General features: G+C 66.9%; 52 protein-coding genes (2 of these 52 cut by a window edge). 43 read left to right on the top strand and 9 right to left on the bottom strand.

All coding sequences use genetic code 11. The features are described from left to right. Positions 1-1241, bottom strand: the 5' portion of a protein-coding gene (locus tag ACOQFL_RS07165) for an anhydro-N-acetylmuramic acid kinase (RefSeq protein ID WP_435543291.1). The gene continues 40 nt to the left of window position 1, outside the view; only the first 1241 of its 1281 coding nucleotides appear in the window; the start codon lies at positions 1239-1241; its stop codon lies beyond the left edge, outside the window. 95 nt (positions 1242-1336) lie between these two features. Here ACOQFL_RS07165 and ftsY point away from each other — a divergent pair, with 95 nt between their 5' ends. The 21 genes from ftsY (at position 1337) to ACOQFL_RS07060 (ending at position 23070) form a co-directional block, all read left to right on the top strand. Beyond that, complete coding sequence (gene ftsY, locus ACOQFL_RS07160) at positions 1337-2878, top strand: signal recognition particle-docking protein FtsY (RefSeq protein ID WP_435543290.1); 1542 nt, start codon at positions 1337-1339, stop codon at positions 2876-2878. Positions 2879-3042: 164 nt separating this feature from the next. After that, positions 3043-4383: an ammonium transporter gene (locus ACOQFL_RS07155; protein WP_435543289.1), complete on the top strand. Its 1341-nt coding sequence runs from the start codon at positions 3043-3045 to the stop codon at positions 4381-4383. After that, the gene (locus ACOQFL_RS07150) at positions 4380-4718 is read left to right on the top strand and encodes a P-II family nitrogen regulator (RefSeq protein ID WP_435543288.1); all 339 of its coding nucleotides are present in this window, start codon (positions 4380-4382) and stop codon (positions 4716-4718) included. Before ACOQFL_RS07155 ends, ACOQFL_RS07150 begins: the two co-directional genes overlap by 4 nt. Positions 4719-5192: 474 nt before the next feature. Next, positions 5193-5831: an AAA family ATPase gene (locus ACOQFL_RS07145; RefSeq protein ID WP_435543287.1), complete on the top strand. Its 639-nt coding sequence runs from the start codon at positions 5193-5195 to the stop codon at positions 5829-5831. A gap of 297 nt (positions 5832-6128) precedes the next feature. Then, on the top strand, positions 6129-7877 hold the full coding sequence (locus tag ACOQFL_RS07140; RefSeq protein ID WP_435543286.1) for a DEAD/DEAH box helicase: 1749 nt from the start codon (positions 6129-6131) through the stop codon (positions 7875-7877). Between the two features lie 93 nt (positions 7878-7970). After that, complete coding sequence (ffh, locus tag ACOQFL_RS07135; protein WP_435543285.1) at positions 7971-9512, top strand: signal recognition particle protein; 1542 nt, start codon at positions 7971-7973, stop codon at positions 9510-9512. A gap of 174 nt (positions 9513-9686) precedes the next feature. Next, a complete protein-coding gene (locus ACOQFL_RS07130) occupies positions 9687-10760 on the top strand; it encodes a metal-dependent hydrolase family protein (RefSeq protein ID WP_435543284.1) in 1074 nt (357 codons plus the stop codon). 153 nt (positions 10761-10913) lie between these two features. Next, positions 10914-11705 carry a CPBP family intramembrane glutamic endopeptidase gene (locus ACOQFL_RS07125; RefSeq protein WP_435543283.1) on the top strand — a complete coding sequence of 264 codons (792 nt, stop codon included), beginning with the start codon at positions 10914-10916 and terminating at the stop codon, positions 11703-11705. A 234-nt stretch (positions 11706-11939) separates the two neighbouring features. Further along, positions 11940-12395, top strand: a complete 456-nt coding sequence (rpsP, locus tag ACOQFL_RS07120; protein WP_092632071.1) for a 30S ribosomal protein S16 — start codon at positions 11940-11942, stop codon at positions 12393-12395. Further along, the gene (locus tag ACOQFL_RS07115; RefSeq protein ID WP_435543282.1) at positions 12392-12631 is read left to right on the top strand and encodes an RNA-binding protein; all 240 of its coding nucleotides are present in this window, start codon (positions 12392-12394) and stop codon (positions 12629-12631) included. The genes rpsP and ACOQFL_RS07115 overlap by 4 nt, the downstream gene beginning before the upstream one ends. A 10-nt stretch (positions 12632-12641) precedes the next feature. Next, positions 12642-13184: a ribosome maturation factor RimM gene (rimM, locus tag ACOQFL_RS07110; protein WP_435543281.1), complete on the top strand. Its 543-nt coding sequence runs from the start codon at positions 12642-12644 to the stop codon at positions 13182-13184. A 139-nt stretch (positions 13185-13323) separates the two neighbouring features. Further along, positions 13324-14094, top strand: coding sequence for a tRNA (guanosine(37)-N1)-methyltransferase TrmD (gene trmD / locus ACOQFL_RS07105; protein WP_435543280.1), 771 nt, complete (start codon positions 13324-13326; stop codon positions 14092-14094). Between the two features lie 713 nt (positions 14095-14807). Further along, positions 14808-15167, top strand: coding sequence for a 50S ribosomal protein L19 (gene rplS, locus ACOQFL_RS07100; protein ID WP_043572209.1), 360 nt, complete (start codon positions 14808-14810; stop codon positions 15165-15167). A 400-nt stretch (positions 15168-15567) separates the two neighbouring features. After that, complete coding sequence (gene lepB / locus ACOQFL_RS07095; protein ID WP_435543279.1) at positions 15568-16518, top strand: signal peptidase I; 951 nt, start codon at positions 15568-15570, stop codon at positions 16516-16518. A 2-nt stretch (positions 16519-16520) separates the two neighbouring features. After that, positions 16521-17303 (top strand): ribonuclease HII, encoded by a 783-nt coding sequence (locus ACOQFL_RS07090; protein WP_435543278.1) that lies wholly within the window; start codon positions 16521-16523, stop codon positions 17301-17303. A gap of 21 nt (positions 17304-17324) precedes the next feature. Further along, on the top strand, positions 17325-17648 hold the full coding sequence (locus ACOQFL_RS07085; RefSeq protein WP_043572207.1) for a DUF2469 domain-containing protein: 324 nt from the start codon (positions 17325-17327) through the stop codon (positions 17646-17648). Positions 17649-17978: 330 nt separating this feature from the next. After that, entirely contained in the window at positions 17979-18380 is a 402-nt protein-coding gene (locus tag ACOQFL_RS07080) for a YraN family protein (protein WP_435543277.1), read from the top strand. Position 18381: 1 nt separating this feature from the next. Further along, on the top strand, positions 18382-19905 hold the full coding sequence (locus ACOQFL_RS07075; protein WP_435543276.1) for a YifB family Mg chelatase-like AAA ATPase: 1524 nt from the start codon (positions 18382-18384) through the stop codon (positions 19903-19905). Further along, on the top strand, positions 19902-21053 hold the full coding sequence (gene dprA / locus ACOQFL_RS07070; protein ID WP_435543275.1) for a DNA-processing protein DprA: 1152 nt from the start codon (positions 19902-19904) through the stop codon (positions 21051-21053). The genes ACOQFL_RS07075 and dprA overlap by 4 nt, the downstream gene beginning before the upstream one ends. Before the next feature lie 69 nt (positions 21054-21122). Beyond that, positions 21123-22103 (top strand): tyrosine recombinase XerC, encoded by a 981-nt coding sequence (locus ACOQFL_RS07065; protein ID WP_435543274.1) that lies wholly within the window; start codon positions 21123-21125, stop codon positions 22101-22103. Then, a complete protein-coding gene (locus ACOQFL_RS07060) occupies positions 22078-23070 on the top strand; it encodes a FliA/WhiG family RNA polymerase sigma factor (RefSeq protein ID WP_435543273.1) in 993 nt (330 codons plus the stop codon). Before ACOQFL_RS07065 ends, ACOQFL_RS07060 begins: the two co-directional genes overlap by 26 nt. An 85-nt stretch (positions 23071-23155) precedes the next feature. Here the strand turns inward: ACOQFL_RS07060 and ACOQFL_RS07055 are convergent, their stop codons facing one another. Further along, positions 23156-23800 (bottom strand): M23 family metallopeptidase, encoded by a 645-nt coding sequence (locus ACOQFL_RS07055; protein WP_435543272.1) that lies wholly within the window; start codon positions 23798-23800, stop codon positions 23156-23158. A gap of 521 nt (positions 23801-24321) precedes the next feature. On the opposite strand from ACOQFL_RS07055, the gene rpsB reads away from it, so the two are divergent. The 7 genes from rpsB to ACOQFL_RS07020 all read left to right on the top strand — a co-directional run bounded on the left by rpsB (position 24322) and on the right by ACOQFL_RS07020 (position 30222). Further along, entirely contained in the window at positions 24322-25158 is an 837-nt protein-coding gene (rpsB, locus tag ACOQFL_RS07050; protein WP_435543271.1) for a 30S ribosomal protein S2, read from the top strand. An 85-nt stretch (positions 25159-25243) separates the two neighbouring features. After that, on the top strand, positions 25244-26059 hold the full coding sequence (gene tsf, locus ACOQFL_RS07045) for a translation elongation factor Ts (protein WP_435543270.1): 816 nt from the start codon (positions 25244-25246) through the stop codon (positions 26057-26059). 181 nt (positions 26060-26240) lie between these two features. Further along, positions 26241-27086 (top strand): UMP kinase, encoded by an 846-nt coding sequence (pyrH, locus tag ACOQFL_RS07040; RefSeq protein ID WP_435543269.1) that lies wholly within the window; start codon positions 26241-26243, stop codon positions 27084-27086. Positions 27087-27206: 120 nt separating this feature from the next. Continuing rightward, positions 27207-27764, top strand: coding sequence for a ribosome recycling factor (frr, locus tag ACOQFL_RS07035; protein ID WP_435543268.1), 558 nt, complete (start codon positions 27207-27209; stop codon positions 27762-27764). A gap of 40 nt (positions 27765-27804) precedes the next feature. Then, positions 27805-28650 (top strand): phosphatidate cytidylyltransferase, encoded by an 846-nt coding sequence (locus tag ACOQFL_RS07030; protein ID WP_435543379.1) that lies wholly within the window; start codon positions 27805-27807, stop codon positions 28648-28650. Positions 28651-28722: 72 nt separating this feature from the next. Next, positions 28723-29412 (top strand): class I SAM-dependent methyltransferase, encoded by a 690-nt coding sequence (locus ACOQFL_RS07025; RefSeq protein ID WP_435543378.1) that lies wholly within the window; start codon positions 28723-28725, stop codon positions 29410-29412. A gap of 327 nt (positions 29413-29739) precedes the next feature. Beyond that, a complete protein-coding gene (locus tag ACOQFL_RS07020; protein WP_435543267.1) occupies positions 29740-30222 on the top strand; it encodes a hypothetical protein in 483 nt (160 codons plus the stop codon). A 100-nt stretch (positions 30223-30322) separates the two neighbouring features. On the opposite strand, the gene ACOQFL_RS07015 is transcribed toward ACOQFL_RS07020, so the two are convergent. Continuing rightward, complete coding sequence (locus tag ACOQFL_RS07015; RefSeq protein ID WP_435543266.1) at positions 30323-31009, bottom strand: metal-dependent transcriptional regulator; 687 nt, start codon at positions 31007-31009, stop codon at positions 30323-30325. Positions 31010-31214: 205 nt separating this feature from the next. Between ACOQFL_RS07015 and rlmN the strand changes: the two genes are divergently transcribed. Continuing rightward, positions 31215-32330 carry a dual-specificity RNA methyltransferase RlmN gene (gene rlmN, locus ACOQFL_RS07010; RefSeq protein ID WP_435543265.1) on the top strand — a complete coding sequence of 372 codons (1116 nt, stop codon included), beginning with the start codon at positions 31215-31217 and terminating at the stop codon, positions 32328-32330. 255 nt (positions 32331-32585) lie between these two features. Here the strand turns inward: rlmN and ACOQFL_RS07005 are convergent, their stop codons facing one another. Beyond that, positions 32586-32885 carry a DUF2631 domain-containing protein gene (locus ACOQFL_RS07005; protein ID WP_435543264.1) on the bottom strand — a complete coding sequence of 100 codons (300 nt, stop codon included), beginning with the start codon at positions 32883-32885 and terminating at the stop codon, positions 32586-32588. 307 nt (positions 32886-33192) lie between these two features. Here ACOQFL_RS07005 and dxr point away from each other — a divergent pair, with 307 nt between their 5' ends. The 8 genes from dxr (at position 33193) to ACOQFL_RS06965 (ending at position 43589) form a co-directional block, all read left to right on the top strand. After that, the gene (dxr, locus tag ACOQFL_RS07000) at positions 33193-34446 is read left to right on the top strand and encodes a 1-deoxy-D-xylulose-5-phosphate reductoisomerase (RefSeq protein ID WP_435543377.1); all 1254 of its coding nucleotides are present in this window, start codon (positions 33193-33195) and stop codon (positions 34444-34446) included. Further along, the gene (locus ACOQFL_RS06995; protein ID WP_435543263.1) at positions 34446-35726 is read left to right on the top strand and encodes a M50 family metallopeptidase; all 1281 of its coding nucleotides are present in this window, start codon (positions 34446-34448) and stop codon (positions 35724-35726) included. The genes dxr and ACOQFL_RS06995 overlap by 1 nt, the downstream gene beginning before the upstream one ends. Before the next feature lie 247 nt (positions 35727-35973). Then, positions 35974-37122 (top strand): flavodoxin-dependent (E)-4-hydroxy-3-methylbut-2-enyl-diphosphate synthase, encoded by a 1149-nt coding sequence (gene ispG / locus ACOQFL_RS06990; protein ID WP_435543262.1) that lies wholly within the window; start codon positions 35974-35976, stop codon positions 37120-37122. A 278-nt stretch (positions 37123-37400) separates the two neighbouring features. Further along, positions 37401-38237, top strand: a complete 837-nt coding sequence (locus tag ACOQFL_RS06985) for a GNAT family N-acetyltransferase (protein ID WP_435543261.1) — start codon at positions 37401-37403, stop codon at positions 38235-38237. Between the two features lie 247 nt (positions 38238-38484). Then, the gene (locus ACOQFL_RS06980; RefSeq protein WP_435543260.1) at positions 38485-40293 is read left to right on the top strand and encodes a penicillin-binding transpeptidase domain-containing protein; all 1809 of its coding nucleotides are present in this window, start codon (positions 38485-38487) and stop codon (positions 40291-40293) included. Between the two features lie 73 nt (positions 40294-40366). Further along, positions 40367-40780, top strand: a complete 414-nt coding sequence (locus ACOQFL_RS06975; RefSeq protein ID WP_435543259.1) for a type II toxin-antitoxin system VapC family toxin — start codon at positions 40367-40369, stop codon at positions 40778-40780. 133 nt (positions 40781-40913) lie between these two features. Next, complete coding sequence (gene map / locus ACOQFL_RS06970; RefSeq protein ID WP_435543258.1) at positions 40914-41771, top strand: type I methionyl aminopeptidase; 858 nt, start codon at positions 40914-40916, stop codon at positions 41769-41771. Between the two features lie 294 nt (positions 41772-42065). After that, on the top strand, positions 42066-43589 hold the full coding sequence (locus ACOQFL_RS06965) for a cobyric acid synthase (protein ID WP_435543257.1): 1524 nt from the start codon (positions 42066-42068) through the stop codon (positions 43587-43589). A 35-nt stretch (positions 43590-43624) separates the two neighbouring features. On the opposite strand, the gene ACOQFL_RS06960 is transcribed toward ACOQFL_RS06965, so the two are convergent. After that, a complete protein-coding gene (locus ACOQFL_RS06960) occupies positions 43625-44320 on the bottom strand; it encodes a FadR/GntR family transcriptional regulator (protein ID WP_435543256.1) in 696 nt (231 codons plus the stop codon). Positions 44321-44369: 49 nt separating this feature from the next. Here ACOQFL_RS06960 and ACOQFL_RS06955 point away from each other — a divergent pair, with 49 nt between their 5' ends. Beyond that, positions 44370-45686: a CynX/NimT family MFS transporter gene (locus tag ACOQFL_RS06955; RefSeq protein ID WP_435543255.1), complete on the top strand. Its 1317-nt coding sequence runs from the start codon at positions 44370-44372 to the stop codon at positions 45684-45686. Positions 45687-45798: 112 nt separating this feature from the next. Here ACOQFL_RS06955 and ACOQFL_RS06950 read toward each other — a convergent pair whose 3' ends face one another. Beyond that, the gene (locus tag ACOQFL_RS06950; RefSeq protein ID WP_435543376.1) at positions 45799-47196 is read right to left on the bottom strand and encodes a mycothione reductase; all 1398 of its coding nucleotides are present in this window, start codon (positions 47194-47196) and stop codon (positions 45799-45801) included. Between the two features lie 388 nt (positions 47197-47584). Here ACOQFL_RS06950 and ACOQFL_RS06945 point away from each other — a divergent pair, with 388 nt between their 5' ends. The 3 genes from ACOQFL_RS06945 (at position 47585) to ACOQFL_RS06935 (ending at position 51130) form a co-directional block, all read left to right on the top strand. Further along, entirely contained in the window at positions 47585-49132 is a 1548-nt protein-coding gene (locus tag ACOQFL_RS06945; protein WP_435543254.1) for a sugar transferase, read from the top strand. A 110-nt stretch (positions 49133-49242) separates the two neighbouring features. Further along, positions 49243-49857, top strand: a complete 615-nt coding sequence (locus ACOQFL_RS06940) for a TetR/AcrR family transcriptional regulator (RefSeq protein ID WP_435543253.1) — start codon at positions 49243-49245, stop codon at positions 49855-49857. A 70-nt stretch (positions 49858-49927) separates the two neighbouring features. After that, complete coding sequence (locus tag ACOQFL_RS06935; protein WP_435543252.1) at positions 49928-51130, top strand: GDSL-type esterase/lipase family protein; 1203 nt, start codon at positions 49928-49930, stop codon at positions 51128-51130. Here the strand turns inward: ACOQFL_RS06935 and ACOQFL_RS06930 are convergent. Beyond that, positions 51060-52352, bottom strand: a complete 1293-nt coding sequence (locus ACOQFL_RS06930) for a glycosyltransferase (RefSeq protein ID WP_435543251.1) — start codon at positions 52350-52352, stop codon at positions 51060-51062. The two genes, ACOQFL_RS06935 and ACOQFL_RS06930, sit on opposite strands and share 71 nt — an antisense overlap. Positions 52353-52416: 64 nt before the next feature. Beyond that, a complete protein-coding gene (locus tag ACOQFL_RS06925) occupies positions 52417-53706 on the bottom strand; it encodes an O-antigen ligase family protein (protein WP_435543250.1) in 1290 nt (429 codons plus the stop codon). Positions 53707-53936: 230 nt separating this feature from the next. Between ACOQFL_RS06925 and ACOQFL_RS06920 the strand changes: the two genes are divergently transcribed. After that, positions 53937-55142: a glycosyltransferase gene (locus tag ACOQFL_RS06920; protein ID WP_435543249.1), complete on the top strand. Its 1206-nt coding sequence runs from the start codon at positions 53937-53939 to the stop codon at positions 55140-55142. A gap of 1 nt (position 55143) precedes the next feature. After that, the gene (locus tag ACOQFL_RS06915) at positions 55144-56805 is read left to right on the top strand and encodes a hypothetical protein (RefSeq protein ID WP_435543248.1); all 1662 of its coding nucleotides are present in this window, start codon (positions 55144-55146) and stop codon (positions 56803-56805) included. A 49-nt stretch (positions 56806-56854) separates the two neighbouring features. Here the strand turns inward: ACOQFL_RS06915 and ACOQFL_RS06910 are convergent, their stop codons facing one another. Beyond that, positions 56855-57671 carry the 3' end of a right-handed parallel beta-helix repeat-containing protein gene (locus ACOQFL_RS06910; protein WP_435543247.1) on the bottom strand. The gene runs 998 nt beyond the window's last position, so the window shows 817 of its 1815 coding nt (coding positions 999-1815); the start codon falls outside the window, past its right edge; its stop codon occupies positions 56855-56857.

Here is a 57671-nt window from a genome sequence, read left to right as displayed (position 1 = left end):
GTGGTGTGGAACGCGCTCGGCGTCGAGATCCGGAGTGCGGTCACCGGTGTCCCGACGGGCTCGGGGGTCGACAACGGCCGGTTTCCCGGCGTGAGGGTGCCCAGCACGCGGGGGCCCTCGGCTCCGGTGCAGGACGCGATGTTGCCCGGGAGCCCGTGCATCCCGAGAAAACCGAGCAGCGCGGCCAGGAACGCCTCCTTGGCATCGGGAGGTATTCCGTGCTGCCCGCTGGTGTGCAGCTCGGCACCGTGCCTGCCGAGCTCGCGTCGCAGTCCGGACATCAGAACCGGATTCGCCACTCCACCGCCCGAGGCGATCACCAGACCCGGGTCGTGCGCGGCACACGCCTCGGTCACCGTGCGAACCGTGAGCTCGGTGGCGGTGCGCAGCAGGTCGGGTGCGGAGACCTCCGGTAGCGCCGCCAGCGCGTTTCGCAGGTATTCGAGCCCGAAGTGCTCCTTGTCGGTCGTCTTCGGCGGGGAGCGGTGGAAGTAGTCGTCGTTCACCAGCTTTTCCAGCAGATCCGGGCGTACCCGGCCGCACGCGGCCAACGTGCCGTCGGTGTCGCGCCCGTCCTCGGTACCGACCAGTTCGGCGGCCGCGTCGATCAGCGCGTTTCCCGGCCCCGTGTCGTAGGCGATCGGTTTCCCTCCGCCCACCACCGTGACGTTGGCGATACCGCCCAGGTTCAGTGCCAGCACGCCGCCCGGTGACGAGGTGCTTCCGAGGGGTGGGGAGAGACCCGCGAGCCAGAGCACGTCGAGTACCGGCGCCAACGGCGCACCCTGCCCACCCGCGGCCACGTCCCTGCTGCGCGGATCGGCGAGCACGGGAAGCCCGGTGGCTTCGGCGATCCGGGCGGAGCCACCCAGCTGCAGCGTGCCCAGCGTGCTGCCCCCCACCGTCTCGTGCCGGACGGTCTGCCCGAGCGAACCGATCAGGTCGGCCCGGCCCTGGGCCAGCTGTTCGACGCCGTACCTCGCGGCCGCGGCGAACATCCGGCCGGTCGCTGCCTCCAGTTCGCACCACGCGGACGGCCCCTTCGCCGCCGAACGCGTCAGCGACACGAGCTCCCGACGCAGCGTTTCGGGGTAGGGCAACGAGCTGTAGCCCAGTGGAAGCAACTCGATCACCCCCGCCCGCAGCCGAAATTCGGCAGCGGCGACGTCCACCCCGTCCATCGAGGTTCCCGAAAGCAACCCGATCACCCGCCACGGCTTCATCCTGGTGGTGTAGATCACCGCGGGTGACAGTGCAAGCCCGACACGGATTCCCGTGCGAACCCGCCGTGCGGGTCGCGTCCGGCGGTGCGCTCTTCGGGTGCGACGATGGACGTGTGTCCACCACGAATGTGATCCTGATCATCGTTGCCGCACTGGTGGTGCTGGCCGTACTCGTCGGCACGGGCATCCTGCTCGCCCGGCGCAGGCGGGTCAGTCTCGCTCAGCAGGAGCGGGAGGATACGTCCGCGGGCCGGGGTGGTTACCGCACGGGCAGTGGAATCAGCCTCTCCAGTGGCGGCACGACCAGCGCACCCGAGCATCCCGTCGAGGAGCGAACCGACACCCAGGGACAACCGGGTGTGGGTGACGACGCCGCGGTTCCCAGGGACAGTCAACGGCGCGGCATGGTCGATGTTCCGCTGCCGAGTTCCTCCGAGGCCGACGACACCGCGACGACCACGGGAGAACCCCCGGCTGCCGAGCCCGCCACGACTCCCACCGTTCCGGAGCAACAGCCCCCCGCCGAGTCGGAACCGGTCACGGAGACCGACACACCGTCCCCGAGGGATGAGGACTCCGAATCCACCGCGGCCACCGCTTCCGGCGGAGCCACCGGCACGGTGCCTCCCGAAAGCCCCGAACAGCCCGAGGGCCTCGTCGAGGAGACCGAGAGCGGTGTCGAACCGGGCACGGCCGCGGATACCGAGGTCGAGCCGATCGAACCGTCCACCGGCAGGTTGGAGCGGCTGCGTGGCAGGCTCGCGCGTTCACAGTCGATGTTCGGGCAGAGCGTGCTCGGACTGCTCGGCGCCGGTGACCTCGACGAGGACTCCTGGGAGGAGATCGAGGACACCCTGCTGATGGCCGACCTCGGTGCCACCACGGCCTCGGAGATAATCGAGCGGCTGCGTACCGAGGTGGCCGCTCGTGGCGTGCGTACTCCCGAGCAGGCGAGGGCGCTGTTGCGCGAGGTGCTGGTGGACGCGTTGGCCACCACGCAGTCCCGCGCGGTCCAGGCGTTGCCGCACGGCGATCCCGCGGACGGTGGCAAGCCCGCGGTGGCGCTGGTCGTCGGGGTCAACGGAACCGGCAAGACGACCACCACCGGCAAGCTCGCCCGCGTGCTGGTCGCGGACGGGCGCACGGTGCTGCTCGGCGCCGCCGACACCTTCCGCGCCGCGGCGGTGGAACAGCTCGGCACGTGGGGCGAACGTGTCGGCGCCGAGGTGGTCCGGGGCGATGAGGGAGCCGACCCGGCGAGCGTGGCGTTCGAGTCGGTGCAACGGGGTGCCGATTCCGGCGTCGACGCCATCCTCGTCGACACCGCGGGCAGGCTGCACACCAAGACCGGCCTGATGGACGAGCTCGGCAAGGTCAAACGTGTGATCGGCAAGCGTGCGCAGGTCGACGAGGTGCTGTTGGTGCTCGACGCCACGACCGGTCAGAACGGGCTCGCCCAGGCGAGGGTGTTCGCCGATGTGGTCGACGTCACGGGAATCGTGCTCACCAAACTCGACGGGACCGCCAAGGGCGGGATCGTCTTCCAGGTGCAGCGCGAGCTCGGCGTGCCGGTCAAACTGGTCGGTCTGGGAGAAGGCGCCGATGACCTCGCCCCGTTCGAGCCGGAGGCGTTCGTCGACGCGCTGCTCGGCTGACCGGAGCTCTCCGGGGTGTTAACACGCCGGTGATCCCGCCAATCGGGACTTAACGGCCAACGGCGCTGATTTCATCCCCCCGACACGCCGAAAACGTCATCGGGAAACACACGTTGCCGAGTATTCGGACTCAACTCGGAGTGCCGGATCGTACGGGAGGCGACGTGAATTCAGGTGACACTGCCTGGGTGTTGGTGTGTGCTGCGCTGGTCATGCTCATGACACCCGGCTTGGCGCTGTTCTACGGCGGCATGGTTCGTTCCCGCGGTGTGCTCAACATGCTGATGATGAGCCTGGGCAGCCTGGGTGTTGTCGGGGTGCTCTGGGTTGTCTACGGATACTCCGGAGCGTTCGGTTCCGACCTCGGTGGTGTGGGGCTGCTCGGTTCTCCCGTGGAGTTCTTCGGGATGTCGCGGTTCGTCGGGCAGGAGAGCTTGTCCGGCTCGATCCCCACGTTCGCGTTCGCCGCCTTCCAGGCCATGTTCGCGATCCTGACCGTGGCGCTGATCTCCGGCGCGATCGCGGATCGTGCCCGGTTCGGCCCCTGGATGTTGTTCGCCGGGCTGTGGGCGACCCTGGTGTACTTCCCGGTGGCCCACTGGGTCTTCGCCTTCGACGAGACCAACGCCGCCGGTGAGGTGACCGCGGTCGGTGGCTGGATCGCGAACCGGCTCGCGGCGATCGACTTCGCGGGTGGCACCGCCGTACACATCAACGCGGGAGCGGCCGCGCTCGCGCTGGTGCTGGTACTGGGGCCCCGGTCCGGTTGGCCGAAGGAGACGGGCAAACCGCACAACCTTCCGCTAGTGGTGCTGGGGGCGGGGCTGCTGTGGTTCGGGTGGTTCGGTTTCAACGCCGGTTCGGCGCTGACCGCGGGAACCACGGCCGCCATCGTCTTCGTGAACACGCTCGTGGGCGCGGGCGCGGCCATGCTCGCCTGGATGCTCGTCGAACGGATCCGACACGGCAAACCGACCACCCTGGGAGCGGTTTCCGGGATCATCGCGGGACTGGTGGCGATCACACCTGCCTGCTCGGCGGTCACCCCGCTGGGAGCCATCGCGGTGGGAGGCATCGCCGGTGCGATCTGCGCGCTCGCGGTGGAGCTCAAGTACCGGCTGCGCTACGACGACTCGCTCGACGTCATCGGAGTGCACCTGGTCGGTGGTCTCGTCGGCACCCTGCTGGTCGGGTTCTTCGCCTCCGGGAATGCTCCCGCGGGAGTGGCGGGACTGTTCTACGGTGGCGGTTTCGACCAGCTGTGGCGACAGGCCGTGGGGGCTGTCGCGGTGCTGGCGTACTCGCTGGTGTTGAGCCTGGGCATCGCCTGGGTCATTCGTAGCACGATCGGTTTCCGCCTCGAACCAGCCGACGAGGAAACCGGAATCGACGAAACCGAGCACGCCGAGTCCGGTTACAACTTCGGGGACGCGCGCAACACCGTGCGCGGATCACGGACCACCGAGCACGGCTCGATCGAGGCGCTGGAAGGAAGTGTTCGATGAGGCTCGTCACAGCCGTGGTGCAACAGGCCAAAGTGGACGAGGTGCGGGACGCCCTCACCGCCCTGGGGATCCGGGGAATGACCCTCGCCGACGTGCAGGGCTACGGCAGGCAGCAGGGACATACCGAGATCTACCGGGGCGCGGAGTACAAGGTCGACGTGGTGGACAAGGCCAGGGTGGATGTGCTGGTCAACGACGCCGATACCGACGACGTGCTGCAGGCGATCGTTTCCGCCGCCCGCAGCGGAAGGGTCGGGGACGGCAAGGTGTGGGTCACACCTGTCGAGTCCGTGGTGCGGGTACGCACGGGTGAGACCGGAGAACAAGCGGTCTGAGCGGCCGGTGCCACCAAGCGTCCGCCGAGTTCCGGTCCCTTCGTGCCGCGGGCCGGAAACCCGATCCGAGAAGTGACAGTCCCGGGCCGTTCCCGGAGTCGTTACCGCCGGCTCCGGGAACGGCCGTTTTCGTGTCCGGACCGAGCGCGGTGCTCGTCCGCGCGATACCGGCTGCGTAGGACCCGGCAGCGCGGTACACCCGGATATGCGTAGCAATACGTAGCTCGGTTCAGGGGTCATCACGGTCTCGCCGAGGCCTGTCGGGACGCCAGAATTCCGGTGTGACGCCGTGAACATTCCCCGATGAGGGGTGGAGTTCCCGCCCGTGCTGGGGGTCGGGCGGGAGCCATCGGGGAGTGTTCCGCGTACCAGGGGGTGCCCGTCGGATGGCCCGTCGAGGGGTCGGGCCATCCGGTCGGTCCGGTTCCGGCGAACCAGACGGGCGGCCCGCGATTCGGGTACAGTGAACGCGAAGTGAGTACGCGAAGTGACTTCCGGTGCGCTGGTCTGCTCGCCCGTGTTGTCGCCGGAACCACCACCTCTCCCGTCCGTGATGGACAACACGACGATTCCGCCTCGCGTATCCGGGTCGGGCGCAAGGACCTGCTCGTCGTGGCGGGACTCCCGGGCGCGGGCAAGACCACACTGCTGGGCTCGCTCCGTTGTTCCGAACCCGTCCTCGTGCTGGATTCCGCGCAGTTGTACCGGGTACTGCTCGCGGGCTTCGGTGCGGGTGTCCCCCGTCGGGTCTACCGGGCGATCGTCCATCCGCTGCACTACGCCAGGATCGTGGTGGCGTGTCTGCTGGCTCCCGGCGTCGTCGTGGCGCACGTCCCCGCCACCCGCCGCGCCGCGCGGGGTTCGCTGGTCGCGCTCGCCACACTCACCGGGCGGAGTCCGGTGCTGTGCTGGTTGGAGGTCCCACCCACCGCCGCGCGGGCGGGGCAGCGGGCACGTGGCAGAATGATAGCGGCACGCGCGTTCGCCCGACACGTACGCCGTGCCCGGCTCCCCAGGCATTACCTGTATCGCATCGGTAGGTTGCGAGGGTGGCGCCGGGTGTACGTACTCACCCGAGCGGAGGTTACCGGCGGGGTTCAACTGGTTCCGTAGTGTCACGTTGTTCCCCGAAGGACCGACGGGGGGCCGAGACGGACGTGATCGACCGTTACCCTGGACGGTACGCGCCGGACGCACCCGGCGCTGCCGGCTGAGATTCATCGAGCTGCGAGTGACTGGCAACAGAGTGTGCGTTGCGGGTGAGCGCGGCCCGAGATGCGTAGGCGACGGTGCGTGAACGGTGCCGTCGGTCAGCGAACCCGATTCGTGCGATCCGTGTCGTGGATGCCGCCACGGGTTCGTCCGCAGTGCTTCAGCCGCCCCGACCACACGAGGAGACTCCAGACTTACATGCCCACATTCGACGAGCTCGATCTCGACAGCCGCGTACTGCAAACCCTCACCGACCTCGGCTACGAGACTCCCTCGCCCATCCAGTCCGAGACCATTCCGTCGCTGCTGCAGGGGCGCGACGTAACCGGTCAGGCACAGACCGGCACGGGCAAAACCGCCGCCTTCGGTCTGCCCATACTCTCGAGTATCGATCTCGACAAGCGCAAGAAACCGCAGGCCCTCGTGCTGGCTCCCACCCGTGAGCTGGCCATCCAGGTAGCCGAGGCGTTCCGTACCTACGCCGCCAACCTGCCCGGTTTCCGGGTGCTGCCCATCTACGGTGGACAGAGTTACGGTCCGCAGCTCGGCGGACTGCGTGACGGCGCACACGTGATCGTCGGCACTCCGGGGCGTCTCATCGACCACCTCGACCGGGGCTCGCTGGACCTGTCCGAGCTGAGCCATGTGGTGCTCGACGAGGCGGACGAGATGCTGCGCATGGGATTCATCGAGGACGTGGAGCGGATCCTGAAGTCCGTTCCGTCCCCCCGGCAGGTCGCGCTGTTCTCGGCGACCATGCCGAACGCCGTGCGCAAGATCAGCCAGTCCTACCTGGACAACCCCGTGGAGGTGGCGGTTCGCGGCTCCACCAGCACAGCGGCCAACATCCGCCAGCGCTACTGGCAGGTGCGCGGCGTCCGCAAGGTCGACGCGCTGTCACGGCTGCTCGAGGTCGAGCCGGTCGACGCGGCCATCGTGTTCGCCCGCACCAAGCAGCTCACCGAGGAACTGACCGAGCAGCTGCGGCTGCGCGGTTTCAACGCGGCCGCGATCAACGGTGACATCGCTCAGGCGCAGCGGGAGCGCACCATCGACCAGCTGCGACAGGGCCGCACCGACATTCTCGTGGCCACCGACGTCGCCGCGCGCGGGCTGGACGTGGACCGGGTATCGCACGTGCTCAACTACGACGCCCCCCACGACAGCGAGTCCTACGTACACCGGATCGGCCGTACCGGTCGTGCCGGGCGCAGCGGCGAGGCGATCCTGTTCGTGACCTCGCGGGAGCGGCAGTTGCTGCGTTCCATCGAGAAAGCCACCGGCCAGTCCATCGAGCGGATGGACCTTCCGACGATCGAAGCGGTCAACGAGCGCAGGCTCGAACGTTTCCGGCAGCGGATCACCGACACGCTGCAGAACGGCGAACTGGAGATCTTCGAGCAGCTGGTGCGCGACTACGAACAGAACAGCGAGGTGCCCGCCGCCCGGGTGGCAGCGGCACTGGCGAGCATGACCCAGGGCGACCGTCCGCTGCTGCTGCAGCCGGAACCCGAGCCCGAGTCGAAGTCGCGTCGCAACTCGCAGCGTTCCACCGAGTTCGAGTCCTCGGACTCCGAGACGGCCATGTTCCGGGTGGAGGTCGGTCGTCGCAATCGCGTGACCCCCAGTGCCCTGGTGGGGGCGCTGGCAAACGAGGGCGGTCTTTCCAGCAAGCGGATCGGGCACATCGACATCCATGACGAGCACACCCTCGTGGAGCTGCCCGCCGAGATGCCGGAGGAGATGCTGCGCAAGTTGCGCAAGACACAGGTCGCCGGCCGTGGACTGCGGATCAGCCGCACCGAGGGAGAACCGCCTCGTCGTTCCGGTGGCTGGTCCCGGAGGCCCGGCGGCAGGGAGCGCTCGAGTTCCCGGCGCAAGGGGCGTGCCGGTGCGGGTGGAGCACGTTCCGGCGGTGACAAGCGTCCCGCGGTCGATCGAGGCTGAACACCGGTTCGTGGCCCTGTCCGCCTTCGGGCACCGTAGGTGGGCGGTTACCCTCGGCGTAGGAACATCGACGACTCTGGAGCCCGTGACCCCGTGTTCGACACTCTTTCCGACCGGCTCACTTCGGTCCTGAAGAACCTGCGCGGCAAAGGGCGCCTGTCCGAGGCGGACATCGACGCCACCGCGCGCGAGATCCGTATCGCGTTGCTGGAAGCCGACGTGGCACTGCCGGTGGTGCGCGGCTTCATCTCGGGAGTCAAGGAGCGGGCCAAGGGCACCGAGGTGTCCCAGGCCCTCAATCCCGCCCAGCAAGTGATCAAGATCGTCAACGAGGAGCTGGTCGGCATCCTCGGTGGCGAGAAGCGGGATCTCACGCTCGCGAAGAAACCACCCACGGTGATCCTGCTCGCGGGGTTGCAGGGTTCCGGTAAGACCACGTTGGCAGGCAAGTTGGCCAAGTGGCTCGCCGGGCAGGGCCACACCCCGATGCTCGTGGCCTGCGATCTGCAGCGCCCCAACGCCGTGACGCAGTTGCAGGTGGTGGGGGAGCGTGCCGGTTCGCCGGTCTTCGCTCCCGAACCGGGCAACGGTGTCGGCGACCCCGTGGACGTCGCACGTCGCGGTGTCGCCGAGGCTGAACGTGCCCAGCACGACGTCGTCATCGTCGACACCGCGGGACGCCTCGGTGTCGACGAGGAGATGATGCAGCAGGCCTCGGACATCCGCGACGCGGTGAACCCGAACGAGATCCTGTTCGTGGTCGACGCCATGATCGGTCAGGACGCCGTGAGCACCGCCGAGGCGTTCCGCGACGGGGTCGGCTTCAACGGCGTGGTGCTGACCAAGCTCGACGGCGACGCCCGGGGTGGTGCCGCACTGTCGGTTCGGCAGGTCACCGGTGAGCCCATCATGTTCGCCTCCAACGGCGAGAAGATCGAGGACTTCGACGTCTTCCATCCCGACCGGATGGCCAGTCGCATCCTCGGCATGGGCGACATGCTCACGCTGATCGAGCAGGCCGAGCAGGCCTTCGACGCGGATCGTGCCGAGCAGGCGGCCGAGAAGCTCGGTACGGGCGAGCTCACGCTAGAGGACTTCCTGGAGCAGATGCAGGCGGTCCGGCGTATGGGGCCGCTGCAGAACCTGGTCGGCATGCTGCCCGGCGCCAACCAGATGAAGGACCAGCTCGCCAACTTCGACGAGGCGCACCTCGACAGGGTGCAGGCCATCATCCGTGGCATGACCCCGGCCGAGCGCGCCGACCCGAAGATCATCAACGCCTCCCGCAGGCAGCGCATCGCCAATGGTTCCGGCGTGCGGGTCAGCGACATCAACGACCTGGTCAGCAGGTTCTTCGAGGCCCGCAAGATGATGCAACAGATGGCGGGCCAGTTCGGCGGCGGTGGTGGCGGGGGCCGTAAGGCCACCAAGAAGGACAAGAGCAAGAAGGGCAAGAAGGGCAAGAACAAGGGGCCGACGCAGCCCAAGGCGGCACGCGGCGGGATGCCCGGTGGTCTTCCCGGTATGCCGGGTGGTGATCAGGGCGCTGATCCGTCCCAGTTGCCCGGAGGGCTCAATCAGCTCCCCCCCGGCTTCGACCCGTCGAAACTCGACTTCGGCAAGAAGAAGAAGTAAACCCGCGCTCGCGGTCGCTCCCCGGAGTCCCGAAGCGGGCGATGGGCGCCCGGGGAAGCGGTACCACCGGAAGCGCCCGGCCCGGGGCATCTCCACGGGCCCGCTGTGTGCGGGTCCGTGGCCGAGAGTTCCGGCCCTGGCCGCAAGGAGCGGTTCGATGACCGAGGAGCGTTCGTGACGGCTCTGCATCTGCGTGGCGTGCTGCTGCCGGAGGGCAGATCGCGCGATCTGTGGATCAGCGACGGTCTGATCAGTACCGAGCCGGTCGAGGACGCCGTCACGATCCTCGACGGTGGGTACGTGCTGCCCGGTCCCGTCGACGCGCACTGCCACGTCGGAATCGGACCGCAGGGGCCGGTGGATCTCGACGAGGCGGTGAGCCAGGCCGAGACCGATGCGGCAGCGGGGACCCTGTTGATCAGGGACTGCGGCTCTCCGTTGGACACCACGCCGCTCCAGTCCCGAACCGATCTTCCCCGGATCATTCGCGCCGGTAGACACCTGGCGCGGCCGAAGCGATACATACCGCATCTCGCCGAGCAGCTCGACGACCCGGAAGAGCTTCCGGAAGCGGTGGCGAAGCAGGCCGTTCAGGGCGACGGTTGGGTAAAGCTGGTCGGGGACTGGATAGACCGCTCGGTGGGGGATCTGGCTCCGCTCTGGAGCCCGGACACGCTGCACAAGGCCGTCGAGACCGCGCATCGACACGGGGCGCGGGTCACCGCGCACGTCTTCGGGGAACAGGCCCTGGCCGGGCTGTTGGACGCGGGGATCGACTGCATCGAGCACGGTACGGGGCTGGATGACGCGATGATCGAGCGGATGGCGCGTGATGGCATCGCACTGGTTCCCACGCTGATCAATATCGAGAACTTCCCCTCGTTCGCGGCCGCCGCCACCAAGTACCCGGACTACGCGTCCCACATGTATCGACTCCATCGGGACGGAGACCGCACCGTGCGCAAGGCCGTCGAGGCCGGAGTTCCCGTCTACGCGGGCACCGACGCCGGTGGTGGTATCGAGCACGGCAGGCTCGTCGACGAGATCGTCGCGTTGCACCGGGTCGGGATGTCGCGGGAACAGGCGCTGGGCGCCGCCACCTGGTCCGCGCGTCGCTGGCTCGGCTTCGCGGGACTGGAGCACGGGGCCGAGGCCGATCTGGTCTGCTACGCCTCGGACCCGCGGGCGGATTTGGAGGCGCTGCGCTCCCCGGAGCTGATCCTGTTGCGCGGCGGTGTGCTGCGGTGAGGAACCGTTCCGGCTCCCACGCCGCGGCTCCGCGCGTGCTGCCCCGGGGATATATCCAGGTGCCGACCCCCGGAGGTCGACGGTAGTCTGTCGACCCGACGGGAACGGATCGTTCCGTACCCCGGAAGTCACCCGGCTCGCACGGAGGCGCCAGTGACGGCACCGCAGTCATCCGGATCCGGCGGAGACGTGGATCCGGAACAGTCCGGCGGAACCACTCCGAGTCCGGATGACAGGTCGACCGTGGCGGCGGCCCCGCGATGGGGCTTCGGGGCCTTCTTCCTGGCGGAGGCCGTGTTCGTGCTGGTCTCGGTGGGGCTCGCGGCCCTGGTTGGGGACTTCGGCGAGCAGGGCTGGATGGGGCCCGTGTTCGTGCTCGTGCTGATGGCTCCCACGGTGCTGGCCGGCCTGGTGGCCGTTGTCGCGACCATGGTGCGTGGGAACGGTCCGGTGCGGGATTTCGGGCTGCGCTGGCGACGCTCCGATGTGCGGACCGGACTGCTCATCGGTTTCTGCGGCTTGGTGCTCAGTACCGTCGCCTCGGCGCTCTGGGCCCGTTGGGTCGGTTCGGAGCAGGCCAACTCGGCCGTGGGAAGTCTGCTCGATGACGTGCGGCTTCCTCCGGTGCTCGCAGTGATCATTTTTCTGCACGTGTGGCTGATCGCCCCGGTCTGTGAGGAGCTGCTCTACCGCGGTCTGCTCTGGGGGGCGATGGAGCGGCTCAGGTTCAGCCAGCTGACCGTCTTTCTGCTCACCACCGCGATATTCGCCATCGGGCACTTCGAACCCGCCCGTACCCTGCTGCTGATCGTGATAGCGATCCCGATAGGCCTGGCCCGCCTGGTTACCGGAAGGTTGACTGCTAGCGTCGTGGCACACCAGGTGAACAACTTCCTGCCCGCGCTGGGGCTGTTGCTCATGTCGCTGGGCATGTTGCCTGCCTGAGAGACCGATCGGGGATCCGTCCTTCGGGCCTTCCGCCTACGGGGGTGCGCCTGAGCCGGAGACCGTGGGCTCCTGCCCGAAAACGGGTCTGGCACAATAGGGAGCTGTTCGCCACGAGCGGGCTCTCTCACCGCTTCGTGGCTGGTCGAAGTATGAGTATCCCGGCGCGTCCCGCGCTGGTGCACAGTGATGCTCACCGGAGCACGAACGAGAGTTTGAGGAGCACCACCACCCGTGGCAGTTAAGATCAAGTTGATGCGGTTGGGCAAGATCCGTGAACCGCACTACCGTATTGTCGTGGCCGACGCGAAGACTCGCCGTGACGGCAGGGACATCGAGACCATCGGCCAGTACCACCCCAAGCAGCAGCCGAGTCACATCCAGGTGAACTCCGAGCGTGCGCAGTACTGGCTCGGCGTCGGTGCCCAGCCAACCGAGCGGGTGCAGCACCTGCTCAAGGTCACCGGTGACTGGCAGAAGTTCAAGGGGCTTCCCGGAGCCGAGGGCTCGCTGCAGGTGAAGGAAGCCAAGACCCCCAAGCAGGAGCTTTTCGAGGCAGCGCTGGCCGCCGCCGACGAGGAGCCGGGCGCGGACGCCACCACCCCGAAGAAGAAGGGTGGCGGCAAGAAGTCCGAGTCCTCCGCCGCTGCGGACGAGAACAAGGAGCAGGCCGAGGAAGGCCAGGAGTGACTGTCCTCGCCGACGCGTTGGAGCACCTCGTCCGAGGGATCGTGGACAATCCCGACGAGGTGCGTGTCGAGTCGTTGACCACTCGTCGTGGTCACACTCTCGAGGTTCATGTCAATCCCGACGACCTCGGCAAGGTAATAGGCCGGGGTGGTCGGACAGCCACAGCGTTGCGCACCGTCGTTTCCGGCGTGGGCGGCCGTGGCATTAGGGTCGACGTGGTCGATACCGATCGCTGAGAACCCGATGATGACCGAGCAACAGGCGGCTCCACGCGTGGTCGGCCGTGTGGTCAAACCTCACGGGGTCCAGGGCGAGTTGGTAGTGGAGATCCGCACGGACAGTCCGGAACGACGTTTCGTCGCGGGCGCCGTACTCGGGGTGCTGTGGAAGTCCCGGGGAACGCGTCCCGAGTCGCTCGAACTGGCGGCCGTCCGGTGGCACGCCGGACGGCTGCTGGTCAGAGCCGTCGAAGTGACCACGCGTGAGGACGCCGAGCGTCTTCGTGGTGTGCTGCTCGGCGTTCGGCCGGACGAACTGGAACAACTCGAGGATCCGGACGAGTTCCACGACCACGAGCTGGAAGGGCTGCGGGCGGTCGGTCCGGACGGTGCCGAGCTGGGCACTCTGCTCGGTGTGCTGCACGGCCCGGCGGGGGAGTTGTTGCGGTTGTCGCTCCCGGACGGCCGGGAGGCCCTGGTGCCGTTCGTCGCCGACATCGTCGTCGATGTGAACACCGACCACGGCACCGTCACCATCGACCCCCCAGAGGGGCTGCTGGAACTCTCCTGAGCCGATCACGAACCCTCGTTTTCACCGGCGAGCGTCCGTTCGAGGTGTTCGCCCCGAGCCCGGCGCGTTCCGCGCGGCGGCCTCGGCTCGTGGACGTGTGGTTCGCCGGGTCGGCGGCCCCACCCGGAAGGGAGCTGTGTTGCGGATCGACGTGTTGACGATCTTTCCCGATTATCTGACTCCGGTACGGGAGGCCCTGCTGGGAAAGGCGATAGAGCGGGGCAGGATCTCCGTTGGGGTGCACGATCTGCGTGACTGGACCCACGATGTCCACCGCTCGGTCGATGACAGCCCTTACGGCGGCGGCCCCGGCATGGTGATGAAACCGGACGTGTGGGGTGAGGCGCTCGACAGCGTGGTTGCCGAGACACCCGAAACCCCCCGCCTGGTAGTCCCCACACCCGCCGGGGTGCCGTTCGCCCAGCACACTGCCCGGCGCTGGGCGGGCGAGGAGCGCCTGATCTTCGCCTGTGGCCGTTACGAAGGAATCGACCAGCGAGTCATCGACGACGCCGTCCGCAGGATGCCCGTCGAGGAGGTCTCCATCGGCGACTACGTCCTCGTCGGTGGTGAGGTGGCCGCGTTGACCATGATCGAGGCCGTGGTGCGGTTGTTGCCCGGGGTGCTCGGCAACCCGGCCTCCGCGGAGCAGGACTCGTTCTCGGACGGACTGCTGGAGGGGCCGAGCTACACACGCCCGGAAACCTGGCGGGGGCTCTCCGTGCCCGATGTGCTGCGCTCCGGCGACCACGCGGCGGTGCGGCGTTGGCGTAGACAGCAGGGGTTGGAGCGTACGTTGCGCAGGCGCCCCGAGTTGCTCGCCACGCTTCCTCCGGAGGAACTGGACGAGCACGACCGGGCGCTGTTGGAGCGGCTGCGACGGGAGCGCGCCTCGTCCGGTGAGGAGTAGCCGGGACGGGACCGTCCGGTTCGATCGTCCTGTTCGACTGCGGGGGTTGTTAGCTGTTCCCGCTGCTGTGTAACTTTGTGTCACACAGTGTGATACTTTCCGTGGTGAAGGAGTTCGGGGTGGTGAAAGCCAAGCCGCCCCGAGGTCCTGATCGTCCGCTACGGCGGCGTCCACGGAGAGTTGCGCCGGGACGGTAAACAAGCCCGCTGGAAACCTCGGTAAGACCAGCTCCGCCGGCATGGGGTATTGCCACGGGAAGACCGCACCCCCGGGTGCGGCCAAGGCCGCGTAGTAATACGGGGGCTCAGAAAGTGCACGTTTCCACACACTTTCTGAACGGTCGATCACCGGGGTCGACTGCTTGTGGAGGGCGTTTCGACGCCCTTGTGGGCGGTGGTTCCGGGGCTCGTTCGAGGTCGACGAAACCGGCTGATAAGCTGCCCGGTGAAACAATGCGACCGGTGCGGTGGCAGTACCACCGGTGATCGCTTTTCTGCTCCGGCAGACGTCTTCCTCGTGGTACGAGGTGACGGAAAACGACTCGGTGACCACCCGAGGCCCGCGCGGTGTTGTCGGGTAGGTCACAGGGGAATCCGCGCGGCCCGTTCGGGCCGAGAGGCGGATCGGTCGCCGTGACGCGAGTCGCGGCTCGCCCGAACAGATTTCACTGTCGTGAGTGAACGTTCAACGACACGGATGAGGACGGACCACCGATGAACAAGCTGGACGCGCTGGACGCCCAGTCGATGCGTTCCGACATCCCAGACTTCCGGCCCGGCGACACGCTGAAGGTCCACGTCCGCGTCATCGAGGGTTCGCGCGAGCGTGTCCAGGTCTTCCAGGGTGTGGTCATCCGCCGGCAGGGCGGTGGCATCCGGGAGACCTTCACCGTTCGCAAGGTCTCCTTCGGTGTCGGCGTGGAGCGGACCTTCCCGGTGCACAGCCCCAACATCGCCAAGATCGAGGTCGCCACGCGTGGCGACGTCCGGCGGGCGAAGCTGTACTACCTGCGTAACCGGGTCGGCAAGGCTGCGCGCGTCAAGGAGAAGAAGCTGGCCAAGTCCTCCTCCTGACGCGCTCCCGCACCGGTGGCACCTATCGACCACCGGTGCGGAACGCCATCGACGATGCACGGTCCCGAAGCTCGGGGCCGTGCATTTTGTCGTCCCGCTTCCGGAAGGCTTCGAGTACCTCGCCCTACTCCTTCGAGGCCCGTACGGAGTGTGGGTTGGTTCACGCGTCTTCGGAAGCAGTGATTGGGATCGGGTTGGTTTCCTTCGATCAGGTGAAACCGACGCGAACGGTTCCGCGACGTCTTGCCCGATCGTGGGTCCCCCGGTTCGAAAATCGGGCGGGATGATCGTGACAGATCGGTAAAAGCGCACCGCAACCGTGACGAATCCGGCAACTGTTACCCGTGTTACGGCGCGGGGTCGCGGGAAACGGGCCTCGTGTATCCAGTAGCCTGGCCGCGTGGCCGACGTCATGCGTTCCCAAGGACCCGACGAGGACCCCCCCGAGGGCTCCTCGGACGAGCAGGCAGCCGCCGAGCAGGCGGACGAGACGCGCTCCTCGGCGCGAAACGCCTCGAAGCGGTCCGGAAAGTCCCGGAAGGGCTCCTTCTGGTGGGAACTGTTCGTCCTGATAAGCACCGCGCTGGTGCTGACCGTGCTGTTGCAGCTGTTCGTCGCGCGGGTCTTCCTGATCCCTTCGCGCTCGATGGAGCAGACGCTGCACGGCTGTGACGGTTGCAGCAACGACCGCATCCTCGTCGACAAGATCACCTACCGCTTCAGCGATCCCCAGCCGGGTGACGTGGTCGTGTTCAGCGGACCGAAGAGTTGGATGGCCGACGAGGGCGGTGTCTCCGAACCCGCCAATCCAGTGGTCGGTTTCTTCCACCGCGTCGGTTCGCTGCTTCACCTGGTCGAGCCGGCCGAGAAGGACTTCGTCAAGCGCGTGATCGCCACCGGCGGGCAGACCGTGGAGTGCTGTGACGAGCAGAACCGGGTTCTGGTGGACGGCGAGCCGCTCGACGAGCCCTACATCTACTGGGCTCCCGGAACTCCGCAGCAGCAGGAGGAGTTCGGGCCGGTGACCGTGCCGGATGATCATCTCTGGGTCATGGGGGACAACCGGAACAACTCGCTGGACTCCAGGTACCAGGGTGGTGGTGGTCGTGCCGGTGCCGTTCCGCTCGACAACGTGGTCGGCAAGGCGCAGGTGATTCTGCTGCCGCCGGGACGTTGGCAGGGTATCGAGGAATCGAACCCTCAGGCAGTGGCACTCGGGGCTGGCGGGGGCCCGGGGGCCGAAGCCCCCGGCTGGGAAGGACTGCGGTACCTGGTGGTCGTGCCGGCCGTGTGGTCGACTCGCCGCGGTTCGCTGGTTGCCGCACGCTCGCGTACGTGGGAGCGACGCTGAGCTTGCGGAACAAATCCGCTGAGCTGGGGTTGCCGCGCACCATCGTGCGCAGGGACTCCGGTAGCTGGGCACTGCAGAACGCACTGGAGCGTCGTGGGCTCGGCCCCGTGGCCGGTGTCGACGAGGCGGGGCGCGGCGCTTGTGCCGGGCCGTTGGTGGTAGCCGCCTGTGTGCTGCCTGCGGGCTCGGGCCGTCGGTTCGACGGGTTGACCGACTCGAAGCTGCTCACCGCCCGTGCGCGTGATCGCTGGTACGAGGTCGTCCGTGCCTCGGCGGTCGGATACTGTGTGGTTTCGGTCGAGCCCGCCGAGATCGATGCCATGGGGGTGCACGTCGCCAACCTGGAGGGAATGCGCCGTGCGGTCGCCGGTCTCGGGGTTCATCCCGGTTACGTGCTTACCGATGGTTTCCGGGTGGAGGGGTTGGCGACTCCCAGCGTGGCCGTGCGCAAGGGTGACCGGGCGGCCGGTTGCGTGGCAGCGGCTTCCGTGCTCGCGAAGGTCAGCCGGGACCGCATGATGAACGAGCTGCACGACTCGTGCCCGGGATACGGTTTCGACGTGCACAAAGGGTATTCGACAGCGCGACACACCGCTGCTCTCCGGTTACACGGTCCCACCACGGAGCATCGCTGGAGCTACTCGAACGTGGTGGAGTCCGCGGCCACTCACGGTGTGCGTTCGCCACGAGGCAACAGTAGTGAATCCGGATTGTTCGATGCTTTTGATCAAGCTGTGATGGACAATGGGAGTGCCGCCATTGGGCATCCGTGGACCGATCAGTGACAGGAAAGGGCTCGCACAGCCATGAGCGCCGAGGATCTCGAGAAGTACGAGACCGAGATGGAGCTGCAACTCTACAAGGAGTACCGCGACATCGTTGGTCAGTTCACCTACGTGGTGGAGACCGAACGGCGTTTCTACCTGGCCAACGGGGTGGACGTTCAGGTGCGCAACTCGGATACCGAGGTGTATTTCGAGGTGGTCATGTCGGATGCCTGGGTCTGGGACATGTACCGCCCGGCTCGGTTCGTCAAGAACGTTCGTGTGATCACGTTCAAGGACGTCAACGTCGAGGAGCTCGACAAGCCGGAACTCCGTCTCCCCGAGAGCGGGACGCCGTTCGGCTGACCGGTTCGCGTGCTCGCCCCCATGGGCGAGCCTCCGGGGTGCGAGTCGGATGTCCCGCGAGGTGGCCGGGACTCCGCGTTGGTACCCGCGCCTCGTTTCCCCCGGCTTCGGCGTCCACCGCGGTCTCGTTGTCTCGCGGACGCGGCCGGGGGCCGGCTCCCGTACCGGCACCGGCCACGGGAGCGAACTCCGCCACGAACCGGTGAGCCACGGGCACGCGGTTGTCCACATCTCCCGCGGTGCTACACAACCGAACGATTCGAGTTTGGTGGGCGTGTGGCGCTCCGTGCAGGTTGGAAGTGTTCGATCCAACCGATCCCGGAGGCGCCCATGAGATCGAAACCCATAATCGGAGCAGTCTCGGACGACGACACGCACGGCAGGAGACACGCGCTGGGAAGAGCGGGCGAGCAACTGGCTGCGGAGTATCTCCGGCAACGGGGACTGGTGGTGCTCTCCCGTAACTGGAGCTGCTCGCAGGGGGAACTCGACATCGTCTGCACCGACGGTCGGCGCGTGATCGTCTGCGAGGTCAAGACGCGATCCGGGATCGATTACGGTTCCCCGGTCGAGGCGGTGAGTCCGCACAAGGTACGCAAACTGCGAGAGGTCGCCGCCGCCTGGCTCCGGGCCCACGACGTCCGCAACTGTCCGGTGCGGTTCGACGTGCTGTCCGTGTTGTGGCCACCCGACTCGCCGGTTCGCATCGAGCACCACGAGGAGGTGTGCTGAGTTGGCGCTGCACACCACCTGGGCGGTGGCGTTGTTCGGTGTGGACGGTGTGCTGGTCGAGATCGAGTCCGACGTCCGCAGTGGGGGTATCCCCAGTGTGCAGCTGCTGGGGTTGCCGGACGCGGCGCTGCAGGAATCGAAGAACCGGGTTCGTGCCGCGATCAGGAACTCCGGGGAGCACTGGCCGCAGTCCTGCATCACCCTGGCGTTGTCACCGGCCGCGATGCCGAAGACCGGAACCTCGTTCGACACCGCTCTGGCCATGGCGGTGCTCGCCGGGGCCGAGCGCGTACCCCCGGGCAGACTCGACGGAACTGTCTTCTTCGGGGAGCTGGCGCTGGACGGACGTATTCGTCCGGTACGCGGACTCGTGCCCGGACTGTTGGCAGCCGTCGCGGGCGGTATGCGCCGTGCGGTCGTGCCGTTGGAAGGGATGCGGGAAGCAGCTCTCGTCGAGCGGATCGAGATCCTCGGTGCCGAGACCCTGCGGGAGGTGATCGACTGGACACGAGGCACCGGAGAGCTGTGGTCCGCTCCGGATCAGGCGGACGAGGTCGTGCCGCGGTCGACCCCAACGTCGGATCTGGTCGACGTCCTCGGGCAACCGGAGGCGCGATGGGCCCTGGAGATAGCGGCGGCGGGTGGCCATCATCTCCTGATGGTCGGCCCGCCAGGGACGGGCAAGACGATGCTGGCGGGGAGACTGTCCGGCCTGCTTCCGGAACTGTCGGTACCGCAGGCCCTGGAGACCACGGCGGTGCACTCCGTCGCGGGTGAACTGTCCGAGAACGCGACTCTGCTGCGTACCCCGCCGTTCGTGGCTCCGCACCACTCGATATCCGTTCCTGGCCTGATAGGCGGGGGAACCGGGCTCGCCAGACCGGGTGCCGTCAGTCGCGCCCACCACGGAGTGCTGTTCCTGGACGAGGCCTGCGAATGGGGGACGAAACGGCTGGAATCCATGCGGACCGCTCTCGAAGAAGGAGAGATCCGATTGGCCAGGAGTGATGGCACGCTGCGTTACCCGGCCCGATTCCAGCTGGTCATGGCCACCAATCCCTGTCCCTGCGCACCCGCCAGGGATATCGACTGCCAGTGCACACCGCATGCTCGACGAAAGTACTTCGGTAGGCTTTCCGGGCCGTTGTTGGACCGTATCGACCTGCGTGTGCGGATGCGTCCGATGTCCACGATGGAACTGCCCGACGCCGAACCCCCCGAACCCTCCTCGGCGGTGCGTGAGCGGGTGTCCCGGGCCCACCGGGCCGCTCTGCTGCGGTGGGAGAGGCAGGGTTGGCGTTCGAACTCCGAAGTTCCCGGCCCCGTGTTGCGACGTGAGTTCCCGCTGCCGGACAGGGCCACGAGACTGTTGGACAAAGGACTCGACACGGGTGCGTTGACGGCCCGGGGAGCCGATCGGTGTCTGCGCGTCGCCTGGACGCTGAGTGATCTTGACGGGGCGGAACGCCCCGACGCGGACCACGTGGCCGCTGCGCTGCAGTTTCGTGACAGGGCCACCGCATGAACGCCTCGGGGGGAGCCGTAAGCCACGAGCGACTGTGTGCCTGGGCGTATCTTTCCGCCGTCGCCGAACCACCGGCTCCGGCGTCCCACGGTTTCGCCGCGGTGCACGGTGCCGAAATCGCCGCTGAACGGATTCGAGCGGGCGACGTCCCCGGCGCGGTGATCAACGAGACCGCTGCTCGCCGTGAGCACGTGTGTGGTGCCGAACTGCTGGAGCGCGCCCACCGGTCCGGAATTCGGCTGGTCACTCCCGAAAACCGGGAATGGCCCGGTGCTCGGACCGCTTTCCTGGAGGGGGCAACCGAGGTCGGACTGTCCGGGTTGGCCGCTCCGATGGCACTCTGGTGCCGTGGGACCGTCTCGCCGGAAGTCGTGTTGCGCAACGCGGTCGCGGTGGTCGGCGCCCGTGCCGCGACGGGTTACGGCGAGTCCTGCGCGGCGGAACTGGGCCACGAACTGGCTCGTTCCGGAGCGACGGTGGTCTCGGGGGCCGCCTACGGAATCGACGGTGCCGCGCACCGTGGTGCGCTCGCCGCCGGTGGAGCCACGGCGGCGATTCTGGCCTGCGGCCCGGAGCTCGACTACCCGGCGGGGCACGCCAGGCTCATCGCGCGTATCGCCGAGAACGGGCTGGTGTGCAGCGAGTATCCACCCGGCACCCCACCGAGGAAACACCGGTTTCTGATTCGCAACCGACTGATCGCGGCCGCGACCGACGGGACAGTGGTGGTGGAGGCGGGACTCCGAAGTGGCGCGGGGAACACCGCGGCCACCACCGACACCCTGGGGCTACCGGTGATGGCTGTGCCAGGGCCGATCACTTCGGCCAATTCGTCCGGTTGCCACGAGCTGATCCGTTCCGGGAAAGCCCTACTGGTGACCGGCGCCGCGGAGGTGCTCGAGGTCGTTTCGGGTATCGGTACCGCCCCGGCGCCGGTACGTGAACCCACCCCGCGTCCCACGGACGAACTCGACGAGCTTTCCAAACGTGTCCACGATTCACTCTCGACGACCCGCCGTCGTACCGTCGAACAACTCGCACACGACACGGGGATAACGCGGAAGGCGGTGGTCACCTGCCTGAGTGCGTTGGAGATTTCCGGATTCGTCCGCTGTGACGATCGAGGATGGACACGTTGCGAGCAGTGAGATGTCGAGCGCGTATCGTGGCGTCGTGCTACTTGATTCCGGCGAATGCACCCAGCGACGTCACTCGGCATGAATCAGAAATCTTCCCAGCAGTCGACCAGGCCGGACCTGCTCGCGACTCGTCGAGGTCTTCCCACTGAACCGGCTACGGCAATCGATCGTTTCGAGCGCTACCTGGCCTGGGAGAGAGGGCTGTCCCGCCACACCGTGCGTGCCTACGTCACCGATGTCGTGTCGTTACTGGCGCACTTCGTGTCCGAGTGCACGGGAAAGGACCCGAGGCTGCACGACCTCGGTATCGACTCGCTTCGTGCCTGGCTGAGCGCTGAGCACGAACGAGGCGCCAGTAGAACCACGCTCGCTCGCCGTGCGGCGGCCGTCCGGGCTTTTACCGCTTGGGCGCATCGCCGAGAGCTGTTGGCGGAGGACCCCGGGCCTCGGTTGTCCGTTCCGGGCGGCCGACGCAGGTTGCCGTCCGTCCTTCGCGAGGATCAGGCGGACTCGGCGCTGCGTGCGGCCGCTGCCGGGGCCGAGCAGGAGGACCCCGTGGCGTTACGTGATCACGCGGTACTCGAACTGCTCTACGCGACCGGGGTGCGGGTCTCCGAACTTTGCGGACTCGACCTGGAACACATCGATCACGAACACCGCATGCTGCGTGTGATCGGCAAGGCCGACCGGCAGCGGGCGGTTCCGTTCGGCACTCCGGCCGCACGTGCCCTGGCCCGGTGGTTGGAGATCGGGCGCCCCGAGCTGTCCGGGGCCGCCTCGGGAAACGCCCTGCTGCTCGGTGTTCGCGGTGGTCGGCTCAATCCGCGCAGCGTGCGACGTATCGTCCACGACGCCGTCAGCACCGTCCGCGACGCCGGTCGGCTGAGTCCGCACGGTCTGCGTCATTCCGCTGCGACGCATCTTCTGGAAGGAGGCGCGGACCTGCGTAGCGTACAGGAGTTGCTCGGTCACGCTACGCTTTCGACAACGCAGCTCTACACTCACGTGACCGTCGAACGGTTGAAGGCGATCCATGAGCGAACCCACCCCCGTTCCTGACGATGCCGGGGGCGCGGCCCGAGCGGCAATCGCGCGATCAGGCATCCGTCCCGCCGACGAGGCGGAGGAGACGGAGCAGCACCCCCGGCACGGCAACGGACAGCGCGGCGAAGGTACCTCTCGATTCGACTCGATGCTTCGGAAGGAGTGGTGGCCGCGGGTCGAAGCCAACTCCACCGCCAGCCACGCCGAGGACGGTGAGGGTGAAGAGGTGGAGGCAGGAATAGTCGCACTGTGGCAGGCATTTGGCCGGAACCGGGAGCAGCGGCTTCGTGACCGGTTGGTGCTGCACTACGCGCCGCTGGTCAAGTACGTGGCCGGCCGGATCGGCACCGGGCTGCCCGCCCACGTGGAGGTCTCCGATCTGATCCAGTCCGGTGTGTTCGGACTCGTCGACGCGATCGAGAAATTCGAACCCGAACGAGGACTGAAGTTCGAGACCTACGCCATGCAGCGCATCCGCGGCGCGATTCTCGACGATCTGCGAGCGCAGGACTGGGTTCCGCGTTCGGTGCGCAGCCGTGCCCGGGACGTCGAGCGCGCCTCGGAGCGACTGGAGGCCAAACTGCAGCGCACGGCAACCGATTCGGAACTGGCTGAGGAGCTCTCGCTGTCCGTCGAGGAGCTGCGTGAGTTGTTCGCGCAGCTGCAGATGACCAGCGTGGCGGCGCTCGACGATCTCATCGGAGTGGGGCGGGGCACCGCTTCGCTGGCCGAAACGCTGCCGGACGACCGTGCCGAGGATCCGGTCAACACCCTCGTCGATCGGGACAGCAGACGCCAGCTGGCCGAGGCGGTGGAGCGGTTGAGCGAACGGGACCGCATCGTTGTGACGCTGTACTATTTCGAGAATCTCACCCTCGCCGAGATCGGAAAGGTGCTCGGCGTCACCGAGTCCAGGGTGTGTCAGCTGCACACCAGGGCTGTGTTGCGTCTGCGGGGGAAACTGACCGAGCCGGGAAACTGACCGCGATTCCCCGCCCCGGGGCGACGAATCACTCGAAGGTTGAATCCCGGCATGCTCTCGCGGCGGTATGGGAGACAGCGGGTGGCTACCGCACCCCGTCTCCGACGCCCTCCCCGGAGCGCGGCGCGGCAAGAGCCGTGCTCGGTGGGGCGCCGTCGACGGCTCGGTGACCCCGTTGGGGAGCGGTCCACGGCAGTAGTCGAACATCGCCGGTGGCGAGCCGGAGCAGCGGGTCGAGATAGGTGTCGTGCTCGCGGAGTCCCCAGTGCAGGCACGTGTGGGGTGTCTTCGCGGCGCATTCGGAGTGGCCTCCGCTCACGCTGCCGATGATCTCGCCTCGCTCGACCGGCTGCCCGGCGGTGACTTCGGGGAGTACCGGTTCGTAGGTGGTGCTCAGGCCGTTGCCGTGCCCGATGGCGATCACGTGCCTGTCCACCACGAACCCGGCGTATTCGACCGTGCCGGAGGCCGCCGCGAGAACCACCTCGCCGGAAGACGCCCGCAGATCCACTCCCCGGTGGCCGGGGCCGTAGCGGTTCGGGGGTCTCCGGAAATTCCGAACCACTTTCACCGAGTCGCGCAACGGCTCCCGCAGCCGGAGGTCGGGCGTGTTCGTGCCGGGGTTCTCCGTTGGTGCGCCTGAACTCTCCCCGGGGGTCCCGGGGCTGCTCGACGCGGTGACGGGGCCGGTTCCCAGGGCCAGTACCAGAGCTACTACCCAACCACGCATGCGGAGCACACTGCCGGAGTCTTGCGCTCACCGGCCAGGCCCGAGTTCCCGTCGGGTGGACCGATCGGGGAGCTGTGGAAAATCGCCACCGCGATGTGGTTGCCACCTGTTGTGGCGTACACTTGTTCCCGCGACTCGTCCTCCGACGAGTTCGACTTCGCGTACGCGCGTATCGATCGCATCACCTCCGGATTTCGTACTGGGAGTCCGTCTCTCGGATCGGTCGAGGTTCTTCGTTCCGACGACCCCTCACGGATCGGTCCCGACGAGAGCCGCCCGTGTGGGTTGCCCGAGGACGGCAACCGATACGAGAGGGTTTCCGCCTCCGGTGGCGGAAACACGGTCCGGTGCGGGGCGAAGGTGGGGTGGTCACGAGGAGGCGTCCACGGTCCCGGTCTCACCGAGAGTGTCCGGGCGACGGCTCCGCGCGTACCAGGGTGATGGGTCACCCGGCTCATCACGGCAACCGAAATCGCGCGCCGTCGAACGGCGCGCCCGACACGTGAGGTGCGAAGCAGGCCATGGCCGTCGTCACCATGAAGCAGTTGCTCGACAGCGGTGTGCATTTCGGGCACCAGACCCGCCGCTGGAACCCGAAGATGAAGCGCTACATCTTCACCGAGCGCAACGGCATCTACATCATCGATCTGCAGAAGACCCTGTCCTACATCGACGGGGCTTACGACTTCGTCAAGCAGACCGTCGCCCACGGCGGCACCATTCTGTTCGTCGGGACGAAGAAGCAGGCGCAGGAAGCCATCGCCGAACAGGCGCAGCGCGTCAACATGCCGTTCGTCAACCAGCGCTGGTTGGGCGGTATGCTCACCAACTTCCAGACCGTGCACCGTAGGCTGCAGCGTCTCAAGGAGCTGGAGACGATGGAGCAGACCGGTGGTTTCGAGGGGCGCACCAAGAAAGAGATCTTGATGCTGACCCGCGAGAAGGAGAAGCTGGAGCGCACGCTCGGCGGTATCCGTGACATGTCCAAGGTCCCGAGCGCGATCTGGATCGTGGACACCAAGAAGGAGCACATCGCGGTCGGTGAGGCCCGCAAGCTGGGGATCCCGATCGTCGCCATCCTCGACACGAACTGTGATCCGGACGAGGTGGACTACCCCATCCCCGGTAACGACGACGCGATCCGCTCGGCGGCCATGCTGACCCGCGTGGTCGCGGACGGTGTCGCGGAGGGCCTGATGGCCCGGAGTGGCCGCGGCGAGAGTGCCGAGACCAACGAGAACCAGCAGGCAGCTTCCGAGGAGCCGCTCGCGGAGTGGGAGAAGGAACTGCTGACCGGCTCCGCTGAGTCCGAGGCCGCCGCGAACTCCGAGGCGGGCCAGCAGCCGGCGCAGTCCTGACGAACGGGGGGGGGGGGGCCCCCCCCCCCCCGTCACTTCGATTTCCCCACCGCGTACACATTCCGACGAGGACGGACAACGCACGATGGCGAACTACAGTGCGGCCGATGTGAAGCGTCTCCGTGACGTCACCGGCTCCGGCATGATGGATTGCAAGAAGGCGCTCGAGGAGACCGAGGGCGACTTCGACAAGGCGATCGAGAACCTGCGCATCAAGGGCGCCAAGGACGTGGGCAAGCGGGCCGAGCGCTCCACCGCGGAAGGCCTGGTCGCAGGCGGGAACGGCGTCCTGATCGAGTTCAACAGCGAGACGGACTTCGTCGCCAAGAACGACGAGTTCGTGGAACTGGCCGACAAGATCGTGGCCGCGGCCAAGGAGGCCGGCTCCGCCGACGTCGAGACGGTCAGCGAGGCCAAGCTGGGCGACAGCACCGTCGGCACGACCATTCACGACCTGTCCGCCAAGATCGGCGAGAAACTGGAACTGCGCAGGATCAGCGCCTTCGACGGCCAGGTGGCCACCTACCTGCACCGTCGCGCGGCGGGACTGCCGCCCGCAGTGGGTGTCCAGGTCGAGTACACCGGTTCCGACGAGGAGGCTGCCCGGGGTGCCGCGATGCAGATCGCGGCGTTGAAGCCGCAGTACCTCTCCCGGGAGGACGTGCCCGAGGACATCGTCGAGAACGAGCGCAGGATCGCCGAGGAGACCGCCCGTTCCGAGGGCAAGCCGGAAAAGGCCATGCCCAAGATCATCGAGGGCAGGCTCAACGGGTTCTACAAGGACAACGTGCTGCTGGACCAGCCCTCCGTGCAGGACAACAAGCGTTCCGTCAAGGAGCTGCTGGACGAGGCCGGAGTCAGCATCACCCGTTTCGCGAGGTTCGAAGTCGGTCAGTCCTGAGCTTCGCGTCGCCGGTCGTGGAATCGTGCTTGTCGTGCGCCCCGCGATTCCGACGGCCAGGATGTTTACCGGAGTGTTCCGTGTCCGGCGGAGCGCTCCGCGCGGGAGCTGTTCCGGAGTGACCGTGGAACGGAACCACGAGCGTGCGGGATGTGAATCCCGCACGTGAGTCGGCGCCCGTATGTGTCCTCGTCGTTTCCGGACGACTCCAGGAATCGATGTCCGCGCCCCGCCTTCGCAGCCCGAGGGCGGGGCGTTTTCTCAGGAGGAACGAGTGAGTGACGACGGCGTACCCGTTGGCCATGTCGGTGGGGCCGGTTACCGACGAGTACTGCTCAAGCTGGGTGGCGAGATGTTCGGCGGCGGCAGTGTGGGGGTCGATCCCGACGTCGTGGGTACGGTCGCGCGGCAGCTGGCCGAGGTGGTCTCCAACGGGGTCGAGGTCGCGGTCGTCATCGGGGGCGGAAACTTCTTCCGCGGTGCGGAGCTCCAGCAACGCGGCATGGAACGTGCCCGTGGGGACTACATGGCGATGTTGGGCACCGCGATGAACTGCCTGGCGCTGCAGGACTTCCTGGAGCGTGAACACGGTATCGACACCCGGGTGATGACCGCCATCAGCATGGGGCAGGTCGCCGAACCCTACATTCCGCGTCGTGCCAGTCGGCACCTGGAGAAGGGGCGCGTCGTCATTTTCGGTGCCGGAACCGGTATGCCGTACTTCTCCACCGACACGGCCGCCGCCCAGCGGGCTCTGGAGATCGGTGCCGAGGTGGTGTTGATGGCCAAGGGGGTGGACGGTGTCTACTCGGCCGATCCCAAGACCACACCGGGTGCGGAGCTCTTCGAGAGCATCACCCACCGCGAGGTTCTGGAACGGGGGCTGAAGGTCGCCGACGCGACGGCTTTCAGCCTGTGCATGGACAATCACATGCGGATTCTCGTCTTCAATCTCCTGGTGGAAGGCAACATAGCCCGTGCCGCCAGCGGTGCGAAAATCGGGACGCTGGTCAGTACCCCCGGTTAGCACTCCCCGGAGCTCGTACTGGGATCCTGTTCGGGCTCCGGTGGGATCACACCCGCCGGAGCGCCAACCAGTGTCGACAAACCCGTCGGAGCCTGCCGGCCCCGTACCGAAGGAGCAGCCGTGATTGACGAGACTCTTCTCGAAGCCGAGGAGAAGATGCAGAAGGCGGTGACGGTGGCCAAGGAGGATCTGTCCACCGTTCGGACCGGCCGTGCCAATCCGGCGATGTTTTCCGGCATCGTCGTCAACTACTACGGTTCGCCGACTCCGTTGAATCAGTTGGCGAGCATCAACGTGCCCGAGGCGAAGCTCGTGGTCATCAAGCCGTACGATGCCAGTCAGCTCGGTGCTATGGAACGCGCTGTCCGGGATTCCAATCTCGGGGTAAATCCCAGCAATGACGGCAACGTCATTCGCATCCAGATCCCCGAGATGACCGAGGAACGGCGTAAGGAGATGGCCAAGCTCGCCAAGCAGAAGGGCGAGGACGCTCGTATCACCGTGCGGAATCTGCGTCGTAAGGCCAAGGAGGAGATCGATCGAACCGTCAAGGACGGTGAGGTCGGTGAAGACGAGGGCACGCGCGGTGAGAAGGAATTGGAAAACATCACCCATCGCTACGTTTCCCAGATCGACGAGCTGGTCAAGCACAAGGAAAACGAACTGCTCGAGGTCTGAGGACGTGGTAACCACTGACCAGCGCGAAGGTGAGTCCGGAATGTCGGTCGACGTGCCGGGCGACGCCGCACGCCCTTCCCGCGCCGGACGAAACCTGCCCGCCGCGTTGGCGGTCGGGCTGTTGCTCGGCGCGGGAATCGTCGCCGCTCTGCTGACTTATCGCCACCTGTTCATCGGTATCGTCGCCGTGGCGGCGGCACTTTCCGCCCTGGAACTGGCGGGAGCACTGCGGCGTGGGGCCGGTGTTCGACTGGCGCTGTTCCCCGTCCTACTGGGTGGGCAGGCGATCATCTGGTTGTCCTGGCCGTACGGCTTGCCCGGCGTTCTGGTCGCCTTCGCCATCACGACGCTGGCGTGTCTGGCCTGGCGGGTTCGACTGGGGGTCGACGGGTACCTGCGTGACGTCACGGCGTCGGTGTTCACCACCGCCTACGTCTTCGTTTTCGCCGCGTTCGGTGCCATGCTGGTGATTCCTCCCGACGGTGGTTTCCGCGGGCTGTGTTTCATGATCGGTGTTGTCGCGTCCGACACCGGTGGTTACGCTTCCGGAGTCCTGCTCGGGCGACATCCGATGGCCCCCCGGGTGAGTCCCAACAAGTCGTGGGAGGGATTCATCGGCTCGCTGGTCTCCGGAGTGCTCGGAGGAGTGCTCTCCGTGGGCCTGCTGCTGGACGGAGCCTGGTGGGTGGGGGCGCTGTTCGGTCTGGCCGTGGTGTGCAGTTCCACCATCGGCGATCTGATGGAATCGCTGATCAAACGGGATCTCGACATCAAGGATATGGGGACCCTGTTGCCCGGTCACGGTGGTTTGATGGACCGGATGGATTCGTTGCTGCCCTCGGCGGTGGTCGCCTGGAGCACGCTGTTCTGGTTGCTTCCGAGCTGACCGAAGGCGATGTTGGCTGGACTTTCGGTCGAACTCGCGGCCGCTCGTGCGGTGGGCTTCGGTGACGCCGAGATTCGTCCGAGCCCCAACGTGTGGAACTGGCCGGACGTCTACGAGGTGGAAAACGCCGCGCAGGACGTCACCGGTGCCGTATGGGCGGAGCTGCGCCGCCGCCACGACTGGCGGGGGCTCGACGTGGTGGACGTCGGCTGTGGTGCCGGGTTTCATCTGCCGGTTTTCGCGAAACGGGCGCGCAGCGTGCTGGGAGTCGAGCCGTACCGCCCACTGGTCCGCCGTGCCCGGCGCAGGGTCGCGCGTTCGCGGTGCCGGGATTCGGTCCGGGTGGTTCGTGCGGCTGCCCACCGCTTGCCGTTGCGTGCGGGCTCCGTGGATCTGGTGCACGCTCGCACCGCCTATTTCTTCGGTCCGGGATGCGAGGCAGGTATCGACGAGGCGCGGCGTGTGCTGCGGTCCGGCGGTGCGCTGGTGGTCGTCGACCTGGACGGGCGTAGCGCACCGTACGGCGACTGGATGCGTGCCGACCTTACCGGTTTCGATCCCGAGCGGATCGAACGTTTCTTCGCCTCCCGCGGGTTCGACAGTTTCGACGTCGAGACCCGCTGGGAATTCGACGACCGGAAGAGCCTGGAAGCCGTACTGCGGATCGAGTTCTCCCCGCCCGTGGCCCGCCGGGCAGTGGAATCGGTTCCCGGTACCGTTCTCCCGGTGAACTACCGGATTCGAATTCGACGCGTAGAGTGATCGGTTTTCTCCGTTCGGTGTCGTGCCGATCGACTGAACAGCCGGTTTTCGTGCGTTTTCGTGTGGCCGTGGCGCCTCGGCCGGTTTCGTTTTCCGTGGTCGCACACCGTTGTCGGATTCGGAGCGCCGATTTCGAACGGGCCGATTCCCGGCCGGCGAGTAACCCGAACGGCGCCTTGTCATTGCCGCTTTTTCATGATCGACTGTGTTCGAACGAAGTCGGGGGGCTGTCGCTTCGGAAAATTCCGGTTGGTTGGCGGGAGTGCGATAGCTATGGCTGGGGGACCGGTCGAAACGCTCGTTACGGGATTGGATCGAGTCGCACGAATGGAGCCCGGCGAGCGTGCCGACGCGGTGCGGGAGCTGGATAGGAACTGCCCGATGTACCGATCACTGCGGAACACGGTCACCGTGGCGCGGATCGTCGCCTTCGCCTCCGGGCTGGCGTTGTGCGTGGCCGTGCTGTTATTGGCGCAGCATTCTCCGATCGAATGGGTGGCGGGATTCGTGTTCGCGGGGTTGTTCGGTTTCGGATGGGTGGTGGTCCGGCTCACCGACAACAGGTTCGACCTGGTACTCGCCGTGCTGGGCGCCTACGATGCCGAGCGCGGCGGGGAGGGTTTCGCCGCGGTGGACTCGCCGTGGTGTTCCGGCACGCGGACTGTCGCCGCCGAGCGTGCCACGTTGCTCGGTGAGAGCTGTCGGGATGCCGAGCACGATTCCGGCTGCGGCCACGGGCCCGGCGGCAGCCAACATTCCGGAGGGAGTCCTCGGCCTCGGGGCCGTTCGGCCTCCGACGACCCGGGGTGAGGAATTCCCGGGATGAGGAAGCTCCGAGGCGAGGAAGTCCAGGTACTACCGGCCATTACCGCTACGCGGTAGGACTACTACCACTTCGATGCGAAAGAACTCACTTCTGGACCGTGATGGACAGTGTCTGGGCTATCTCGGAGCCGAGGAAGTGCGTCTCGGCCGTTTCGGAGTCGCCCACTCGTACCACCAGTGGTCCGCCGAACGGCTTGCGCTCCACGACCTCGATCCGATTGCCCAGCGTCAAACCGTGATCGGTGAGGTAACGCAACAGTTCCGAGTCGGTGTCCCACACCCGCGCGATCGCGCCGACGGTGCCCGGTTCCAGGTGCTCCAGCAGTCTGGTCGTGGGTTTTTCCACCACTCCGTCCGCACTCGGGATCGGATCGCCGTGGGGATCATGGGTGGGGTGTTCGAGCTTGGCCGCTATGTGCTCCACGAGTTCGTCCGAGACGGCGTGCTCCAGTGAGTCCGCCTCGTCGTGTACCTCGTCCCAAGTGTAGCCGAGAATCTCCACCAGGAACAACTCCAGGAGCCGGTGCCTGCGCAGCACGTCGCAGGCGAGTCTGCGCCCTTCGGCGGTGAGTTCGACGCTCCGGTACCGCTCGTGGGTGACCAGGCCGAGTTGCGCCAGCTTGTTGATCATCCCTGACACCGATGAGGGACTCAGCCCGAGACGAGCGGTCAGCGTGGTGTTCGTGACCGCCGCGCCGCGTTCGCCCAGCCCGTAGATCGTCCGTACGTAGTCCTCCACGGAGGCTGAGTGGCGCTCAACCATGCCAGTCATGGCTTCACGATAGGACGACGCTCGAAAACCTCGTCCGCACCCCGCGAAGTGGGGACCGCGTGCGACTTCGCGTGTTCGGGCGCGTTCGCCGAGTAACCGAACCCTGCCGCGTCCGGTTCGGGCGGGCCCGTCCGGAGTGGCCCGCCCGACGTGGCGGGTGACCGCCGCGTTCGTCCGCTCGTCCTCGTGGGATACTACTGGTGCTATGACCTCGCAGTCCCTACCTCTCGTCTTCGACGCCCCCAAGCGGGGGATGCCTCCCCGGCATCTCGCCGATCTGTCCGCGGAACAGCGTCGTGCCGCCGTCTCCGACCTGGGTGAGAAGCCGTTCCGCGCACGGCAACTCGCACAGCACTACTTCGGCAGGCTCACGGCCGATGTGTGGTCGATGAGTGATGTCCCGGCCGCCAGCAGGCAGGTGCTGGCGAACGAGCTGCTGCCCACGCTGCTGACCGCCGTGAACAATCTCGATACGGACGAGGGGGAGACCCGCAAGACGCTGTGGCGGGCTCACGACGGGACCACCCTGGAAAGCGTTCTGATGCGCTATCCGGAACGGGCCACCGTCTGCATCTCCAGCCAGGCGGGCTGTGGCATGGCCTGCCCGTTCTGCGCCACCGGGCAGGGAGGTCTGCAGCGCAACCTGTCGACCGCGGAGATAGTCGAACAGGTTCGCCAGGCCGCCGCCATGATGCGGGACGGTGAACTGCCCGGTGGGGCGGGCAGGCTCTCCAACGTCGTTTTCATGGGCATGGGGGAGCCGCTGGCGAACTATCGGAGGGTCATCGACGCGGTGCACCGCATCTGTGACCCGTCCCCGGACGGACTGGGGCTGTCCCAGCGCTCGGTGACCATCTCCACGGTTGGACTCGCGCCCGCCATTCGACGAATGACGGAGGAAGGGCTCCAGGTCACGCTCGCCGTTTCGCTGCACGCCCCCGACGACGAGTTGCGGGACACACTGGTTCCGGTCAACAACCGCTGGAAGGTCGAGGAAGTGCTGCAGGCGGCACGGGGTTACGCCGAGCACACCGGCAGGCGCGTCTCGGTGGAGTACGCGTTGATCCGTGAGATGAACGACCAGCCCTGGCGGGCAGATCTGCTCGGCAAACTGCTGCACGAGCATCTGGGGAGGTTCGCCCACGTCAACGTCATCCCGCTGAATCCCACGCCAGGAAGCAAGTGGGACGCGAGCCCGAAACCGGTGGAGCGGGAGTTCGTGCGGCGCGTGCGCGAGGCGGGGGTCTCCTGCACGGTGCGCGACACGCGCGGCCAGGAGATCGCCGCCGCGTGTGGGCAGCTGGCCGCCGAGAACTCCTGATCGAAGTTTTCCGGTCGGGCTGTCGGGACGCTCGCTCGTCCGGTGCTTTTCCGGATTTTCCGGCTCTGGGAAGACCCGCGCACCTCGACAACACGACAGGGATCACACGCCGAGAACAACACGACGGGAAAGCTTCAGTGAACGGTCGTGGGAGCGGCGTCGCGTAGTGCGCCTACGCGACGCCGGAGATCTCCTCGCCCGAACCTCGGCGAGGCGGCCCACCATCCGGAGGACGCGTCGGCCTCACCACGGGATTCAGCGTCGCCACGAGATACGGCGCCTGCGCAGGTCGTAGATCAGTGCGATCGCCATTCCCAGCGCGATCACGATCAGCCAGATGTCCGCGCTGATGGGTCGGCCACCACCGCTGAGGAGTCCCTGGTGATTGCCGATGAGCATCATCACCATCGCGAAGGTGGAGAACCAGCCCGCGATCTGGATGCCCTTCGGGAACGATCCGTGCCAGCCCCATTCCACCGAGGGCTCTTCGGCAGGATCGATCGCCTGGGTGGGGGTCCGTTCGTTCTGGGTCTGCTCCAGTTCCGTGCTTGCCACGCGTTCTCCTCCTGTAACCGTCGCGACTCCCGGCCTCGGAGTCGCGGACGCCGAATCGTCGGCATGGGGCGGTACACGGTTTCGTCGCGGATCGAACTGCCGCACGGCACGCGGACCGCCGATGTCGACCATCCTCGCACACCGCCGGACGGTAACCGCCGCAGTGTTGTCGACAGTGTGACCGGTCACTCCGGTTGCCCCGTCACTCCTGACTCCCGGTCACCGCGGGACGGTTCGACGGCCACTCGGTTCCGCCGAACGCGACCGCGATGAGGCGTGAAGTCGTCGGTGGGCGAGAATGACCCCGATGGTCTTCGCCCAACCGGATACGCACGCCCGGAACGAGGAACGCGACACGGTGCACACTGTCACACTGCTGGGCTCCACCGGCTCCATCGGTACCCAGGCGTTGGAAGTCATCCGGCAGGCCCCGGAGCGGTTCCGGGTGCTCGGGCTGGCCGCCGGTGGCAACGATCCCGCCGCGCTGGCCGCGCAGGCCCTCGAATTCGGGGTTGAGGTCGTGGCCGTGGCCCGGGCCACGGCCGTCGAGGACGTGCAGCTCGCGCTCTACGCCGAGGCGCAGCGGCTCGGTTACGCGAGCGGGCGTTTCCGGCTGCCACGGCTGTTGGCGGGGCCGGACGCCGCCACGGATCTGGTGCGCGAGACCGAGGCCGACGTGGTCCTCAACGGTATGGACGGCTCGCGGGGGCTGCGTCCCACGCTCGCCGCCCTGCAAGCGGGTTCGCGGTTGGCGCTGGCCAACAAGGAGTCGCTGGTCGCAGGGGGACCGCTGGTCACCAGGGCCGCTTCCCCCGGGCAGATCGTCCCGGTGGATTCCGAGCACTCCGCGCTGGCGCAGTGCCTGTGGGCCGGTCGAGGCGAGGAGGTCGAACGGCTCGTGCTCACCGCCTCCGGTGGGCCGTTCCGGGGCTACGACCGCGAGGCGTTGCACGAGGTGAGCGTCGAGCAGGCGCTCGCCCACCCCACGTGGGCCATGGGGACGGTCGTGACCATCAACTCGGCCACGATGGTGAACAAGAGTCTGGAACTGATCGAGGCCCACCTGCTGTTCGGCGTGGAGTACGAGCGCATCGACGTGGTGGTACATCCGCAGTCGATCGTGCACTCGATGGTCACCTACGTCGACGGCGCCACCATCGCGCAGGCCAGCACGCCCGACATGCGGCTGCCGATCGCGCTCGGGCTGGGTTGGCCCGACCGGATCGGCGGAGTCACCCCCCGACTGACCTTCGAGCAGGCGAGTTCCTGGACGTTCGAGCCGCTCGACGACACGGCCTTTCCTGCCGTGCGGTTGGCTCGGGAGGTCGGTGGGCGGGGCGGATGTCTGCCCGCGATCTACAACGCCGCGAACGAGGAGGCCGTGGCCGCGTTCGTCGCCGGTAACAGTCGTTTCACCAGCATCGTGCACACTGTGGAGGAGGTGCTGGCAGGGGCCGATGCCTGGAGCGTCGAGCCGACCAGCGCGGACGAGGTGTTCGAAGCCGAGGAGTGGGCCCGCCACAGAGCCCGCGAACTCGCCGGTATGGAAAGAGCGCATTGATGCTTGTCGTGCTGGGCATCCTGATTTTCTTCCTCGGACTGTTGTTCTCGATCGCTTGGCACGAGTTGGGCCACCTCGCGACGGCGAAGATGTTCGGCGTCAAGGTGACTCAGTACATGGTCGGGTTCGGCCGCACGCTGTTCTCCCGGCAGGGCAAGGAGACGGAGTACGGCGTCAAGGCCGTTCCGTTCGGCGGCTTCATCCGGATGATCGGCATGTTCCCGCCGAAGCGGGACGAGGAGTACGGCCGTACCGCTTCCTCCGCGCCGTGGCGGGCCATGGTCGAGGACGCCAGGCAGGCCGTGGCCGAGGAGGTTCGGCCCGAGGACTCCCACCGGCAGTTCTACCAGCGTAAACCCTGGAAGCGGATCATCGTGATGGCCGCGGGGCCGTTCATGAACCTGGTCCTGGCCATCGGCATCTTCACCTCGGTACTGATGGGTTACGGGGTCGCGGAGCCCACCACCACGATTCACTCGGTCAGTGAGTGCGTTGTGCCCGCCGGCCAGAGCACGCAGGAGTGCCCCGCCGACGCACCGAAGTCACCGGCGGCGGCGGCGGGCTTCCGGCCCGGCGACGAGATCCTGCGGTTCAACGGCCAGTGGGTCGAGTCGTGGTCGGAGCTGCGCGACTCGATCCGCGAGTCGTCCGGCACCGCGACCGTGCTCGTTGAGCGGGAGGGGGAGAGGATCACGCTCCGCCCCGAGCTCATGCAGAATCCCCAGCCGAGACTGGGTGAGGCGGAGGGCTTGGTCGAGGTCGGTTTCCTCGGCGTGAGCCCCACCGATCATCTGGTGCGGCAGAACTTCGGTCAGGTCGTCACCCGGATCGGCACCATGATCGGCGCGACCGCACAGAAGGTTGTCGAGCTGCCCAGCAAGGTGCCTGATCTGGTGGCCGCCATCGGCGGGCAGGAACGAGCGAAAGATTCCCCCGTGGGCGTGGTCGGCGCGAGTCGGCTGGGCGGTGAGGTGCTCTCCTACGACAAGCTCTCGGTCAGTGCCCGGTTGATCATGATGGTGCAGCTGTTGGCGGGTGTGAACCTCTCGCTGTTCCTGATCAACATGCTGCCCCTGCTGCCGCTGGACGGGGGGCACATCGCGGGTGCGTTCTGGGAGGCGCTGCGGCGCAACTTCGCGAAGCTGACCCGCAGGCCCGATCCGGGGCCGTTCGACACGGCCAAGCTGATGCCGTTGGCCTACGGGATCAGCATCGTATTCATCGCGTACTCGCTGCTGGTGCTGGTGGCGGACGTGGTCAACCCGGTCACGCTCACTTGAGGTTCCCCGGCGGCAGCGTTCCGAAAGGTCCCGCCGGTATCACGCACCGTGTTATTAAACTCACTGGCCAGGTCTGCTAAGAAGGCGGACATCACTCGAAAGGTGACTTCTCGTTCGAGCCGTGGTGCATGCCGGTATCGTGGGTGACGGTCCGGTGCCTCTCACCCGTCGGGCCTGTCACCCCGAGGTTCCCGTCATATCGCGGGACCGACAATTCGATCCGCATTGCGAAGGTGGAGAAGACGCGATGACCGTCGATCTGGGTATGCCCGCCAATCCCGAACCGGTACTCGCGGAACGGCGTAAAACCCGCCAGTTACAGGTCGGACCGGTCGGTGTCGGCAGTGACCACCCGATCTCGGTGCAGACGATGACCACCACGAACACCACCGACATCAACGGAACGCTGCAGCAGATCGCGGAGTTGACCGCCTCGGGCTGCGACATCGTGCGCGTCGCGTGCCCGACAGCCGACGACGCCGAGGCCCTGCCGATCATCGCGCAGAAATCCCAGATACCCGTTATCGCCGACATCCACTTCCAGCCGAAGTACGTCTTCGCGGCCATCAAGGCGGGATGCGCGGGGGTCCGGGTCAATCCGGGCAACATCCGCAAGTTCGACGATCAGGTCAAGGAGATCTCCAAGGCGGCCAAGGACACCGGCACGCCGATCCGCATCGGTGTCAACGCGGGCTCACTGGACCCGCGCATGATGGAGAAGTACGGCAAGGCCGTGCCCGAGGCGCTCGCCGAGTCGGCGCTGTGGGAAGCCGGTCTGTTCGCCGAGCACGACTTCCACGACGTCAAGATCTCGGTCAAGCACAACGATCCGGTGGTGATGGTGCGGGCCTACGAGATCCTCGCCGAACGCTGTGATTACCCCCTCCACCTGGGTGTTACCGAGGCCGGTCCCGCGTTTCAGGGCACGATCAAGTCGGCCGTGGCCTTCGGCTCGCTGCTGCGGCAGGGCATCGGCGACACGATCCGCGTCTCGCTGTCCGCCCCGCCGGTGGAGGAGATCAAGGTCGGTACCCAGATCCTGCAGTCGCTGAACCTGCGGCCGCGCAAGCTGGAGATCGTCTCCTGCCCCTCCTGCGGCCGGGCGCAGGTGGACGTCTACAAGCTCGCCGACGAGGTCACCGCTGGTCTGGAGGGTATGGAGGTCCCCCTCCGCGTGGCGGTGATGGGTTGCGTGGTCAACGGCCCCGGCGAAGCCCGGGAGGCCGACCTCGGGGTCGCCTCGGGCAACGGCAAGGGACAGATCTTCGTCAAGGGCGAGGTCATCAAGACCGTGCCCGAGAGCCAGATCGTAGAGACCCTGATCGAGGAGGCCGGGCGCCTGGCGGAGGGGATGGAGCAGAGCTCCGAGGAGTCGCCCACCGTCACCGTCGGCTGAGCGGCGCGGTACCCGCTCTCCGGCTGTCGGTGAAGCGGACGTTCCTGTTGCTCCCTAGGGTTCGGCGGTTACGAACAGGTTGGTGGTTACGCACGGCTCCTCGTCAGCGGGCTGTTCCGCCCGGTTCCGCGGGGAGTCTCCCGCCAGGTGGGATTCCCCGGTCAGGCCGGTGGTACTGCTCGAGAAGTTCCTTCGATCGGGTGATCTCGATGCGGAATACCTCACTTCCGGAATGTCTCGTGCGGCGTTGTCCCCCGGGTTTCTGGCACGCTTGAGCAGTGCTCAAGCTCGCGGGTGCGCGGTTGTTACAGGGACGGGACTTGGCAAGCGTTCGTTCCCTGCTGGAGTCGGATCCCGTGGCCGCTTGCATGGTGCTTTCCCGGATCGAGGCCGCCGAGATCGACCCGGTTTATCTGAGCGGTGAGCTGTGGGGCTACGGCAGCGGCTACGAGGGGCTCTGCTACTCCGGCTCCAATCTCATACCGCTGCGCGGGGGCAGGGATGCGATGCGCGTGTTCGCCGAGCGCGCGGCTCGACGTCGGCGGGTGTGTTCCTCGCTCGTCGGTCCCGCCGGACAGGTCATGTCCCTGTGGTCCGAGCTGTCCGCCGACTGGGGACCCGCCAGGGAGGTGCGTCCCGAGCAGCCGTTGTTGGCGCTGTCCGAACCGCCCGCGGGATGGGTGGATCCCGCGGTGCGCCAGGTCCGTTCCGAGGAGCTCGACAGCTATCTGCCCGCGGCGGTGTCCATGTTCGTCGAGGAGGTCGGCGTGGATCCCCGTAGCAACGGTGGTGCCGTGGGATACCGCGCGCGGATAGCCGATCTGATAGCCAGTGGACGCGCGTTCGCCCGGTTCGAGGACGGCCAGGTGGTCTTCAAGGCGGAGATCGGTGCGATCTCCGGTACCGTCGGTCAGATCCAGGGGGTCTGGGTACGCCCCGATCGACGTGGCAGTGGCCTGGGGGCCGCTGGTACCGCGGCCGTCGCCGACCATCTGGTGCGCGGGATGGGGCGCAGGGCGAGCCTCTACGTCAACGATTTCAACATCGCCGCCAGAGCGGCCTACCGAAAGATCGGATTCCGGCGGGCCGGCACGTTCAGCACCGTGCTGCTCTGATCGAACTCTGTTGAGCCGCTTTTTCTCCCGCTCTCGTTCGGCGGGACCTCCCGTACGTCTCTCCTCGTGGCGCGGCCCAACCACGGGCCTGAGGGGCACGGGTGAGTGTGAATCGAAACACTTCTTACTCGCTGTAATTCCTTCGACGGATATTTTCCCCTGTTCAGCGACCTCGGTCGTGTCATGGTGCGTGCTGCGCAACACGGTACGCACGACACCTGGCCGGTTCTTCGGCATACTGCGATCTGTGCGTACAGCTCGTGCTCTCAGCTTTCTGACGGGACTGCTCGTCACCCTGCCGCTGGCATCCTGCGGTGTGTTCGATTCCGGGCCTTCGGCCGAGGACGCGGCGTCCGCCTATCTGCGTGACTTCGCCGCAGGCGAGAACGCGGCCGCGGCGGGCCGCACCGATGCACCGGAAACCGCTCGAAAGTTCCTTGCCGAGACCCGGCGGAATCTCTCACCGGAGAAGGTCGAGGCCTCCGTCACCGAGGTCGATTCCGGGGACGGTGGCAGTCCCACCACCGCGAAGTTCCGCGTTTCGTGGAAGTTCGGTGCCGACCGGGTCTGGAGCTACGACGGCGAATTCGAGCTGCGCGAGAACGACAACGCCTGGAAGGTCCACTGGCAGCCCTCCGTGATGCATCCCGAGCTCGGTTCGGGGCAGAGCCTGCACTACCAGCTCGATCCTGCCACTCCCGCGCCTGTCCTGGGGCGGAACGGTACCCGTCTGATGGGCCCACAACGGCTGATTCGCGTCACCGTGGTGCGCAAGGAGGTGGACAACCTCTCCGAGGTCGCCGGGTCACTGGCGCAGGGGTTGGAGCCGGTGGCCCCCGGCGTCACCGCGCGGGGAATAGTCGAGGGTGCCAAGGAGACCCCCGAGAACCAGGCGTACACCGTGGTCACACTGCGCCTGTCCGACTATCAACGGGTCAAGTCCGCGATATACGAATTGCCAGGTGTCCGTTTCCCGGACAGGACCGCCCTGGTGGCCTCGGAACAGGACTACGCCTCCCAGGTGCTGCCCGCCGTCTCCGAGAACCGGAAGGACCGGTTGCACGGCAGCGACGGCTGGCGCGTCTTCACGGCCAACTCTTCCGGCGCCGAGCTGAAAACGCTGCACCGGGTCGAACCCAAGCCCACCGAGGCACTCCGGACCACGCTCAGCGACAAGGTGCAGCGTGCCGCCGAGAACGCGGTCGACCCGATCGACAAGCCCGCCATGATCGTGGCGATGCGTCCCTCCAGCGGCGGGGTGCTGGCTGTCGCGCAGAACAAGGCCGCCGACGACAAGGGCGCACTGGCACTGACGGGGCAGTACCCGCCGGGATCCACCTTCAAGATGGCGACCGCCCTCGCGACTCTCGAAGCCGGAGAGGCCGACATCGGTACGAAGCTCGGTTGCCCGGCGGAGCGAACCTTCAACGGCAAGACGCTGCCCAACGCGCACCATTTCGATCTCGGCCGTGTGACGCTGAAGAAGGCCTTCGCCGAGTCCTGCAACACCACCTTCGCCGGACTGGCCTCCCGGTTGCCCGCCTCGGCACTGCCCACGGCTGCGGAGAAGCTGGGACTCGGCGCCGACTTCGCGATCCCCGGCATAACCACCCTGACCGGAAAAGTGCCCTCCTCCGAGGACGAGGTGACGCGCGCGGTCAACGGCATCGGCCAGGGCAAGGTGCTCGCCAGTCCGTTCGGGATGGCGCTGGCCAGTGCCTCGGTGGCCCACGGCTCCATGCCCACGCCCGAACTGATCCGATCCGCCGAGACGAAGGTGAACGAACAGGCGAAACGCGCCCCCTCCGAACAGGCGTTGCGGAAACTTCGCGAGATGATGCGGGAAGTCGTGCGCTCCGGGACAGCCACCGAGTTGTCCGGTCTGGGCGAGGTGGCCGGTAAGACGGGAACCGCACAGTTCGGCGACGGCAGTCGGGCACACGGGTGGTTCACCGGGTACCGGGGTGATCTGTCGTTCGCGGTGCTGGTGACCGACGCGGGGACCTCGGAGCGGGCGGTGCGGGTCTCGAAGAAGTTTCTCTCCGGGGTTGACTGATCCCGGTGTGTTAGGTTGTCGCGCACCGTGCCGTTCCGGGCGCGGTGCGAGATCACCGTGGACGGGAGTGGATGTGATCTACTTCGATTCTTCTGCCCTGCAGAAACTGATCGCCGCGGAGCCGGAGAGCAACGCGCTCAGTGTCTGGATCCGGAGCAACTGGGAACAGCCACGTGCCACCAGTGCGGTTTCCAGGGTCGACATACTCCGTAGCTTTCGTACGGCGGGGCCCGCGGCCGAGGACCTTGCCTCGATCGTGGTGTCGAAGATCGAACAGCTACCCGTGGGGCAGGACGTGCTCGACACCGCGAGCGGGTTCGACTCGCCACTGAGTTCCACCGAGGCCATCCAGTTGGCCTCCGCCTGTCAGGCGCGGGAGGGACTGCACGCGTTCGTCTCCTACGACCCCGTGATGTTGCGCGCCGCCGAACGCGTCGGACTGGTAACCGTTTCACCGGGCAACGACGCGCCCGGTGCGAGGGATTGAGCGGACTCGTCCCCACCTCTTTGTGGCCGCTCCCACTTCATCTTCCGGTGCGGCGCTGTGTGGTTGGTCATTTCGGGGTCACGTGGTCGACTGCGGGCGGTTTCGCGTGGTGCCGACGTTCTAGAGTGAGGACATGCCCGTACGAAGCCCGCTGCAACCAGGACAGCAAACCCCTCGCCGTCCGGTGCCGTCCGGTATCGAGCGTCCCGAGTACGTCGACAAACCGGCACCGCGGCGCAACACCGATCCCGACGTGCAGCCTCCCGAAGTGATCGATGCCATGCGGGTCGCGGGCAAACTCGCGGCCCAGGCGTTGGAGGAGGCGGGCAAGGCGATCCGTCCCGGTGTCACCACCGACCACGTGGACGCCGTGGTGCACGAGTTCTTCGTCGACAACGGGGTATATCCGTCCACCCTCGGTTACCGCGGGTTCCCGAAGTCGTGCTGCACCTCGTTGAACGAGGTCATCTGCCACGGGATACCCGACTCCACGGTGATCGAGGACGGGGACATCGTCAACGTCGACGTGACCGGGTACATCGGCGGTGTGCACGGTGACAACAACGCGACCTTCCTCGCGGGTGAGGTCTCCGAGGAGGCGCGGTTGCTCGTGGAACGCACTCACGAGGCCACGATGCGCGCGATCCGCGCGGCGAAGCCGGGGCGGCAGCTGAACGTGATCGGACGAGTCATCGAGTCCTACGCCAAGCGTTTCGGCTACGGAGTCGTGCGGGACTTCACCGGGCACGGCATCGGCCGCTCGTTCCACAGCGGCCTCGTGGTGCTGCACTACGACGAGCCCTCGGTGCAGACGGTGATCGAACCCGGTATGACGTTCACCATCGAACCGATGATCACGCTCGGGACTCACGAGTACGACGTCTGGGACGACGGCTGGACGGTTACGACCAGCGACAAGAGCTGGACCGCGCAGTTCGAGCACACCATTCTGATCACCGAGGACGGCAACGAGATCCTCACTCGTCCCTGAGCGTTCCGGAAGGAACGTGGGTGCCCGGGTCGGGGCGCGCTCACGTTGGGCACGCCCCCCTGTCGCGGTACGGGTCGAGTGCCTCTCCCGTGCGGCCGGAAGTCGTGCCGTGAGCCCGGCTGTCGCGTACTGCGGAACGGCTCGGGCGAAACGACTCGGGGGTGTGGCGCGGCCCGCTTGTGGCACCCGACACCCCGCCCGTCTCCTCCGCTCGATGGAGCGGGTTGTGAGCGAGGGCACTTCCGCGTGGCGGGTGGGTGGGCGGTCACGTGACCGTGGTGTATGAAATCCGACGTGAATTCACTGCTGGTTGCCGGGACGACCTCCGACGCGGGCAAGAGCGTACTCGTGGCCGCGCTCTGCCGTTGGTTGTCGCGTCGCGGTGCCCGGGTGGCGCCGTTCAAGGCGCAGAACATGTCCAACAACTCCGTTGTCACCACCTCGGGCGGCGAGATCGGACGTGCGCAGGCAGTACAGGCCATGGCTGCCGGTGTCGAATCCGACGTTCGGTTCAACCCGGTGTTGTTGAAGCCGGGCAGTGATCGCACTTCCCAGGTCGTGGTGCTGGGGCGAGTGGCGGGAGAGGCCACCGCGCTGTCGTACCGCGAACGCAAGGCCGAACTGCTGGACACGGTTACCGCGACGCTCTCCGAGCTGCGTTCCGAGTACGACTACGTGATCTGTGAGGGGGCCGGGTCACCGGCCGAGATCAATCTGCGGGCCCAGGACATCGCCAACATGGGACTCGCCCGTGCCGCCGAGCTGCCCGTACTGGTGGTCGGTGACATCGACAGGGGTGGGGTGTTCGCGCAGTTGTTCGGCACGCTCGCGCTGCTGGATCCGGCCGATCAGGCGCTCGTTTCCGGATTCGTGGTCAACAAGTTCCGCGGTGACCCCGACCTGCTCACTCCGGGGCTGCGTGAGCTCGGCGAACTCACCGGTCGAACCGTGCACGGTGTGCTGCCGTGGTCCGAGGAGCTCTGGTTGGACGCGGAGGACTCGTTGTCGTACGTGGCCGACGGTGTGGTCGGTCGTCCCGCCCCACCAGTGGGTGAGCAGTGGTTGCGCGTGGCCGTGCCGCGACTGCCTCGCATATCCAATGCCACCGACGTCGAGGCACTGGCTGCCGAGCCCGGTGTCTCGGTGCGGTTCGTGACGGAGCCCTCCCGGATCGCGGATGCCGATCTGGTGGTGCTTCCCGGCTCCAAGTCCACGGTCGCCGATCTCGACTGGCTTCGGCGAACCGGGCTGGCCGAGGCGGTTCTCGAGCACACCGCCGCGGGCCTGCCGGTGCTGGGGATATGCGGTGGGTTCCAGATGCTGGGTGAACGGATCGTCGATCACGTCGAGTCCGGCGCGGAGCTCGACGCTCTCGGACTGCTGGACATGGAGGTCGAGTTCGAGACGGCCAAGACGCTGGGCAATCCCGTCGGCACCGCGCTGGGGCAGCCGGTCTCCGGCTACGAGATTCACCACGGCAGGGTGCGGCGCCCTCCCGAGGCCGGTCCGCTGATTCGACTCCCCGACGGGGCGGGGGAAGGAGCGCTGCAGGAATCCGTCGCGGGTACGCACTGGCACGGCTTGTTCGAGAACGACGCGTTCCGGCGCGACTACCTGGAGCGTGCCGCCCGGGCCGCCGGAAGGACGGGTTTCCGCGTCGCCGCGGACACCTCGTTCGCCGAGCTGCGCCGCGACCAGCTGGACCTGCTCGGGGACATGGTCGAGCACCACTTGGACACCGACTCGTTGCTTCGGTTGCTCGACCGAGGTGTCCCCGCCGGTCTACCGCGTGTCTCCAGCGGTCTGGTCTCGCCCTGACCGGCGCGTTCCCGGCCGGGATCTCCTGATCGATTTCAGGTGGTGTGCTGCTCGTCCTCCGAGGTGAACTCGGCGAGGAGCTCGTCCAGGAAGCCGCCCGCCTCGGCCGCGGCCCGTTCGGGATGACCGTCGCGCACGGCTTCGAGCAGTTCGGTGTGGGAGACGTCGCGTTCCGGAGGGACCTCGGGGTCGAAGGTGGTAGCCACGCTGGAAAGCACCGCTTCGCTGATGCCCTGGTAGAGCTGGATCAGCACCGGGTTGTGCGAGGCTTCCACCAGCCGCAGGTGGAAGCGGCTGTCGGTGCGCACGACCCGCTCCGAGTCGCGTTCGGCGAGGGCGGTGTCCCGCTCCCGCAGCGCGATCTCCAGATCCGCGACGTCGGCTTCGGTCCGGGCGTTCGCCGCCAATCGGGCGCTTTCCACCTCCAGGGCGCGCCGTACCTCGAGAACCTGCCGGAGTTCGGTGTCGCACAACCTGCTGACGGCTCCGGACAGCTCACTCGTGGCACGTACGAACGTGCCGTCTCCCTGCCGGACCTCAAGCAGTCCCGCGTGAGCCAGGGCCCGCACCGCTTCGCGGACCGTGTTGCGCCCGACGCCGAGCGCGTTGACGAGTTCCGCTTCCGGTGGGATCCGTTGCCCGAGAGGCCACTCGCCGGATGCGACTAACTCCCGCATCTGGGCGATGACCTGATCCACCAAACCGGTCCTCGTTGTCGTGACCAAGGGCACAGCGAGGTCCTTTCATCCAAACATCCTACGTTTGCGATACTAGTACGCGATGTCTTCCGAGTCGCGCACCGAAACCGTTCCCGATCGGTTGATCGTCCAGGATGCCAGTTCCGGGGCGGGCGAGGCCCGGAATGATACGAGTTCGCAAGCCAACGAAAGTACCCCCGAGATCAACGGCCTCCCCGGTCGGAACGCGGCCGCCGGTGGTGGACTGCTGCTGCTCGGGGTCGCCCTCGCCGCGGCGAACATGCGTCCCGCCGTGACCAGCCTCTCCTCGATACTCGGCGGGGTACGCGACGCGCTCGGCGCCAGTACCGTCTGGGCAGGCGCGCTCACCTCGGTGCCGACGCTGTGCTTCGGGGCCGCGGGCATAGCCGCACCGCTGTTGGCACGGCGCTGGGGGATGCGGAGTGTCGTCGGTGTCGCGCTGGGTGTGCTCACCGCGGCGATGTTGCTGCGGGTGGTGGGCGGTGCGATCACCGTGCTCGCGGGCACCGTGGTCGCCTGCGCCGCCATCGCGATGTGCAACGTCCTCATCCCGGTGGTGGTCAAGGAGTCGTTCCCCGGCCGGGTGGGTATGGCCACCGGTCTCTACACCACGGCGATGGCCGCGGGGGGCTCCGTGGGATCGGCTTTCACCCCCTGGTTACGTGCCGAGCTGGGTGGTTGGCGGCTCGCACTCGCCACTTGGGCGGTGCTCGCCCTCGCCGCCTTCGTCGTCTGGAACTCGGCGGGCAGTGGTGGTGCTCCCGAGCCCGGCGGCGAGGCCCGGCAGCGAGCGGAATCGACGGCGGAGGGTTCCTCGTTGCTGCGTAGCCCGCTGGCCTGGGCGGTTACCGGTTACTTCGCGATGCAGTCGCTGGTGGCCTACGTGGTCATGGGCTGGCTTCCCGAGGTGTTCAAATCCGCGGGGGCCAGTGCCGGGACCGCCGGAGCACTGCTGGGTCTGGTACTGCTGGTCGGTGTGCCGATCAGCATGGTGCTGCCACCCCTGGTCACGAGGACGAGGGGGCAGTCGGTCTGGACGGTCTGCCTGGCGGCCACGGCCATCAGCGGTTTCCTGGGGCTGTTGTTCGCGCCGATGAGCGCACCGCTGCTCTGGGCGCTGCTGATCGGCGTGGGGATGAGCGCGTTCCCGCTGGCGCTGGTGCTCATATCGCTGCGTACCAGCAGTGCGGCTGAGACGGGCAAGTTGTCCGGAATGGCGCAGAGCATCGGTTACCTGATCGCCTCCACCGGCCCCTTCCTGTTCGGAATGCTGCACGACGTCACCTCGAGCTGGTCGGTCTCGTTGGTGGTGTTGACAGGGGTGCTCACGGTGCAGGCCGTCCTCGGTGCGTTCGCCGGGCGTCCCCGCACCGTCTGATCCGAGTTTTCTGTCCGGGAGTTCCGGCGGGAACGAAGCCGGGAATCATGCGAGTTGTGGAAGCGGAGCGGCCCGGTGAGCACCGGGCCGCTCCGCGCTCGTGCCCGCTCGCTCAGTCCAGGGGCAGGCCGAGCAGTGCGTTCTCCACCAGCTCGGGCATCGCGGGGTGGATCCAGTACTGGCCGCGAGCCATGGCACGCGCGTCGATGCCGAACTCCATGGCCTGGATGAGCGGCTGAATCACGGTGGGTGCCTGCGGCCCGATGATGTGTGCGCCGAGCAGCTTCCCGGTCGAAGGGGCGGCGAGCAGTTTGGCGAAGCCGGTGGTGTCCTCCATCGCCCACCCGTAGGCGATGCCGCCGTAGTCCTGTGTGGCGGTGACATAGCCGATACCGTGTTCGGCGGCCTGCTGCTCGGTGAGCCCCACCGAGGCGATCTGTGGGTCGGAGAACACCGCGTGCGGTACGAAGCGGTGATCGGACTCGATCGGTGTGTCCGGGTACAGCAGATTGTGCTGCACCACCCGCTCCTCGTGGTTGGCGACGTGCTTGAGCTCGTACTCACTGCTGACGTCGCCGAGCGCCCACACCCCTTCGACGGTGGTGCGCTGTGTGCTGTCCACTTTGATTTTTCCGTCCTCGGCGGTCTCGATTCCCGCTGCGGCGGTGTCGAGCAGGTCCGAGTTGGGGCGACGTCCCGTGGCCACCAGCAGCGTTCCCGCTTCGAGGGTCTCGGCCCCTTCCGGGCCGTCCAGCCGGAGCCGCACGCCTGCCTCGGAACCACTCACCTCGAACTCGCGCCGGTTCAACCGCAGGTCCCACTGCCTTGCGGCCAGCTCGGTGAACCGTTCCGAGATGTCGTCGTCCTCGCTACGCAGCACCCGCCCGGAACGGCCGACCATGGTCACGCGCACGCCCAGCGCGGAGAAGATGTGCGCGAACTCCGCCCCGATGAAACCCGTGCCCATGATGATCATGCTTTCCGGAAGGCTTTCCAGCCGCATCACACTGTCACTGGTGTGGTAGTCGACATCCTCGATACCCGGGATTTCCGGAATCACCGGACGGCCTCCCGCGGCGATCACCACCCGGTCGGCACTGATCGTGGTGGGCCCTTCGGCGGTCTCCACCCGGAGCTCCCGTGTCGCGGTGAACCGTGCGGTGCCCTCGTAAAGAGTGACGTTGGGGTTCTCGTCCCTGCGGAACCGCTTTCCGCTTTCGGAGATCGTGTCGATCCTGCCGAACACGCGGTCCCTGATCTCGCGCCACCGCACCTCGTCGAGTCGTACTCCGACTCCGAGTCGTTCCCCCGCCGCCGGGGAATTCGCGACATCGGCGGTGTGCACGAACATCTTCGTCGGTATGCACCCCACGTTCAGGCAGGTGCCCCCGTAAGACGAGTTGCTTCCGACACCCTTCTCCACGACCGCGACATCCCAGTCGGCGAATCGTTCGTCGAGGATCGCGTTGCCCGAACCGGTGCCGATGATGATCAGATCGAAGTGTCGCACGTGCCCCATCCCGTCTCTGTTTCCTTACCGCCGCGTACAACCCGGGGCTCGTTCCGGAAATTCCTAGCGTGTCCGGTGACCGCGCGACAACACGTCCCGGAGTGCGGAGGAGTCGACTGCGCCCCTTCGGTGGCGAGTTTTGTTTCCTTGAGCAGAAAATAGCCAATTGTTACGAGGCTGTTCTCTATTCGGAACACTCGGTTCGATCATATTGCTAGCGCTGTGCGCAGGGATTATTTCGGGATCGCGTCGGTGTGCTGGATGTAACGCGACATGAAAGATGCTCGAAAAAGTGGGGGAACAGCAAGTCGAACATTCCCGCGACCAAGGAATCCGCGGGGTTCCGCGGACCGAGGGGTCCGTGCGTTCGCGGTGAGTTGGAGTACGAATGCGGCTATCCTCGCGGCAGCGGGAAGACCCCGTCGAGCTACGACAGAAGATTCCCTCCACAGGTGGTTCGGGCCCCGAGGATTCCGGAGGCGGGACCACCGAAGTGAGGCGCGAGGCGCGCCGCGATGGTGCGCAGCGGCCCCACAGTGCTCGAGCGTTGCCGTGGGAGCGTCGTTACCGCTCGTTGGTCGCTGTCGGTGATGTGATCGCCACGGGGTTGGCAGTGGCGGGAGGCACGGTGTTCTCGGCGCCCTCCGAGTCGTGGCGGACGGTTCTGTTCGCGGCCGCCACCGCCGCCGCACTGCTCACAGCCCTGGTTCCGGCCTGGGACCACCGAATCCTCGGACAGGGGGCCGAGGAGTTCCACCGGTTGGGCAGGGCACTGCTCACCGCTGCCGTACTGTTGGCCTTCGGGGCGGTCGCCGCCGGTGTCGGTCAGTTGCGTGGGTGGATCTTCGCCGTGTTGCCCGCGGCCGCCGTGCTGTGTTTGTTACAGCGTTATGTACTGCGCAAACTGCTGCATCGGAAAAGGGCAGCGGGTCGTTGCATGCTTCCGGTCATCGCCGCGGGGGACCCCGAAGCGCTGCGCGATCTGATCGCGCGTACCCGGAGGGAGTCCCACCTCGGTTGGCAGATCCGCGCGGTGTGCACCGCGGGACGGTCGGGGAGCGGGGTGGACGTCGACCAGATCGACTCCGTTCCGGTGGTGGGAAGCCTCGACGACATCGCCCGACAGGCGCGGCTGGATGCCTACCGAGCGGTGATGATCAGTGCCGACCGGTACTGGACACGTCAACGGCTGCAGTGGCTGTCCTGGGAGCTGGAGGGCACTGCCACCGAGATGGTGGTGGCTCCGGTGCTGATGGACATCGCCGGTCCCAGAGTGCACGTGTCCGAAGTTCTCGGCATGCCGCTGTTGCGGCTGAGCGAGCCGGTGCTGACCGGGCCGCGGCTGTTCGTCAAGTCCGTTATGGACAGAACGGGGGCGTTGCTGTTGCTGCTGACGCTGTCACCCCTGCTGCTCGTGATCGCCATCGGGATCAAACTGGACAGTGCGGGACCGGTGTTCTACCGGCAACGACGCGTCGGGCACAACGGCCACGTGTTCACCATGCTGAAGTTCCGAACGATGGTCACCGGTGCCGATTCCACCGCTTTCGGTGGTGACCTCACCGACGAGGGGGCCGGTCCGCTGTTCAAGTCGAGGTGCGATCCCCGGGTGACCGGCCTCGGCTCCGTGCTGCGGGGGTACTCCCTGGACGAGTTGCCTCAGCTGGTCAACGTTCTCCTCGGTGACATGTCCCTGGTGGGGCCGCGGCCGCCACTGCCCAACGAGACCGAGTCCTACGAGCTGGAGATGCACCGCCGCTTCCTGGTACGTCCGGGGATGACCGGGCTGTGGCAGGTCAGCGGTAGGAGCGATCTCTCGTGGGCCGAGAGTGTGCGGCTGGATCTGCGTTACGTGGAGAACTGGTCACTGACGCTGGACTGGATGATCCTCTGGAAGACGGTGCGTGCCGTGATGACCAGGGAGGGGGCCTACTGACGGTGCGTGGCCGGGCCGCTCCCGCCTCCCGGGGTGGCTCTACGCAAATTGCCTAAAGCTTTTAGGTTTTTGTATAGTACCTTTAGGGAAACTGCGGACGAGGGGGAGTTGTGCCGAGAGCGGGACTGAGCGCGGAACGCATCATCGGTGAGGCGGCGGAGCTGGCCGACGAGGTCGGCTTCGAGCAGGTGACGATCTCCGCGCTGGCCAGACGATTCGGTGTCAGGGTCGCGAGCCTGTACTCGCACCTGGACAGCTCGCACGCTCTCAGGACGGGGATCGCGCTGCTGGCCCTGGAGGAACTCACCGATCGTGCCGCTGCCGCACTGGCCGGACGGGCGGGCAGGGACGCCCTCGTCGCCTTCGCCGAGGTCTACCGCGATTACGCCCGACAACATCCCGGCCGCTACGCCGCGAGTCGGTACCGACTCGATCCGGAGACGGCGGCGGCGAGTGCCGGAGTCAGGCACGCGCGACTCCTGCGCGCCGTCCTGCGGGGTTACGAGATCACCGGCGACGAGCAGACACACGCGGTTCGCCTGCTGGGCAGCGTTTTTCACGGCTACGTCAGTCTGGAGCTGGAGGGCGGATTCAGCCACAGCTCTCCCGACAGCGCACGATCCTGGGCGCGAATCGTGGAGGTCCTCGATGGCCTGCTGCGGAACTGGCCCGAAGCCCCCCGCCCCGATGCCATCCGGCCCGACGCCTCCCAACGGGGGAGTTGAACCCCGGCAGCGCTCGCGGCCCCCGAAATGTACCGACGGCTTCCGACTCAACACACGACAGGAAAAGACCATGCACCACGAGCCGACCCTGCTCGACACACCTATCACCGCGAATCTGCTGCGCGGCGCGATGGAGACCGAGCACACCGAACGCGGATCGCTACCGCATCGGTTGCCCACCAGAGCGCTTGCCCAGTGCGGTGACGGGCAACTCGCCATGGCCGAGAGCCAGCCCTCCGGCGTGCGACTCGCCCTGCGTACCCGAGCCACCACCGTCGAGCTGGACACCGTGCCGACCAAGCGGATCTACCGTGGGGTCCCGCCTCGTCCGGACGGAATTTACGACCTGCTCGTCGACGGCTCGCTGGTGGCGCAGGCCCACGTCAGCGGCGGCGACACCCTCGAAATCGACATGACCACGGGAGGCGTCCAGCGGCAGCCCGGGCCGGTCGGAACCCTTCGCTTCACCGAGCTGCCCGAACGTGTGAAGAACCTCGAGATCTGGTTACCACACGACGAGACCACCGAACTCGTGGCGCTGCGCACCGACGCCCCCGTCGAACCGTCCCCGGAGTCGGGCCGTGCCGTCTGGTTGCACCACGGTAGCTCGATCAGCCACGGTTCCAACGCCGCGAGCCCCACCGCGACCTGGCCCGCGCTCGCCGCGAACACCGCCGGTGTGGAGCTGATCAATCTGGGACTGGGCGGAGGCGCACTGCTCGACCCGTTCACCGCGCGAACGATGCGAGACACCCCCGCCGACCTGATCAGCATCAAGCTCGGCATCAACCTGGTCAACGCCGATCTGATGCGGCTGCGTGCCCTCACACCCGCGGTGCACGGTTTCCTCGACACCATCCGGGAAGGGCACCCCGACGCTCCGTTGCTGGTCGTCTCACCCATCCACTGCCCGATCCACGAAGCCACCCCGGGGCCCAGCGTTCCGGACTTCACCGAGTCCGGCGGCGGGCGGTTGCGGTTCCGTGCTGCCGGTGAGCAGGCGGAACGGGAGAACGGGAAGCTCACGCTGGAAACGATCCGGGCGGAGCTGGCTCGGATCGTGGCGCAGCGGGCGGAAGAGGATCCGAGGTTGCACTACCTGGACGGATGCGAGCTCTACGGTCCGGCCGACTACGCCGAGCTGCCACTGCCGGACGAGCTCCACCCGGATTCCACCGCCCACCGCCGTATGGGTGAACGTTTCACCGGGTTCGCCTTCGCATCCGAAGGGCCCTTCGCGGGACACGACGACCGTCGATACCGGTCCCGGTGATCTCGTCGATCGTTTTCCGCAGCGACTCGTGGTAGCGGTCCGGATCGAACAGCTCGGCGGCCTCGCGACGGGCGTGCTCGGCGAACTCCAGCGCACCCGGCCAGTCGAGTAGCACTCGTTCCACACCGTCCGCGAGGGCCTCGGGACTGTCGGCTTCGACGATGTGGCCGCGGCTGCCGTCGCCGACCGTTTCGGGAAGCCCCTGGACATCGGTGACCACTACCGGCAACCCGGCGAGCTGTGCCTCCACCGCGGTATTGCCGAACGGTTCGAACCGGGAGGGCACCAGGGCGATGTCCGCTTCGGCGTAGTGGTGCCAGACATCGGAGTCGAAGCCGTGCAGCCGGACCGAGCCCGACAGTTCGTGCTCACGGATCAGTCGCTCGATCTCGCGTTCGAACCATTCGTAACCGTCGAAGACGGAACCGATCAGATCCAGCGTGACCGAATGCCCCCGTTCCCGCAGCAACGCGAGCGCCCGCACCGCCGTGTCCGTGCCTTTGCGCGGCGAGAGCCTGCCCACCAGGACGAGCCGGTGCGGCCGGGTGCTCGAGGGCTCCGCACAGGGCTGATCGGGGCCGGCGACCCCGTTGTAGACCACGCTGGTGCGGTTCCGTAGCAGCGGAATCGCGCGGTGCAGCACCTCCGCGGCGGCACGACTGTTGACCACGACGCAGCGGGACGCGAGCAGGGGAAGTGTCAACCCGACACGTACCGGTAACGGTTGGGCGTCCTCGGCCTCGTGGACGTGCGTCACCACGCGATGCCCGAGCGCGGCGGCCAGCAACGTCCAGGTGGGAACGGTGATCGTACTGATGTAGACGGCCGCGTAACGGCGTGCCAGCAGTCGAAGCATGGCGGGGAGCGCGACAAGGCTGTCCCACAGGAAACCGAGCAGGCCGGTGGGGTGCAGTACGCTTTTACGTAGCACCGCCGTGGGGCAGTGGCGCACCCGTGCCCCGGTTCGTCGCAGACACGGTACGAGTGGACCCCGCTCGGGCAGTACCACCAGCACACGGTGCCCCGCCTCGGTCAGCGCTCGCACCGATTCGAGGAACACGCGGTCGGAACCGTACAACTCGGCGGACGGGTGTACCAGCAACAGTTCGCTCGGCGAGTGGCTCCGCCGGTGGGGCCGCAAGCGGTCCCGGAACACCTTCCGAAGCGCTGCCGTCGCTGTTTCCCGGGCAGTAACAAGGCTTTCGAACGGCGAACTGGTCATCGCTGCTCCCATCGGGGCAGTCCCACCGTCGTGGGAAGTGCGGAAGTCGACGGTCTCGGCGCTGTCAGCGGGTGATCGCGGAGTTCCCGTTGCCCGCGAGCTCCGTTTCCGTCCGAAGCATCCCGGCCCAGGCCGCGAGCATCAGCAGCCAGACGGCCGAAGCGTTGGCGGGCGCTCCGAGGGATTCGGTGAACACCGAGTTGGCCAGCATCCCCAACGTGACCGAGATGATGATGGTGCGGTCCGCACGCGGTTCTGGTCGCAACCGTTTGGCGTGCGTGGTGTTGACGAATATACCGATCACCAGCGCCGACCAGACGAGCAGGCCGAGCAGGCCGTTGTTCACGAGCAGGTTGATCACGGCGTTGTGACCGCCGCCGAGTCCGATCTCGTCCAGAAAGAGCCCGCGTGTGGCACTCAGGCCGTGCCCGTACAGCGGCCGTTGTCCGAAGGCTTCGAGGGCGTAGCTCCACAATTCGGTCCGGGCGTTGAGGGTCAGCAGCCGCGACATCGAGTGACCACGAGTGAAGAACCCGGCGATGGCGGGTGCGGCTGCCATCACCACCGTCAACACGCCGACCGACAGGAAAGCCGTGATCTCCAGCCTGCGGGTTCCCCGCCACCTGATCCACAACGCCACGACCGAACCGACCGCGGCGGCCAGTGCCGCGCTCCGCGTGTTGGTCGCGATCAACCCGCCCGCACAGACGGCCAGCATGCCGAGATAGATCCCCAGCGGCCAGCGCGGACCGGTCCTGGTGTTGCGTCTGCCGATGACGTAGCTCGCGAGCACGATCACGGCGATCGCCAGTAGTTGCCCCGCGGCCACGGGGTGCAGGTACAGCCAGGTGAACCGATCCGGCTGACTTTCCCTGCGCGGGAAAGGGACCAGCACTCCGAAGATCACCGACATCGTGATCAGCGCACTGTAGGCGTGCGCGAGGAAGTGCATGCTCGCGCGATCCGAGTGGCGCGCCATCGTACGCGTCAGTGCCAGGATGACCACCATCTGGCAGGATCGCACCAGAGCCATCTCGAAATACGGCGAGTACACTGTGGACAAAAAGAACACCGCGATGTAGGCATAAGTCGCGAGTGTCGTCCAGTGGGCCGTCACGAGCCTCGGCGTGGGTCGGAACCGCAGGAACAACCAGCAGGAGATCACTCCGTAGGTGGCGATCTCGAGCAGCACGAAGAGGTCAGGATTGCCCGAAATGGACTGGTCCTGATCGCGGAGTCGGAATTCGTACTCGCTGGCTAGGATGAACGCCAGTGCGCACACGGTCAGGCGGATCGTGTCCCGATCGGAGCGGAAACCGGATGCGTCGGCAAGGAAGTGGCGATAGTCGAGCACGGAAATCCTCGGCTTGGGTGTCTTGCGAAACGGGTTCTACCAGTCCTGCCAGAGGTGTCGGGAACCGGTGGCTCGGACAGCGCGGAATGGTGAGGCCGGAGACGAGGCGAGGAGCGCGTCTCGGAGGAGATCTGGTAACGAACTGATACCGCGAGCTTATACAGCGGTCACCGCGCCCGCACCATTGATTGCCGAACTACGGCGAACGGGCGCGATTCGATTGGACGGCGATGCGCATAGCGATGTTGGGTACGCGGGGTGTTCCCGCGCGATACGGTGGATTCGAGACCTGCGTGGAGGAGGTCGGCGCCCGGTTGGTTCGGCTGGGCCACGAGGTCACCGTGTACTGCCGCGACGGCAACGACGAGGACGAGGCCGAACGGATTCCCGAGTACCGGGGAATGCGGTTGGTACGGTTGCCCGCTCTCCGCAAGAAAACCCTGGAGACGCTGAGTCACACCGGGATCTCGGTGGGCCACCTGCTGCGGAATCCACCGGACGTGGCCGTGGTTTTCAACGCCGCGAACGCGCCGTTCCTGCCCTTGCTGCGCGCTCGTGGGGTGCCGGTGGTCACCCATGTCGACGGTTTGGAGTGGAAACGTGCCAAGTGGGGGAGGCTCGGGTCCCGTTACTACCGGGCGGCCGAAGCGGCGGCGGTTCGCTGGTCCGACGCGCTCATCGCCGATTCCCGGGGAATCCAGGAGTACTACGCACAGCGGTTCGGCGTCGGCACGGAATACATCCCCTACGGCGCTCCCGTGCTGGACACGATCGGCGCCGACACCCTGTCCGAGTACGGGCTGCGGGCCGGGGAGTACCACCTGGTGGTGGCGCGTTTCGAACCGGAGAACCACGTGGACGTCGCGGTGGCCGGTTATCTCCGGAGCGGTGCGGTGCACCCGCTGGTGGTCGTGGGGGCGGCTCCTTACGCGGATTCCTACACCGCACACGTGCGCAGGCTCGCGGCGCGCGGCTCCGGGGTGAGGCTGCTGGGGTCGGTCTGGGACCAGCGAGGTCTCGACCAGCTCTACGCGAACGCGCTCACTTATGTTCACGGGCATTCGGTCGGTGGCACCAACCCGTCATTGCTGCGAGCCATGGGGGCCGCGACAGCGACGTCGGCCTACGATGTGCCGTTCAACCGGGAAGTGTTGGGGGAGCACGGTGTCTATTTCACCGACCCGGTTTCGTTGGCCGAATGCTTCGACCGTGCCGAGGAGTTCCCACAGGACACGATGGATCGTGGGCGTGCCCAGCTCGCCGTGCTGCGAGGCAACTACGACTGGGATGCCGTGGCACGTGGGTACGCGGAACTCGCGGAACGGTTGTGCGCCCGTCGAGTCTTCCCGGTAACGGGGAAGGTGTCGCGGTTGTTCGGCCGCGCCGTGGCCGGCCGTACCGAATCGCGGCGGAGTCAACCGGACAGAAAGGAGTGAGATGTTACGTCGTAGCCGAAGAGTTGGCGCGGCTTTTGTCGGGATCCTCGGGCTGGGGCTGTTGACCGCTCCGGCGGGGGCGGCCGAGCAACAACCACAGCCGGTCACGGCCGGTGCGTTGCCCACCCCGCAGACGAACGGGATCGTGCTGTCGATGGCGATCGTGGGCGACACCGTCTACGCGGGCGGTCACTTCAGCAAGGCCCGGCCCGCCGGGGTCTCTCCGGGAGGCACGGGTGAAGTCATCCGGGACAACCTGTTGGCCTTCGACATCCGGACCGGGCAGCTGCTCGACTGGTCCCCCTCGGTGACCTCCACAGCGTTCGAATCCAGCGCGGATCCCGGTCCGCTGTGCGACTCGCTCGGCGAGAACCGCTGGCGATGCGACACGGTTTTCAACGTCACCGCCTCTCCCGACGAGAGCAGGGTTTATGTCGGGGGTGACTTCGACCGCATCAACGATCGGTGGCGCTCCAGGGTGGCGTCCTTCGACGCGGCCGACCGCACACTGGTGGACGGGTTCGACCCGACGGTGGCGGGTCGCGTACGGGCCCTCTCGGTCACCGAGGACACCGTCTACATGGGAGGTGCCTTCGACAGCGTCGACGGCACCGACCGCACCAGGCTGGGCGCGGTGTCCACCGCGGGAGACCTGCTGCCGTGGAATCCCACCGTCGACGCTACTGTCCACAGTATCTCGGCGGTTCCGGGACAGCAGCGCACGCTCATCGGCGGTGCCTTTGACAAGGTCAACGGAGACTCCCAATCCGCGCTGACGGCTGTCGACGACGCCACCGGTGCGAACGTCTCCTGGCAGTGGGAGGCGCCCACTCCCGAGGACGTGGTCACCGATATCGACACCGACGGTAATGGCCGTGCCTATTTCGGCGCGTACAACTGGAATAGTGACGGCTCCGTTCGCTTCGAGGGTCGTGGTGCCGTGCGCATCGACGATGGTGCCACGGTTTGGATGGACGGGTGCTACGGCGACACTCAGTCGGTCGCCGTTTCCGAGGGTGTGGTCTACTCCGCGTCCCACACGCACTCCTGTGCCGCGCTCGGGGCGTTTCCCGAGGACGGGCCGATCGATTACCAACGGTTGACCGCGGAGAGCACGGATGTGGCCGGTACCGCGGCTGCCAACCCGAACCACGTGGCAGAGGGAGACCCCGTTCCCGCGTTGCTGCCCTGGCTGCCCAACACCAATGGTGGCCCCGCGGACAGCCCCTGGCAGAACGGCACGTGGACGATCGAAGCGAGTTCGGACTACGTCGTCGTCGGTGGTGAGTTCACCACGGTCAACGGCGCGCAACAGCAGTCGCTGACCCGGTTCGCGGCGCGTTCGGTGCCGGAAGCGGTCCACAACGGTCCCCAGGTGCCGTTCCGTGCCCCGAACGTGCAGCGACAGTGGCCCGGCGGGGACGTCACGATCGAGTGGACCGGAACATGGGACGCCCAGAACCGGGCCATTCGTTACGAAGTGGTGCGGGTCGGTGCGTCCGAGCCGATCCACACGGTGACGAAGGAGTCCTGGCCGTGGTCGCGGCCCACCATGCGGTTCACCGACACCCAGGCTCCCGACGGTAGTGTGGAGTACTGGATCAGAGCCGTCGACGCCGACGGGGCGGCCATCGGTTCGCCACGGGGCAGTACGGATTGGTGAACGACCGTCACCGGCCTGGCCCGCCTGGATGGCGGACCAGGCCGGTCCCTCAACTCCCGCGAGTTCCGGGGTCGGTCAACAGCCCCACATCCGGATGCCGGTACGCCCGCACGCCGAGTTCCTCGGCGACATCCCCCGGTAGTGGGCGCCCGGCGCCGCTACCCACCGCGCCGGCACGCAGTCTGAAGTCGTCACTGTCCGGCGCGCGGAACGGATGACGTTCGGTGCGTTTCGATGTGCTGTGTTCGCCCTGTCCGGTTGCTTCGGTCAGTTCGGCCAGCGACTCGAACCGGCTGTGCTTCTCCGCACCGTGGTACCACTCCGCGAGGTAGGGCTCGTCGCTCCGCAGGTAGACGTTGCCGTCACTGCGCGATACGAAAGCCGGAGTCCGCACGTCCGCTGCTTTGTCGCCACCCATCCTGATGAACGGTTGATCGCGAGCGGTTCCCGCGAAGAGATTGTTGACGACTTCGGTATCCGCGGTGATCCAGCTCTGGCCGAGTTCGTGACTGTAGGGATCGGAGGATGGAGGACGCGGATCGTTGTATATCCCCAGGGAGCTGTGATTCCGCCAGAAGGTGTTGTTGAAGAATCCGATGTGATCGGAACTGGAGATCTTCACTCCGAACCGATCGTTGTGCGAGGCCAGGTTCGAGGCGAACAGTGCCCGGGAGGAGACCTCGTAGTAGAAGCCGTGCTTGACGTTGCCCCGCGCGGTGTTGTGCACGATCGTCGCGTCGCTACAGCCCAGGTCGCACCACCAGCCGGTGCCGATGTTGTTCAAGAACGAGTTGTGCTCGATCAGCGCTCCCCGGGTACGCGTCATCTTCACACCACCGGCCCCGATCGCCGGGCCGGAGAGGGCG

It is taken from the genome of Actinopolyspora sabaoui (genome assembly GCF_051225635.1).
Classification (GTDB): domain Bacteria; phylum Actinomycetota; class Actinomycetes; order Mycobacteriales; family Pseudonocardiaceae; genus Actinopolyspora.
Note: the sequence above shows the minus strand (reverse complement) of the source record. Positions and strands in the feature narration are given on the sequence as shown.

Bases quoted from the DNA above. Each gene is read 5' to 3' on its own strand.
- ACOQFL_RS07150 (WP_435543288.1), top strand. From the start codon at position 4,380: ATGAGGCTCGTCACAGCCGTGGTGCAACAGGCCAAAGTGGACGAGGTG.
- ACOQFL_RS07140 (WP_435543286.1), top strand. From the start codon at position 6,129: ATGCCCACATTCGACGAGCTCGATCTCGACAGCCGCGTACTGCAAACC.
- rimM (WP_435543281.1), top strand. From the start codon at position 12,642: ATGACCGAGCAACAGGCGGCTCCACGCGTGGTCGGCCGTGTGGTCAAA.
- rplS (WP_043572209.1), top strand. From the start codon at position 14,808: ATGAACAAGCTGGACGCGCTGGACGCCCAGTCGATGCGTTCCGACATC.
- ACOQFL_RS07085 (WP_043572207.1), top strand. From the start codon at position 17,325: ATGAGCGCCGAGGATCTCGAGAAGTACGAGACCGAGATGGAGCTGCAA.
- ACOQFL_RS07080 (WP_435543277.1), top strand. From the start codon at position 17,979: ATGAGATCGAAACCCATAATCGGAGCAGTCTCGGACGACGACACGCAC.
- dprA (WP_435543275.1), top strand. From the start codon at position 19,902: ATGAACGCCTCGGGGGGAGCCGTAAGCCACGAGCGACTGTGTGCCTGG.
- ACOQFL_RS07065 (WP_435543274.1), top strand. From the start codon at position 21,123: ATGAATCAGAAATCTTCCCAGCAGTCGACCAGGCCGGACCTGCTCGCG.
- ACOQFL_RS07060 (WP_435543273.1), top strand. From the start codon at position 22,078: ATGAGCGAACCCACCCCCGTTCCTGACGATGCCGGGGGCGCGGCCCGA.
- ACOQFL_RS07055 (WP_435543272.1), bottom strand. From the start codon at position 23,800: ATGCGTGGTTGGGTAGTAGCTCTGGTACTGGCCCTGGGAACCGGCCCC.
- rpsB (WP_435543271.1), top strand. From the start codon at position 24,322: ATGGCCGTCGTCACCATGAAGCAGTTGCTCGACAGCGGTGTGCATTTC.
- tsf (WP_435543270.1), top strand. From the start codon at position 25,244: ATGGCGAACTACAGTGCGGCCGATGTGAAGCGTCTCCGTGACGTCACC.
- pyrH (WP_435543269.1), top strand. From the start codon at position 26,241: ATGTGTCCTCGTCGTTTCCGGACGACTCCAGGAATCGATGTCCGCGCC.
- ACOQFL_RS07030 (WP_435543379.1), top strand. From the start codon at position 27,805: ATGTCGGTCGACGTGCCGGGCGACGCCGCACGCCCTTCCCGCGCCGGA.
- ACOQFL_RS07020 (WP_435543267.1), top strand. From the start codon at position 29,740: ATGGAGCCCGGCGAGCGTGCCGACGCGGTGCGGGAGCTGGATAGGAAC.
- ACOQFL_RS07015 (WP_435543266.1), bottom strand. From the start codon at position 31,009: ATGACTGGCATGGTTGAGCGCCACTCAGCCTCCGTGGAGGACTACGTA.
- rlmN (WP_435543265.1), top strand. From the start codon at position 31,215: ATGACCTCGCAGTCCCTACCTCTCGTCTTCGACGCCCCCAAGCGGGGG.
- dxr (WP_435543377.1), top strand. From the start codon at position 33,193: ATGGTCTTCGCCCAACCGGATACGCACGCCCGGAACGAGGAACGCGAC.
- ACOQFL_RS06995 (WP_435543263.1), top strand. From the start codon at position 34,446: ATGCTTGTCGTGCTGGGCATCCTGATTTTCTTCCTCGGACTGTTGTTC.
- ispG (WP_435543262.1), top strand. From the start codon at position 35,974: ATGACCGTCGATCTGGGTATGCCCGCCAATCCCGAACCGGTACTCGCG.
- map (WP_435543258.1), top strand. From the start codon at position 40,914: ATGCCCGTACGAAGCCCGCTGCAACCAGGACAGCAAACCCCTCGCCGT.
- ACOQFL_RS06955 (WP_435543255.1), top strand. From the start codon at position 44,370: ATGTCTTCCGAGTCGCGCACCGAAACCGTTCCCGATCGGTTGATCGTC.
- ACOQFL_RS06945 (WP_435543254.1), top strand. From the start codon at position 47,585: ATGCGGCTATCCTCGCGGCAGCGGGAAGACCCCGTCGAGCTACGACAG.
- ACOQFL_RS06935 (WP_435543252.1), top strand. From the start codon at position 49,928: ATGCACCACGAGCCGACCCTGCTCGACACACCTATCACCGCGAATCTG.
- ACOQFL_RS06930 (WP_435543251.1), bottom strand. From the start codon at position 52,352: ATGACCAGTTCGCCGTTCGAAAGCCTTGTTACTGCCCGGGAAACAGCG.
- ACOQFL_RS06920 (WP_435543249.1), top strand. From the start codon at position 53,937: ATGCGCATAGCGATGTTGGGTACGCGGGGTGTTCCCGCGCGATACGGT.
- ACOQFL_RS06915 (WP_435543248.1), top strand. From the start codon at position 55,144: ATGTTACGTCGTAGCCGAAGAGTTGGCGCGGCTTTTGTCGGGATCCTC.